This is a genomic window from Corynebacterium striatum ATCC 6940, from assembly GCF_000159135.1.
Classification (GTDB): Bacteria; Actinomycetota; Actinomycetes; order Mycobacteriales; family Mycobacteriaceae; genus Corynebacterium; species Corynebacterium striatum.
Genome location: NZ_GG667519.1, coordinates 166688 through 215331 on the forward strand (window position 1 = coordinate 166688; position 48644 = coordinate 215331).

General features: G+C 59.6%; 49 protein-coding genes and 2 pseudogenes. 43 read left to right on the plus strand and 8 right to left on the minus strand.

The features are described 5' to 3' along the window. Nucleotides 1-148 precede the first annotated feature (148 nt). Both HMPREF0308_RS00715 and HMPREF0308_RS00720 read right to left on the minus strand, forming a co-directional pair. On the minus strand, nt 149-3586 hold the full coding sequence (locus HMPREF0308_RS00715) for a choice-of-anchor M domain-containing protein (protein ID WP_005527769.1): 3438 nt from the start codon (nt 3584-3586) through the stop codon (nt 149-151). Nucleotides 3587-3797: 211 nt separating this feature from the next. Continuing rightward, nucleotides 3798-4418 carry a sortase family protein gene (locus tag HMPREF0308_RS00720; RefSeq protein WP_248630673.1) on the minus strand — a complete coding sequence of 207 codons (621 nt, stop codon included), beginning with the start codon at nt 4416-4418 and terminating at the stop codon, nt 3798-3800. Nucleotides 4419-5005: 587 nt separating this feature from the next. On the opposite strand from HMPREF0308_RS00720, the pseudogene HMPREF0308_RS00725 reads away from it, so the two are divergent. Next, a pseudogene (locus tag HMPREF0308_RS00725) lies at nt 5006-5792 on the plus strand (formate/nitrite transporter family protein). Here HMPREF0308_RS00725 and fdhD read toward each other — a convergent pair. Together fdhD and HMPREF0308_RS00735 are read right to left on the minus strand one after the other, a co-directional pair. Next, nucleotides 5789-6622, minus strand: coding sequence for a formate dehydrogenase accessory sulfurtransferase FdhD (gene fdhD / locus HMPREF0308_RS00730; protein WP_005527776.1), 834 nt, complete (start codon nt 6620-6622; stop codon nt 5789-5791). The pseudogene HMPREF0308_RS00725 and the gene fdhD sit on opposite strands and share 4 nt — an antisense overlap. After that, a complete protein-coding gene (locus HMPREF0308_RS00735; RefSeq protein ID WP_005527780.1) occupies nt 6622-6867 on the minus strand; it encodes a DUF6457 domain-containing protein in 246 nt (81 codons plus the stop codon). Before HMPREF0308_RS00735 ends, fdhD begins: the two co-directional genes overlap by 1 nt. Before the next feature lie 435 nt (nt 6868-7302). On the opposite strand from HMPREF0308_RS00735, the gene rpsH reads away from it, so the two are divergent. From rpsH to HMPREF0308_RS00835, 20 genes are all read left to right on the plus strand, one after another. Next, nucleotides 7303-7686 (plus strand): 30S ribosomal protein S8, encoded by a 384-nt coding sequence (gene rpsH / locus HMPREF0308_RS00740; RefSeq protein ID WP_005527782.1) that lies wholly within the window; start codon nt 7303-7305, stop codon nt 7684-7686. Between the two features lie 14 nt (nt 7687-7700). Next, nucleotides 7701-8237, plus strand: a complete 537-nt coding sequence (gene rplF, locus HMPREF0308_RS00745; RefSeq protein WP_005527784.1) for a 50S ribosomal protein L6 — start codon at nt 7701-7703, stop codon at nt 8235-8237. Nucleotides 8238-8240: 3 nt separating this feature from the next. Further along, on the plus strand, nt 8241-8642 hold the full coding sequence (rplR, locus tag HMPREF0308_RS00750; RefSeq protein ID WP_005527786.1) for a 50S ribosomal protein L18: 402 nt from the start codon (nt 8241-8243) through the stop codon (nt 8640-8642). Between the two features lie 40 nt (nt 8643-8682). Next, nucleotides 8683-9309 (plus strand): 30S ribosomal protein S5, encoded by a 627-nt coding sequence (gene rpsE / locus HMPREF0308_RS00755; RefSeq protein WP_005527787.1) that lies wholly within the window; start codon nt 8683-8685, stop codon nt 9307-9309. Nucleotides 9310-9312: 3 nt separating this feature from the next. Beyond that, complete coding sequence (gene rpmD, locus HMPREF0308_RS00760) at nt 9313-9498, plus strand: 50S ribosomal protein L30 (protein WP_005527789.1); 186 nt, start codon at nt 9313-9315, stop codon at nt 9496-9498. Between the two features lie 3 nt (nt 9499-9501). Continuing rightward, a complete protein-coding gene (gene rplO / locus HMPREF0308_RS00765; protein ID WP_005527791.1) occupies nt 9502-9951 on the plus strand; it encodes a 50S ribosomal protein L15 in 450 nt (149 codons plus the stop codon). A gap of 276 nt (nt 9952-10227) precedes the next feature. Then, a complete protein-coding gene (gene secY / locus HMPREF0308_RS00770; protein WP_005527793.1) occupies nt 10228-11553 on the plus strand; it encodes a preprotein translocase subunit SecY in 1326 nt (441 codons plus the stop codon). Further along, nucleotides 11553-12098 carry an adenylate kinase gene (locus HMPREF0308_RS00775; protein ID WP_005527795.1) on the plus strand — a complete coding sequence of 182 codons (546 nt, stop codon included), beginning with the start codon at nt 11553-11555 and terminating at the stop codon, nt 12096-12098. The genes secY and HMPREF0308_RS00775 overlap by 1 nt, the downstream gene beginning before the upstream one ends. Before the next feature lie 5 nt (nt 12099-12103). Further along, a complete protein-coding gene (gene map / locus HMPREF0308_RS00780; RefSeq protein WP_034656515.1) occupies nt 12104-12898 on the plus strand; it encodes a type I methionyl aminopeptidase in 795 nt (264 codons plus the stop codon). A gap of 123 nt (nt 12899-13021) precedes the next feature. Continuing rightward, nucleotides 13022-13825, plus strand: coding sequence for a L,D-transpeptidase (locus HMPREF0308_RS00785; protein ID WP_034656517.1), 804 nt, complete (start codon nt 13022-13024; stop codon nt 13823-13825). A gap of 254 nt (nt 13826-14079) precedes the next feature. Beyond that, entirely contained in the window at nt 14080-14298 is a 219-nt protein-coding gene (gene infA / locus HMPREF0308_RS00790; RefSeq protein ID WP_004566852.1) for a translation initiation factor IF-1, read from the plus strand. Nucleotides 14299-14480: 182 nt separating this feature from the next. Beyond that, nucleotides 14481-14849 (plus strand): 30S ribosomal protein S13, encoded by a 369-nt coding sequence (gene rpsM / locus HMPREF0308_RS00795; protein WP_034656519.1) that lies wholly within the window; start codon nt 14481-14483, stop codon nt 14847-14849. A gap of 3 nt (nt 14850-14852) precedes the next feature. Continuing rightward, entirely contained in the window at nt 14853-15257 is a 405-nt protein-coding gene (gene rpsK, locus HMPREF0308_RS00800; RefSeq protein WP_034656521.1) for a 30S ribosomal protein S11, read from the plus strand. Nucleotides 15258-15278: 21 nt separating this feature from the next. Further along, nucleotides 15279-15884, plus strand: a complete 606-nt coding sequence (gene rpsD / locus HMPREF0308_RS00805) for a 30S ribosomal protein S4 (protein WP_005527812.1) — start codon at nt 15279-15281, stop codon at nt 15882-15884. Between the two features lie 114 nt (nt 15885-15998). Then, nucleotides 15999-17009: a DNA-directed RNA polymerase subunit alpha gene (locus tag HMPREF0308_RS00810; RefSeq protein WP_005527816.1), complete on the plus strand. Its 1011-nt coding sequence runs from the start codon at nt 15999-16001 to the stop codon at nt 17007-17009. Nucleotides 17010-17084: 75 nt separating this feature from the next. After that, a complete protein-coding gene (rplQ, locus tag HMPREF0308_RS00815; RefSeq protein ID WP_005527818.1) occupies nt 17085-17606 on the plus strand; it encodes a 50S ribosomal protein L17 in 522 nt (173 codons plus the stop codon). A gap of 101 nt (nt 17607-17707) precedes the next feature. After that, nucleotides 17708-18541 (plus strand): trimeric intracellular cation channel family protein, encoded by an 834-nt coding sequence (locus HMPREF0308_RS00820; RefSeq protein ID WP_005527821.1) that lies wholly within the window; start codon nt 17708-17710, stop codon nt 18539-18541. Nucleotides 18542-18556: 15 nt separating this feature from the next. Continuing rightward, entirely contained in the window at nt 18557-19414 is an 858-nt protein-coding gene (gene truA / locus HMPREF0308_RS00825) for a tRNA pseudouridine(38-40) synthase TruA (RefSeq protein ID WP_005527822.1), read from the plus strand. A gap of 146 nt (nt 19415-19560) precedes the next feature. After that, nucleotides 19561-20823, plus strand: coding sequence for a type VII secretion protein EccB (gene eccB, locus HMPREF0308_RS00830; RefSeq protein WP_005527824.1), 1263 nt, complete (start codon nt 19561-19563; stop codon nt 20821-20823). A gap of 56 nt (nt 20824-20879) precedes the next feature. Next, the gene (locus HMPREF0308_RS00835; protein ID WP_005527825.1) at nt 20880-21326 is read left to right on the plus strand and encodes a TIGR02611 family protein; all 447 of its coding nucleotides are present in this window, start codon (nt 20880-20882) and stop codon (nt 21324-21326) included. Here the strand turns inward: HMPREF0308_RS00835 and HMPREF0308_RS00840 are convergent. Beyond that, nucleotides 21298-22521 (minus strand): S8 family serine peptidase, encoded by a 1224-nt coding sequence (locus HMPREF0308_RS00840; protein ID WP_005527827.1) that lies wholly within the window; start codon nt 22519-22521, stop codon nt 21298-21300. The genes HMPREF0308_RS00835 and HMPREF0308_RS00840 overlap by 29 nt on opposite strands. A gap of 8 nt (nt 22522-22529) precedes the next feature. Beyond that, a complete protein-coding gene (gene eccD, locus HMPREF0308_RS00845; protein ID WP_050765387.1) occupies nt 22530-23933 on the minus strand; it encodes a type VII secretion integral membrane protein EccD in 1404 nt (467 codons plus the stop codon). Between the two features lie 416 nt (nt 23934-24349). Between eccD and eccCa the strand changes: the two genes are divergently transcribed. From eccCa to HMPREF0308_RS13975, 10 genes are all read left to right on the plus strand, one after another. Beyond that, entirely contained in the window at nt 24350-27940 is a 3591-nt protein-coding gene (gene eccCa / locus HMPREF0308_RS00850) for a type VII secretion protein EccCa (RefSeq protein ID WP_005527832.1), read from the plus strand. After that, nucleotides 27937-29079 carry a type VII secretion-associated protein gene (locus HMPREF0308_RS00855; protein WP_005527834.1) on the plus strand — a complete coding sequence of 381 codons (1143 nt, stop codon included), beginning with the start codon at nt 27937-27939 and terminating at the stop codon, nt 29077-29079. Before eccCa ends, HMPREF0308_RS00855 begins: the two co-directional genes overlap by 4 nt. 121 nt (nt 29080-29200) lie before the next feature. Continuing rightward, complete coding sequence (locus HMPREF0308_RS00860) at nt 29201-29518, plus strand: WXG100 family type VII secretion target (protein WP_034656525.1); 318 nt, start codon at nt 29201-29203, stop codon at nt 29516-29518. Nucleotides 29519-29582: 64 nt separating this feature from the next. Then, complete coding sequence (locus HMPREF0308_RS00865; RefSeq protein ID WP_005527839.1) at nt 29583-29870, plus strand: WXG100 family type VII secretion target; 288 nt, start codon at nt 29583-29585, stop codon at nt 29868-29870. Nucleotides 29871-30204: 334 nt separating this feature from the next. Beyond that, the gene (gene rplM / locus HMPREF0308_RS00870) at nt 30205-30648 is read left to right on the plus strand and encodes a 50S ribosomal protein L13 (RefSeq protein ID WP_034656527.1); all 444 of its coding nucleotides are present in this window, start codon (nt 30205-30207) and stop codon (nt 30646-30648) included. Beyond that, a complete protein-coding gene (gene rpsI, locus HMPREF0308_RS00875; RefSeq protein ID WP_005527843.1) occupies nt 30648-31190 on the plus strand; it encodes a 30S ribosomal protein S9 in 543 nt (180 codons plus the stop codon). Before rplM ends, rpsI begins: the two co-directional genes overlap by 1 nt. Nucleotides 31191-31316: 126 nt before the next feature. Continuing rightward, the gene (gene glmM, locus HMPREF0308_RS00880; RefSeq protein ID WP_005527845.1) at nt 31317-32660 is read left to right on the plus strand and encodes a phosphoglucosamine mutase; all 1344 of its coding nucleotides are present in this window, start codon (nt 31317-31319) and stop codon (nt 32658-32660) included. Nucleotides 32661-32797: 137 nt separating this feature from the next. Beyond that, entirely contained in the window at nt 32798-33121 is a 324-nt protein-coding gene (locus HMPREF0308_RS00885; RefSeq protein WP_005527847.1) for a hypothetical protein, read from the plus strand. A 113-nt stretch (nt 33122-33234) separates the two neighbouring features. Continuing rightward, nucleotides 33235-34653: a zinc metalloprotease gene (locus HMPREF0308_RS13105; protein WP_172465255.1), complete on the plus strand. Its 1419-nt coding sequence runs from the start codon at nt 33235-33237 to the stop codon at nt 34651-34653. After that, nucleotides 34653-34967: a hypothetical protein gene (locus HMPREF0308_RS13975; RefSeq protein ID WP_005527850.1), complete on the plus strand. Its 315-nt coding sequence runs from the start codon at nt 34653-34655 to the stop codon at nt 34965-34967. Before HMPREF0308_RS13105 ends, HMPREF0308_RS13975 begins: the two co-directional genes overlap by 1 nt. A gap of 124 nt (nt 34968-35091) precedes the next feature. Here HMPREF0308_RS13975 and HMPREF0308_RS00900 read toward each other — a convergent pair whose 3' ends face one another. Then, nucleotides 35092-35922, minus strand: coding sequence for a dienelactone hydrolase family protein (locus HMPREF0308_RS00900; protein WP_005527852.1), 831 nt, complete (start codon nt 35920-35922; stop codon nt 35092-35094). A gap of 316 nt (nt 35923-36238) precedes the next feature. Between HMPREF0308_RS00900 and glmS the strand changes: the two genes are divergently transcribed. The 12 genes and pseudogenes from glmS to HMPREF0308_RS13110 form a co-directional block, all read left to right on the plus strand. Further along, the gene (gene glmS / locus HMPREF0308_RS00905; protein WP_034656529.1) at nt 36239-38110 is read left to right on the plus strand and encodes a glutamine--fructose-6-phosphate transaminase (isomerizing); all 1872 of its coding nucleotides are present in this window, start codon (nt 36239-36241) and stop codon (nt 38108-38110) included. 128 nt (nt 38111-38238) lie between these two features. After that, nucleotides 38239-39330 (plus strand): alanine racemase, encoded by a 1092-nt coding sequence (gene alr, locus HMPREF0308_RS00910; protein ID WP_005527857.1) that lies wholly within the window; start codon nt 38239-38241, stop codon nt 39328-39330. Continuing rightward, entirely contained in the window at nt 39327-39791 is a 465-nt protein-coding gene (gene tsaE, locus HMPREF0308_RS00915) for a tRNA (adenosine(37)-N6)-threonylcarbamoyltransferase complex ATPase subunit type 1 TsaE (protein WP_005527859.1), read from the plus strand. Before alr ends, tsaE begins: the two co-directional genes overlap by 4 nt. Then, the gene (locus HMPREF0308_RS00920; protein ID WP_005527861.1) at nt 39792-41384 is read left to right on the plus strand and encodes an aspartate:alanine exchanger family transporter; all 1593 of its coding nucleotides are present in this window, start codon (nt 39792-39794) and stop codon (nt 41382-41384) included. A 106-nt stretch (nt 41385-41490) separates the two neighbouring features. Beyond that, nucleotides 41491-41958, plus strand: coding sequence for a hypothetical protein (locus HMPREF0308_RS00925; RefSeq protein WP_005527863.1), 468 nt, complete (start codon nt 41491-41493; stop codon nt 41956-41958). Then, entirely contained in the window at nt 41958-42626 is a 669-nt protein-coding gene (tsaB, locus tag HMPREF0308_RS00930; protein ID WP_005527864.1) for a tRNA (adenosine(37)-N6)-threonylcarbamoyltransferase complex dimerization subunit type 1 TsaB, read from the plus strand. The genes HMPREF0308_RS00925 and tsaB overlap by 1 nt, the downstream gene beginning before the upstream one ends. Continuing rightward, nucleotides 42623-43099, plus strand: coding sequence for a ribosomal protein S18-alanine N-acetyltransferase (gene rimI, locus HMPREF0308_RS00935; protein ID WP_005527865.1), 477 nt, complete (start codon nt 42623-42625; stop codon nt 43097-43099). The genes tsaB and rimI overlap by 4 nt, the downstream gene beginning before the upstream one ends. Beyond that, nucleotides 43096-44151, plus strand: coding sequence for a tRNA (adenosine(37)-N6)-threonylcarbamoyltransferase complex transferase subunit TsaD (tsaD, locus tag HMPREF0308_RS00940; RefSeq protein ID WP_005527867.1), 1056 nt, complete (start codon nt 43096-43098; stop codon nt 44149-44151). Before rimI ends, tsaD begins: the two co-directional genes overlap by 4 nt. A gap of 105 nt (nt 44152-44256) precedes the next feature. Beyond that, on the plus strand, nt 44257-44685 hold the full coding sequence (locus HMPREF0308_RS00945) for a hypothetical protein (RefSeq protein WP_005527869.1): 429 nt from the start codon (nt 44257-44259) through the stop codon (nt 44683-44685). Nucleotides 44686-44934: 249 nt separating this feature from the next. Further along, nucleotides 44935-45237, plus strand: a complete 303-nt coding sequence (gene groES, locus HMPREF0308_RS00950) for a co-chaperone GroES (protein ID WP_180298343.1) — start codon at nt 44935-44937, stop codon at nt 45235-45237. 22 nt (nt 45238-45259) lie between these two features. Further along, nucleotides 45260-46876: a chaperonin GroEL gene (groL, locus tag HMPREF0308_RS00955; protein ID WP_005527873.1), complete on the plus strand. Its 1617-nt coding sequence runs from the start codon at nt 45260-45262 to the stop codon at nt 46874-46876. Between the two features lie 177 nt (nt 46877-47053). Next, nucleotides 47054-47883, plus strand: a pseudogene (locus HMPREF0308_RS13110) (hypothetical protein); the annotation flags it as partial. A 107-nt stretch (nt 47884-47990) separates the two neighbouring features. Here the strand turns inward: HMPREF0308_RS13110 and HMPREF0308_RS00970 are convergent. Next, entirely contained in the window at nt 47991-48290 is a 300-nt protein-coding gene (locus HMPREF0308_RS00970) for a WhiB family transcriptional regulator (protein ID WP_034656535.1), read from the minus strand. Nucleotides 48291-48644: the final 354 nt, after the last annotated feature.

Here is a 48644-nt window from a genome sequence, read left to right on the forward strand (position 1 = left end):
TAAATAGAGCGCTAAAAAATCCCAACTCCCTGCAAGGAGTTGGGATTTTCTAGTTTTAAATGTCAGTGGTGGATTCTAAGGAATCGAACAGTTCCCCGGTAAGAGGTCGTTGCAGAGGAGCGGTGCAACGACCTCTGGAGCTTAAGGCCTACTGGCTGTCCTTAGAGCGCTTTTTCACCATCATTATGCCGCCGGCAATAAAGAGTGCGGCGAGCACGAGAACCCAACCAACATTGGCACCCGTAGAGGCTAGTGCACCGTTGTGGGAGCTGGAGGAACCTCCGCCGGATCCGGAGCCTGGACCAGATCCACCGCCTGCACCCTTAGCAGTAGTGGACTTGCTGGAGCCTTCCGACTTCCCAGTGCCATTTCCCTTGGATGCCTCGGCACCCGCATTCGATCCAGACGAGTTGGAGGCCTTGGACTTATCAGAGCTCGGCTTATTTGTACCGGTGCTATTCGAACCCTTATCTGGCTTGGCAGCACCTGGGCGCTTATCCTGCGAGGAGCTAGCAGGCTTGTCCTTTTCCCTTTCGCCTTCTTCGTCGGAGTCATTTCCACCGGGCTGGGTGGTTGAATCGCCCACGAGGAAGGTCACGGTGTGCCAGTCGGTGAGTTTGTCGCCGTTGTTGTTGACGGTGCGCATGTCCATCTCATAGCGGCCCGGCTCGGTAAAAATCCAGTTCGCGTGGACGTGGAAAGGACCGTCCTCAACACCTTTAATCGTATGGATGCCTGTGCTATCGGCTAAGGTGCGTTCCGGCCCGCTAAGAGTGGGAAAGTGGCCGGCCCACCAGTGTCCGTCCGTAGGTGCCGACTTAGGGCGAACCTCGATAGCAGCGTCACGGTAGTCTTGCCCGACCTTGATTGTGTCCCATCCCGGCCACACAGCGTTATGGTCCTGTTGTAATGGCAGATGGTAAATCTTTGAGCCGGTCTTTACCATTCCTGTAAAGGACAGCGTCTTAGCCAAAGAGTCAGGGACCGTCACGCGTTGTGCATCGCGAACGCGTAGCGCGACGTCTTCAGGCACGTTGTGGCGGTCGTCTTCGTTGACATAGAAGCCGAGCTTATTGTCCACAACCTTTGGCCCGAAGTCGATGTGGCCCTTGGTGATCTCACGCTTTTTGGAAGGCGCTTCGCTGGGAGCGGGGTCCTTTGACTCTGGGGTTGGTTCCTTCGATGGGGCGTTGTTGTCGGTCGTGCCATCAGTGCTGCCGTTAGAGCCGCCTTCAGTGGCATTGTCGTTCCCCGTGGTGGGTGGGGTAGCAGATGATGAATCCTCGGTAGCTACCTTGAATCGCAGAATGGCCTTTTTCGCGGTTTTGCCGTCTTGTTCGGCGACCGTGACACCGACTTCATACATACCGGGCTTGTTGAATGCCCAGTTGAGGTGCATGTGGTCAGGGCCTTCGGTGGTATAGGAATGCGTACCATCGCTGCCGGCAAGGCGCTGGTCCAGGCCGGTTTGATCAGCCAGGTAAGCCAACCATTCGCCGTCCTTCGGGGCTTTGACGGGCGTGAAGGTAAAGGTGTAATTCTTCTTGGTGTCCTGGTACGCATCCTCGGTGCTTATCCCCGGCCACACCACGCCGGTGCGCTGTGTCTCTGGCAGGACGTAGGCAGCGCTGCCTTTCTTTCCAAAGTTCGGAATGTCCTTGTTCAAGGTGGTCTTGACCTGCTTGGGAACGGTGAAAAAGACATCGGAAGGCTTACGCCAGATTGCACCAATATGGTACAGATTCGTCTCGTCCTTGATGCCTAGGTGCAGCCCACCATCCTCGTGGATTGGGGCGATATCCACGTGACCCCGGTGCAGATTGAGCTCCTTGTGCGGGGTGTCCTTATCCTTCGGGTTTTGCGGCTTGGGTGAGGGGACTTTGGGGATAGAAGGCTTTGGACTAGTGGAAGGTGCCTCAGGCGAGGGGTTCTTGGATGGGCCAGAACCCTCTGACTCTTCTCCTTCTTCCGAATCCTGCGGCTTCTCTGGTTTCTCCGAGCCTTCTGGTTCCTGTGCGTCTGCGGAATCGGGAGCATCTGCGAACGAGACGGTGGTCTCAGCTATCGGCTTATAAGCCTCTTTGTGAGTATGGCTAAATAGAGTGGCGCCGCCGGCATCGGAGCGCGAATCAGGAACGATGCGTAGCATGAGCTGGTAGCCGGGCTGCTTACAGCTATCGATGAGTTGCCTGCTCGTCCTTTGGCCCGGTCCAGAAGTAAAGCCGATTTCGCAATCTGCAATATGCTTTTCCGGCAGGCTGGTCATCGGTTCGCCATTTACCTTGTAAAAGCCGCCGGTAACGCGCACGGTGGTGCGGTCATCTTCGGGCTCTACGGTGATGTCGATATTGCGGTCACCATCGCCGTACACCTTGCTGGTGGACACGGTGATATCTGGGCTCGTAATCTCAAGGGGCTCCGTCTCAAACGGCTCTATCTCTTCCATTTCGGGAGTGGGAAGCTCGCCGCTCTTCGTCGTAAAAGCTTCGTCATCTTTAGCGGCCCTTTCCTTGACGGTGACGGCGCTGGTCCAGAACTCCACGGGTTCAGATACCCAGCGTGGGCTTGGGGAATTATCGTCAGGAATAAAGATGGCTTGGAAATCGGATTTTTCTTCACCGATCATTTCATCCCACGAGGCCTTACCACCTTCTACCTTGCGCTCGGCAAGGTAGTGGCCGTTGATGGTGAAGACGGCGCGGCCGGTGTCTTTGGCGTTTCCCGTATCGAGGGAGAGCGTGGTGAGGATGCCTTCCTTCGCGCCCTTGGTATCGGCCGTGGAGGGGGCCATCTTAAACATAGGGGTGTTGGACTCGGAGTCTTCGGCTGCGGAGCCTTCAGACTTGGCGTCGTTAAAGGCGGCGTCAAGGTCGGTAATCGTGCGCTCGGCGGGGTTGGTCCCGCCTACCTGCCAGACCAGGGTTTGTGGCTCGGAGTGGATAAAGGTGCCATCCTTCTTTCGTGCAGAGGCGCGATAGGTTACCTCGTAGTGGCCGGGGCGGGTGAACGTCGTAGCGTTATGCGTATGCGTTCCCGCGTTAACCCATGTGGAACGGAATCCCGGATCGTGGGAGGACCAGAGGCGGTTGAGGGGGTAGTCCTCTCCGTTGTACCTAAATAGCTCCATGCGGCCGGGACCCTTAAAGTCCACGATCTCCATGTTGAAGGATTTATCGCGGAATTGATCGGTAGGCAGATCCGCGGCGGCGCCGAATCCAGCCCAGATGGGCATGGTGTCTTTCGGGAAGCCTACCGCGGGGCCGCCGTAGTACATGAGCTGGTTATCTTTGGCCTTAAGGAAATCAAAGCGCGGGTCATTGGGAACGCGCCAGGCATAGGCTCCCAGGCCGCCGTCGACGCGGCCGTGGCTGACCCAGTTGATCGTGTCCTCGATGGGGACTAGGCCCGCACTATTGGACATGAGCTTGAAGTTCCCGTCCTGCCACACCGCGTGCGGGGAATCCACGTGTGTTTGGGTGCGGACAATCGGGGCGTCGCCAGCGAGGGCGAGGGGAGCGTGGAATAACGCGAGCGCCAAGGCCATCACTATGGTGGCAAGGCGCGCAAATGAAGTGCGCAAAGGCATAAGGTTCTCCCAAGGTTAAAGGCAGTGAACTTTTATGTAGATTCAAACGAATATTACACTATTGCAAACCGTTATCGATACATGTAGTGAGGTAAGGAAAAATGTGCTGGTGCGCTGGGGAAAGGGAGGATATGAAAAGTCCCTACTTCCGGCGGTGGAAGTAGGGACTGCGGGGTTCGGGGGGGGTAAGCGGCGGAGGAGTGTTCGGCGATTAAGCCTTCTTATCTTCTGCGGTATGGGTGGTGCCCTCGTATTGCCATCCCACGACGGCATTGCGTACGGCGGCCTCGAGCGGGTTGGCGGCCTGGATGCAGCTAATCGTCAGCAGCCTGCCTGGCGTGGCATCATCGCCCCATGCGCTGGAGTCACCGGCCAGGCCCTGTTTATCGGGGTCGTGGAGATCGGTTGCGGCGTAGATGAGCCAGTTCTGGTCGGAATTCTTCGTGCGGACGTAGAGCTTATCGCCAATGCTGACCTTGTGCTCGTTGGCTGCGCCATCGTAAAGCTTATTGAATACGGCAGGCACGCCCGCGCCGGTGTGCCCGGCGATGACGACGATATCCTCGGCATTGGTTCCCGGCAGGGAATACGGGCGGTCATCGGCGGTATAGGTGCAGGCCTTATCCATGGTGTCAGGGTTGATGGCGCCATCGAGCACGCGGCAGTTGTCATCGTCGAACTTCGCATGGACGTCGATGGCGGGAATGAACATCTCTACCGCGGCGGATGGCTCGATGACGGGGGCCTGTTCCGCCGTGACCTCGTTGGTCTCTAGGCCTTCTGGCGGGTTGATGCTGCGATCGATGGAGCTGATGACCAGCAGTGTTACCACGATACCGGCCGCGATACGGAGGGCCCAGGAAGACTTCCACGCATTTTTGACGCGATCCCATCCGGAAGGCTTCTTCCGGTGCCTAGGCAGAGAGGTCTCCTCAAGGCGGCGGTTGGGGTAGCGGCGCTGAATGTGGCGCGCATGATTTTCGGCCTTCCGCCAATCGCGATCGTCGGAACGGTGCCTGCCGGAGCGCCTGGGCTGGGTGCCTATAGTATCGCTGCTCGATGGCCGGGGGGCGCGTTGTGCCTGCACCACCTTGCTGCGGTTGGACGGGATCGCTGCTCGATGGCCGGGAGCGCGTGCTGCGGGTCCTGCGGGAATAGGAGGTTTCCGCGGTGTTGTTTTCTGGTGTCGCCTCGTGGCGCGATCGCGCCGCAGAACGTTGGGGCCTCTCCCTCCGTGGCCGGTCTTGGTGGTCCCTGCGACCTCCGAGGAAAAATAGGGACAATAGGGGTGGGTGTGAACCAAGTTTATAGTAATAATTTCTGTTTAGTTTTATTGACGCGGTGAATGCATAACGCGCTACGATAATCCGTGATTCTCTTGTCCGTATAAGTACAGCTAAATAAGGGAAATAAAAAACGGTGTCTCTCAACGAAGCTGCCAAGGCCGGATTCCTGAAAAAGGCCGCCCTGCTCGATCAATCATTTTCACGATTTTCTGTCCGCGCAATCCTTGCCGGTGTGTATCTGTGCATCGGCACCGTATTTGCCGGCGTCGTTGGCCAAGCGGTGGAAGAGCTTGCCCCAGGCTTGGGCTCCGTGACCTTTGCCCTGTTCTTCGGCCTAGGCCTCTTCGCCATCGTTATCCTCGGCGCGGAGCTGGCCACGGGCAATATGATGTACATGGTCTACGGGGCGATGCAGAAGCACTTGTCCTGGGGGCAAGGCCTTCTACGTACTGCTTATTACCACGATCTTTAACCTTGTCGGCGCCATCATCTTTGCCGCCGTCATGGGGATGTCCGCCTAGCTTGCCAATATGGATTCCTCGCACCTGTTGGTCACCATCTCTGAAGGCAAGCTGACCAAATCCCCGCAGGGAATGCTCGTAGAAGGCATGGCCGCGAACTTCGTGGTCAATATAGGCATCGTTGGCGCGGTCTTTGCCAAGGAAATCGTGTCGAAATTCATCGTCATCGTCCCCATCATCGGCATCTTCGTGGGCCTGGGCTTGGAGCACGTCATTGCCAATTTCTGCCTCTTTGCGCTCACCTTCTTCGGCAGCGATCCGCTGCCAGCAGCGCTGACCGTTGGCAATGTTGCTCTCAACTGGACGCTGGTGTGGATTGGCAACTTCATCGGCGGCGGCTTGCTTATCGGTGGCGTGTACGCCTGGCTCAATAATGGGCCGGAGGACTACCGCGACTAGGCCAGCGTGCCCGAATAAAGGTTAAAGCGATCCGCACGTGCAAACCCCACCAAAGCCATGCCGGTCTCCCGGGCAGTCTCCACGGCGAGGGAGGATGCCGCGCTAACAGCAACGAGCATTCCGAACCCCGCCATCGCTGCCTTTTGTACAAGCTCGAAGCTGGCGCGGGAGCTCATAACCAAAATAAGGTCGTCTGCGGGCAGGCGATCTTCAAGGAGCAGGTGCCCGATGACCTTATCTGCTGCATTGTGCCTGCCGACGTCCTCCCGCACAACGATGGGCTTGCCGTCTAAGGTGAATGCGCCGGCGGCGTGGATGCCACCGGTCTTGCGGAAGAGCTTTTGCTCGGCGCGCAGCTTCTCGGGCAGCTGCGCAACGACGGCCGGGTCAATCGGGATGGTGGGGAGCGCGTAGCGCGATTTCTTGTTTAAATCCTCGATGGAGCTAGTGCCGCATACGCCGCACGCGGAGTTGCTAAGTGTCAGGCGCAGGTCGGACAAGCTAATGACGTTGTCGTTCGCAAGGTCCACGTCGAGCAGGTTGTAGGTGTTCATCCCGTCAACGGTGGAGCCGGCGCAGTAGCGGGCTTCGGCGACGTCGGAAAGCGCCGTGATGTGCCCCTCCGAATGAAGAAAGCCGTGCGCGAGCTCGATGTCGTGGCCCGGCGTGCGCATGGTGGTGGTTAGCGTCTGCCCGCCGACGCGGATCTCTAACGGTTCCTCTCCAGCCACGGTGTCAGCGCGGGTGTCGACCTGCGTGACCTCGATGCCGCTCTCGCCGCCGAGACGCACCTTGGTTACCGCAAAGTTGGATGTGACGCGACTTGCCATTACTGGATTGCCGCCTTGAGCTTGGCGATGTTGGCGCGAGCCTCCTCCGTGTCCTGGGAGGCCAAACCCACCAAGTATGCGGTCAGAGGTGCTGCCGGACGGGCGCGATTGTGAGCAACATCCTTAGTGAGATCGAGGAGCTCACGGACAAGGGCGGTGGCATCGTGCTTGTCGACGCCGAGAAGCTCCGCGGCCTCCTCCAGCCACTGGTGGGCGGATTGGATTGGGTCCTTTTCTTCAGTCATGACGGCAACTGTAGTCTGCCCGCCGGACACGCAACATGGCGGAGACAACAAGTGGACGCTTTCGGGAAGAAAGCCATGGAACTTGCGCCGGGAGAGAGATTTGGAAAAGGGCAGGTAAGCGAGTAAAGTTGCGGGTCGGACTTGCGCCGAGGTGGCAGTGCGCCAAAATCTTCTTCGGATTTAGGCCCTGTGAGCTGCAGAAAGCGTCAGGCCGAACAAGAATTTAACAACATCAACTTTGTTGTAGGCCCCCCGCCGTTCATGGCGGCCCGTTGTATGTATCAAAGGGTGGCGAGCGCCTTACGGTATTGACCGTGGGGAGCGTGAGTAGCCCGAAATCACACGGAAAACGCTTAGGTGGGCGTGAGCTTAAAGCTCGCGCGTTTCGGAAGAAATGTAGCGGGAACCGCAACGAGAAAGGTACCGGTCACTCACATGACCATGACTGATCCTATCGCCGACATGCTGTCGCGCGTGCGCAATGCAAGCCATGCGCACCACGACACCGTGTCGATGCCGACCTCCAAGATCAAGGCAAGCATCGCCGACATCTTGAAGCAGGAAGGCTACATCGCTGACTACACCGTTGAGGACCGTGAGCTCAAGCTCACCCTCAAGTACAACAACCGTGAGCGCTCCATCGCTGGTCTGCGTCGCGTGTCTAAGCCGGGTCTGCGTGTGTACGCAAAGTCCACCAATCTGCCGAAGGTCCTTGGCGGCCTGGGCGTGGCTATCATTTCCACGTCTCAGGGTCTGCTGACCGACCGTCAGGCTCAGGAGAAGGGCGTAGGCGGAGAAGTTCTCGCCTACGTCTGGTAAGGGAGGATTGACACATGTCTCGTATCGGTCTAGCACCAATCGCCGTACCATCCGGCGTTGAAATCAAGGTAAACGGCCAGGAGGTCGAGGTTAAGGGTTCCAAGGGCACCCAGACCGTCGTTCTGCCAGAGCCAATCACCATCGCAGTTGAGGATTCCGTAATCACGGTTTCCCGTCCAGATGATGACCGCAAGCACCGCGCTCTGCACGGCCTGTCCCGCTCCCTCGTCAACAACGCTGTTGTTGGCGTGACCGAGGGCTACACCATCAAGATGGAAATCTTCGGTGTCGGTTACCGTGTCCAGCAGAAGGGCAAGGACCTCGAGTTCGCTCTGGGTTACTCCCACCCGATCCTCATCGAGGCTCCGGAGGGCATCACCTTCGCTGTGGATGGCGCAACCAAGCTCTCCGTATCTGGTATTGACAAGCAAAAGGTCGGACAGGTCGCCGCTAACATTCGCCGCCTGCGTAAGGACGATCCTTACAAGGGCAAGGGCATTCGTTACGAAGGCGAGCAGGTCCGCCGCAAGGTCGGAAAGACGGGTAAGTAAGCAATGGCTAACACTGAAAACGCAAAGCGCACCCCAATCGGCAAGGACATCTCCTCCCGCCGTCGCGAAGCACGCGCACGCCGTCACTTCCGCATCCGTAAGACCCTGCGCGGCACCCCTGAGGCACCGCGTCTGGTCGTTCACCGCTCCTCCCGCCACATGCACGTCCAGGTCATCGACGACCTGGCTGGCCACACCCTGGTCGCAGCTTCCTCCATGGAAGCTGACGTTCGTGCACTCGAGGGCGACAAGAAGGCAAAGGCCGCCAAGGTTGGCGCCCTGGTCGCTGAGCGCGCCAAGGCTGCTGGCATCGAGACAGTTGTCTTCGACCGTGCTGGCTACAAGTACCACGGTCGCGTTGCCGCTCTCGCAGAGGCAGCTCGTGAAGGTGGTCTGAAGTTCTAATGATCATGGCAAACGGAAACATCAACGGAAGGAACGCCTAATGTCGGACCGTGAAAAGCGTGACGGCGGACGCTCCGCCGAGAACGGTCGTAACAACGACCGCAACAATGGCGGTCGTCGCAACGATCGTCGTAATCAGCAGGACAACGAGCGCGATAAGTACATCGAGCGCGTAGTCACCATCAACCGCGTCTCCAAGACCGTTAAGGGTGGCCGCAACATGTCCTTCACCGCTCTCGTCGTCGTTGGCGATGGCCAGGGCATGGTTGGCGTCGGCTACGGCAAGGCTAAGGAAGTCCCTGCCGCAATTCAGAAGGGTGCAGAAGAGGCTCGCAAGAACTTCTTCCGCGTCCCGATGATCGCCGGCACCATCACCCACCCGGTCGAGGGTCGCGACGCAGCTGGCATCGTCATGATGAAGCCTGCCGCACCTGGTACCGGTGTTATTGCCGGTGGTGCTGCACGTCCGGTGCTGGAGTGCGCTGGTGTGCAGGACATCCTGTCGAAGTCCCTCGGCTCCGACAACGCCCTCAACGTCGTCCGCGCTACCGTGGACGGCCTCAAGCAGCTGGTTCGCCCCGAAGAGGTTGCCGCACGTCGTGGCAAGTCCCTCGAAGAGGTTGCTCCGGCCCAGATGCTGCGTAAGCGCGCAGGTCAGGAGGCATAAACAATGGCTCTGAAGATTACTCAGGTAAAGGGCCTGGTGGGTACCAAGCCGAATCACCGCAAGAACATTGAGGCTCTCGGCCTCAAGAAGATCGGCCAGTCTGTTGTAAAGCAGGACACCCCGATTATCCGCGGCATGGTTCATAAGGTACGCCACCTGGTCACCGTCGAAGAAGTGGCAGGGGAGTAAACCATGGCTGATATCATCAAGCTGCACGACCTGCGCCCATCCGCAGGAGCAAACAAGCCTAAGACCCGCGTCGGCCGCGGTGAGGCATCCAAGGGTAAGACCGCTGGTCGCGGTACCAAGGGCACCAAGGCTCGTAAGCAGGTTTCCGCTGCTTTCGAGGGTGGCCAGATGCCGATCCACATGCGTTTGCCGAAGCTGAAGGGCTTCAAGAACCCGAACCACGTTGAGTACCAAGTAGTCAACGTTGCAGACCTCGCAGAGGCATTCGCAAACGGTGGCGACGTCACCGTTGCGGATCTCGTCTCCGCAGGCCTGGTTCGCAAGAACCAGCCGGTTAAGGTTCTGGGCAACGGCGACATCAACGTCAAGCTGAATGTCACCGCTGACAAGTTCTCCAAGTCCGCTGTTGAGAAGATCGAGGCTGCTGGTGGCTCCGCCACCGCTACCAAGTAATCAACGCGATTCTTGACTAGATAGGTGCCCGTTTCCCCAAGGGGAGACGGGCACCTTTATAGTTTTATTACTCAATTCCTACCTGCATTGTGGCTAAGTTAGGTCAGGCTGGTAGGCTTGCAGGGTCATAAGTGTTCAACCGTCCTTTAGGGCTTCCCATAGCTCGCAGTGTTTAGCGTGCCAGGGTGGTCTGAACTGGACAGATGAGTTCCACCTCCACGCTGCCACCTATTGCCTTAGGCGTTGGCTGCGTAGGAAGGCCAGGAGGATTTTGTAGTGTCCGCCATTTTGCAGGCTTTTAAGGACGCCGACCTGCGTAAGAAGATCATCTTCACCATCGTGATGATCATTGCTTACCGCATCGGTGCCCAGATTCCATCCCCAGGTGTTGATTACGCGTCCATCGCTGGCCGCCTGCGCACCCTGACTGAGGAGTCCGGCAACCTGTACTCCGTCATCAACCTGTTCTCAGGTGGTGCGCTGTTGCAGCTTTCCATCTTCGCTATCGGCATCATGCCGTACATTACGGCGTCGATCATCGTCCAGCTGCTCACCGTAGTCATTCCACACTTCGAGCAGCTAAAGAAGGAAGGTCAGTCCGGTCAAGCCAAGATGACGCAGTACACGCGTTACCTGACCCTCGCACTGGCGCTGCTGCAGTCCTCCGGCATCGTGGCCCTCGCAGACCGTGAGCAGCTGCTTGGCCAAGGCGTCCCTGTGCTTGCTGAAGACCGTAACTTCTTCACCTTGATTGTCCTGGTTATCACGATGACCGCAGGTGCAATCCTCGTTATGTGGATGGGCGAGCTCATCACTGAGAAGGGCATCGGTAACGGTATGTCCCTGATGATCTTCGCGGGTATTGCAACTCGCCTGCCAACCGATGGCGTCAGCATCATGAAGAACAACGGCGGACTCGTCTTCGCCATGGTTGTCGCTGGCCTGATCATCCTTGTCGTTGGCATCACCTTCATCGAGCAGGGCCAGCGCCGCATTCCAGTCCAGTACGCAAAGCGCATGGTTGGCCGCCGCCAGTACGGTGGCTCTTCCACCTACCTGCCGCTGAAGGTTAACCAGGCCGGCGTTATCCCGGTCATCTTCGCGTCCTCGCTTATTTACATGCCGGTTCTCATCACCCAGATCGTTAACTCTGGCTCTGCAGTAGTTCCGGATAACTGGTGGCAGCGCAACGTGATTGCACATCTGCAATCTCCAAGCTCGTGGCAGTACATCGTGCTTTACTTCGTACTGACCATCTTCTTCTCCTACTTCTACGTATCGGTTCAGTACGACCCTGCTGAGCAGGCTGACAACATGAAGAAGTATGGTGGATTTATCCCGGGTATCCGCCCGGGCCGTCCCACCGCGCAGTACCTCGGTTTCGTCATGAACCGTCTGCTGTTCGTTGGCTCCCTATACCTTGCATTGATCGCTATCCTGCCGAATATCCTTCTGGACCTCGGAGTTGGCCACTCCACTGCGAATGGCACCTCCGCATTCGGTGGTACCGCGATCTTGATTATGGTCTCTGTCGCCTTGACCACGGTCAAGCAGATTGAGTCCCAGCTCCTGCAATCCAACTACGAAGGACTTCTCAAGTAATGCGTTACGTACTCCTCGGCCCTCCCGGTGCTGGCAAAGGCACCCAAGCAGCTATCCTGAGCGAAAAGCTCGGCGTCCCGCACATCTCTACCGGCGACCTGTTCCGCGCCAACATCGGCCAGGGCACTCCGCTTGGTGTTGAAGCAAAGTCCTACATCGATGCCGGCAAGCTGGTGCCAACTGACGTCACCGCACGCATGGTTGAGGATCGTCTGAACCAGGACGACGCTGCCAATGGCTTCCTCTTGGATGGCTTCCCACGCACTGTGGAGCAGGCTGATATCTTGGCTGATCTGCTGGAGAAGAAGGGGCAGAAGCTCGACGGCGTTATCAACTTCGAGGTGTCTGAGGACGTCGTCGTTGAGCGCATGCTTGCTCGCGGACGTGCTGATGACAACGAGGAGACCATCCGTACCCGCCTCGGTGTCTACCGCGACGAGACCTTCCCGCTCATCCAGCACTACGGCGATGACATCATCAACGTTAAGGCTGAGGGCACCGTTGAGGAGATCAACGAGCGCACCCTGAAGGCTATGGGTAAGTAAGACTCATGGGTTTTAGACGCCGCAGCAAAGCAATCCCCGCTCGTACCCCGGGTGAACTCGACGCAATGCAGGCCGCCGGTGAAATCGTCGGCAAAGCATTGCAGGCCGTACGCGATGCTGCGGCGTCTGGCGTATCTACCCTCGAACTTGATGAGGTGGCCGAGCAGACCATCCGCGATGCCGGCGCAACCCCTACGTTCAAAGGGTACGAGGGTTTTCCTGGTTCGATTTGTGCGTCTGTCAACGACGTCATTGTTCACGGGATCCCCGGCAAGGACATCGTTCTTGCTGAAGGTGACTTGGTCTCCATCGACTGCGGTGCCACGCTCGACGGTTGGGTAGGGGACAGCGCCTGGACTTTTGGCGTCGGCAAGCTTTCTCCCGAAGCAGTTGCGCTTAACGACGCCACCGAATGGGTCCTGATGGAAGGACTCAAGGCTATGCTCCCCGGGAATCGTCTAACTGATGTCTCGCACGCCTTGGAGCAAGCCACCTACCGCGCCGAGGATAAGTTCGGTGTGGATCTGTTCATCGTAGATGGATATGGCGGCCACGGTATTGGCCGCACCATGCACGAAGAACCCTACCTCGCTAATGAAGGCAAGGCCGGTCGTGGGCCTTTGATTCAGGAAGGCTCGGTACTAGCGATCGAACCGATGCTCACCCTGGGTACGGAGGATAACGCCGTGCTTGACGACGATTGGACTGTGGTCACCCTTGACGGCAGTCTCGCCGCTCACTGGGAACACACCGTCGCCGCGACCGCCGACGGCCCACGAATCCTTACTCCTCGCTATTAGCCTTAATCCTTCCTATTAACCTGTCCCGCTGCGAGAGCCCGCAGCTGGTAGGCGGAAATCGCCGGGGGAGGAGGCGGCCGCGTCGAGTATGCGGATTCCATGTGAGGGTCTATACTCGTTGCCATGTCTAAACTTCGCCCCCGCAACGTGTCTGCTAAGGCACGTCGTGCCCTAATTGCCCCTATGACCGCCGGCGTCATGACTGTCTCCGTTCTTGCAGGCGCCCCTGCAGCTTCCGCTCAGACCGTTCCTTCCATTGAGTCCATGAGCTCCGATGTGCAGGCACAGATCGATAACTTCGTCGGTCAGTCCCGCGAGCAGGCTTGGAACACCCGTAACCAGATTCTGGATCAGGTCAAGGTCTTAAACCCTGCTGCGGCAGACGCTATTCAGCCGGCTGTTGATGCAGCTGTGAACGCAATCTTCCCTGGACTCATTGACCAGAAGAACGCAGAAGCTCGCGCTGCTCGCGAGGCTCAGGAGCGTGCCCACGCTGAGCAGGTTGCTCGCGAGCATGCTGCGGCTCAGGCTGCTGCCCGTGAGGCCGAGGCGCAGCGCCAGCGCAACGCTTTTGACCGCGGTCCGTGCCCGGCTGATGCACGTGTTTGCGTTGACCTCAAAGGCAAGCGTTCCTGGCTGCAGGATAACGGCAACGTCACCTACGTGGCATCTGCCATCTCCTCCGGCATGGCTGGTGAAGAGACCCCACGCGGCACCTTCTACATCAACCGCAAGGTAAAGGATGAGATCTCCCGCGAGTTTGGCAACGCGCCGATGCCTTACTCCATGTACTTCACCAACAATGGCCACGCTTTCCACGAGGGTTCCCCGGCATACGAGTCCAACGGTTGCATCCACCTGCCGCACCAGGACGCAGTCCGCTTCTGGAACGACGTTCCGGTTGGTTCCAAGGTTTTCATCTACTAAGCCGGAGCAACTAAAGCTTTAAGGCATTTCCTCATTCCCTTCGCGGCAAGAGCCGATGGAAGGAATGGGGATTTTTCATGTTTTGGTGTGCCGCTACGACTCTGCAGGTAGATGAGTTTGGAGATTGCGTCTGTGCAGCGTATGCTTGAGCGCTGGTGTATGTTTACGGATCTTAGGAACCGGGACGTCGCCAAGCAGTAGACAACAAACATGCAGGTGGCACGCACTTGTTGCCGCCTAGAAAAGTAGAGGTTATGGCTAAGGAAGGCGCAATCGAGGTCGAGGGTCGTATTATCGAACCTTTGCCAAACGCAATGTTCCGCGTCGAGCTCGACAACGGACACAAGGTTCTTGCTCACATTTCGGGCAAGATGCGTCAGCACTACATTCGCATTCTCCCAGAGGATCGCGTGGTTGTGGAGCTGTCCCCTTATGACCTAACCCGCGGACGCATCGTCTACCGCTACAAGTAAACACTGTAAGCCTCCTTACCCAACCGGCATAGGCTCGCTATGCCCACTCCACCTCAGGCTGCGATGGCCTGAGCCCGCGCTGGTAAGTAGCCCACAGATCCGGCATCGGCCCGGGCGAAGTGCTGCATGGAGCGGGACGGATAGGGAGAAAACCATCGTAACAACCCGAAAGGACACGCCACATGGCACGTCTAGCTGGTGTTGACCTCCCACGCAACAAGCGTATGGAGGTTGCTCTCACCTACATCTACGGCATCGGTCCAACCCGTGCCAAGGAACTGCTGGAAAAGACTGGCATTTCTCCTGACCTGCGCACCGACAACCTCGACGACGATCAGCTGTCGGCGCTGCGTGACGTAATTGAAGCTACCTGGAAGGTCGAGGGTGACCTCCGCCGTCAGGTTCAGGCTGACATCCGCCGCAAGATTGAGATTGGTTGCTACCAGGGCATCCGCCACCGTCGTGGCCTGCCTGTCCGTGGTCAGCGCACCAAGACCAACGCTCGTACCCGCAAGGGCCCGAAGAAGACGATCGCAGGAAAGAAGAAGTAATTCATGCCTCCAAAGACTCGCTCCGGCGCGCGTCGTACTGGCCGTCGCGTCGTAAAGAAGAATGTGGCCGCAGGCCACGCATACATCAAGTCCACCTTCAACAACACCATCGTGTCTATCACTGACCCGTCCGGTGCTGTTATCTCCTGGGCATCCTCCGGCCACGTCGGCTTCAAGGGATCCCGTAAGTCCACTCCGTTCGCTGCGCAGATGGCTGCTGAGAACGCTGCTCGCAAGGCAATGGAGCACGGCATGAAGAAGGTTGACGTTTTCGTCAAGGGTCCGGGCTCCGGCCGCGAGACCGCCATCCGTTCCCTGCAGGCTGCAGGCCTCGAGGTTTCCTCGATTACGGATGCAACCCCACAGCCGCACAACGGCTGCCGTCCAACCAAGCGCCGCAAGGTTTAAGGGAAAGGAAGAGGTAAGAAAATGGCTCGTTACACTGGCCCCGCTACCCGCGTATCCCGCCGTCTGCGCGTCGACTTGGTCGGCGGCGACATGGCATTCGAGCGCCGCCCGTACCCACCGGGACAGGCTGGCCGCAACCGCATCAAGGAGTCCGAGTACTTGCTGCAGCTTCAGGAGAAGCAGAAGGCAAAGTACACCTACGGTGTCCTTGAGCGTCAGTTCCGTCGTTACTACGCCGAGGCTAACCGCCGCCCGGGCAAGACCGGTGACAACCTGGTCGTTCTGCTCGAGTCCCGCCTCGACAACGTCGTCTACCGCGCTGGTCTGGCTAACACCCGTCGCCAGGCTCGTCAGCTTGTCTCCCACGGTCACTTCACCGTGAACGGCAAGAAGATCAACGTTCCTTCCTTCCAGGTTTCGCAGTACGACATCATCGATGTTCGTGAGCGTTCCCAGAAGATGGAATGGTTCGAAGACGCTCAGGACCGCCTCGTCGATGCCAACGTACCGGCATGGCTGCAGGTCGTTCCTGACACCCTGCGCATCCTCGTGCACCAGCTGCCCGAGCGCGCTCAGATCGACGTTCCGCTGCAGGAGCAGCTCATCGTCGAGCTTTACTCGAAGTAAACTCTGTAACCGAGTGCTGCCCCGGCTGCATTCGGAGAAGAGTGAATCTTCGAAACCTTCATCTTTACCCCTTCTACCGGCGTCATATAGCGGGCGTCGACAAGGAGAATTTCAATGCTCATTTCCCAGCGTCCTCAGCTCACCGAGGAATTCATCGACTCGTCTCGTTCCAAGTTCGTCATCGAACCGCTCGAGCCGGGCTTCGGTTACACCCTCGGTAACTCCCTTCGCCGTACCCTGCTGTCCTCCATCCCGGGTGCAGCAGTAACTTCCATCAAGATCGATGGTGTTCTCCACGAGTTCACCACCATCAACGGTGTGAAGGAAGACGTCTCTGAGATCATCCTCAACGTCAAGGGCTTGGTTCTTTCTTCCGACTCGGACGAGCCGGTTGTTATGTACCTGAGCAAGGAAGGCCCAGGTGTTGTTACCGCGGGCGATATCCAGCCGCCGGCTGGCGTGGAGATCCACAACCCGGATCTGCACATCGCATCCCTGAACGACACTGCCAAGTTGGACATGGAGCTCGTCGTCGAGCGTGGCCGCGGCTACGTCCCAGCAGCACCGACCTCTGGTGAAATCGGACGCATTCCGGTTGACCAGATTTACTCCCCGGTTCTGCAGGTCTCTTACAAGGTCGAGGCAACTCGTGTTGAGCAACGCACCGACTTTGACAAGCTGATCATCGACGTCGAAACCAAGAACTCGATTTCTGCCCGCGACGCCCTGGCTTCCGCCGGCGGCACCCTGGTCGAGCTCTTCGGCCTGGCTCGCGAGCTGAACAATGCTGCTGAAGGCATCGAGATTGGTCCGTCCCCACAGGAGACGGAGTACATCGCGGCTTACAGCATGCCGATCGAGGACCTGAACTTCTCCGTTCGCTCCTACAACTGCCTGAAGCGTCAGGAGATCCACACCGTTGGTGAGCTCGCAGAGTGCACCGAGTCGGACCTGTTGGATATCCGCAACTTCGGTCAGAAGTCGATCAACGAGGTAAAGATCAAGCTGGCTAACCTGGGCCTGGCTCTCAAGGACACCCCTGAGGACTTCGACCCAACCCAGCTCGAAGGTTACGACGCAGAAACCGGTGACTTCAAGGATCCGTCTGCGGACGATTCCGAGTAAAGCACCACACTGAACTGCGGCTGGACTTTCCAGTCCAACCGCGCGCTCACTTTATCCGCACACGAGGAGTACATAATGCCAACCCCTAAGAAGGGTGCCCGTCTCGGCGGCTCCGCTACCCAGCAGGCTCACCTGCTGAGCAACCTGGCTGCTAGCCTGTTCGAGCACGGCGCAATCAAGACCACCGATGCGAAGGCGAAGATGCTTCGTCCTTACGCTGAGAAGATCATCACCAAGGCTAAGTCCGGCACTCTTGCTGACCGCCGCGCAGTGCTGAAGCTCATCCCGCACAAGGATGTTGTTGCGCACCTGTTCGACGAGCTGGGCCCGAAGTTCGAAGGCCGCGAGGGCGGCTACACCCGCACCATCAAGCTGGAGAACCGTACCGGCGACAACGCCCCGATGTCCCAGATCTCCCTCGTTCTTGAGGAGACCGTGACCTCCGAGGCTAACCGCGCTACCCGCGCAGCTGCTTCCAAGCAGGCTGAAGAGGCTAAGGTCGAGGAGACCAAGGCTGAAGAGGCTGAGGAAGCAAAGGCAGAGGCAACCGAGGCAGAGGTCGAGGAGACCGCTGCTGAGGAGACCGAGGAGAAGTAAACTTCTCTCGCCTTAACCAGGCCGCAGTACCACCTTAGGTGGGGCTGCGGCCTTTTGTTATGCTTTCTGGGCCATATAACCCCGACCATAACGTATACTCTATGACCCCGCTGTTTACTGTGCTGTACGTAATCGGCATCGTCTCTGAGGCGATGACCGCTGCGCTGTCCGCTGGCCGGCAAAAAATGGATTTGTTCGGCGTCATCATGTTGGGCGCTGTCACCGCATTGGGCGGCGGCACGATCCGTGACATGGTGCTGGGCGCCTACCCGTTGACGTGGGTGGCGGAACCGCGCTTCCTCTTGGCCGTGGTGGCCGCCGCCGTCGTCACGGTTTACATGTCCTTCCTCATGCACTATTTCCGGCATGTATTCCTGCTTCTCGACGCCCTGGGCCTTGCGGTATTCAGCGTCCTTGGCGCTCAAAAGGCCCTGGAACATGGCCATGGGTTGGTTATCGCTGCCGTGGCTGCGGTGCTGACCGGTGTCTTTGGCGGTATTTTGCGTGACTTGTTGTCCGACCGTATCCCGCTGGTCTTGTCCGCGGAGCTGTACGCCTCCATTTCTGTTCTTGCTGCCTTTTCTTATGCGGGATTGATGGAGCTGGGGCTCAGCGATGAGGTCGCTGGCGTCGTGACGGTATGCCTGGCGCTGGCGCTGCGCGTGGCCGCGATCTACTTCGGATGGTCGCTGCCGGTGTTTGAATACCGGGGAGCCGAACAACCCATGGACCCGCGCCTGCGCTTGTCTGCCCGCATTGTTCGGGACGGCGCCCGCAAAGCCAAGCGCAAAGCCGGCCAGGCCAAGGATAATCTAAAGCACCCCAAGCGGGCTGGCTATGCCGCTTTGAGCAAGCTGGGCGTGAGCAAGAGCGCGAAGGGCCAGCGCGCGTCCCAGGATTGGGAACTCAATCGCGAGTGGAATGCCAACGACTAGGTAGGATCAGCATCCATGACTAACGTTCGCCTTCGCCTAGACCTGGCCTACGACGGCACCGACTTCCACGGGTGGGCCCGCCAGAAGGGGGATTTGCGTACAGTCCAAGGGGTTCTCGAGGACAATCTTTCAATGATCCTGCGCCACGACGTAGAGCTGACTGTTGCGGGGCGTACCGATGCAGGCGTGCATTCCGCGGGGCAGGTAGCGCACTTTGACGTGCCGTCGGAGGCTCTAGATCAGCGATCGATTGATGGGGACCCGGCCAAATTGGTGCGTCGTCTAGCAAAGCTCCTTCCTGAAGACGTTCGTGTGCATGCCTGCACAGCGGCGCCAGAGGGATTTGACGCCCGCTTCTCGGCACTGCAGCGCCACTACGTTTACCGCATAACCACGCACCCACGCGGCGCACTTCCGACGCGCGCGCGGGATACTGCGCAGTGGCCAAAACCGGTGGACATTGACGCAATGCAGGAAGCCGCGACCACCTTGGTGGGTCTCCACGACTTCGCCGCGTTCTGTAAGGCCAAGCCGCACGCCACCACCATCCGGGACCTGCATTCCTTCGAGTGGGTGGACGTCTCCACGCCCACCGAGCCGCAGCTCTATGAAGCACGCGTCTGCGCAGATGCCTTCTGCTGGTCTATGGTGCGTTCCTTAGTGGGCTGTTGCTTGCGCGTGGGCGAGGGTGCACGCGACGTCGACTTCGCCACAGCGATGCTCGCTGAGAGCCAGCGTTCTTCCCAAATACCGCTGGCTCCAGCCAAAGGATTGAGCTTGGTACGTGTGGACTATCCGGCCGATGAGGAGCTCGCGGCGCGCGCGGCGGTGACTCGGGATCGTCGCGCTGCGGATGACGTGCAGTTGGGCTAAAGTAGCGCGCAGACTTACACAAATAAGCGCAGTCGCGTGAGGCGGTGGGGTGCCGCCTTAAAATCCTTAGGGTAGGGGTTCGTTGACGCCATCCGCGGGGTGCGCACTGCGCGTGAATTTCGGGGGAGGTTCGCATGGCTCGTCCCATGCCTACGACAAAAGCACACGTCTCAGGGTATAAGTTTCTGCGCCGACGGGTGGAACACGGCTTGGTTCTGGGCGATATCCGGATGATTCATGATCCGCTCGCCAAGCGGCGCCGCGCGCTCGTCTTCGGCATCATCGCCGTGGCCTTTCTAGGGGTTGGCTCGGGGCTTATGGCGTGGTTGCAACCCAATCCCAATCCGGGGGATGCGCCCATCGTGCGCACGGACCAAGGCCAGCTCTTTGTTCTGGTGAATGAGGCCTACCATCCAGTCGCTAATCTGACGTCCGCACGTTTGATTGTGGGCGAGCCGGCGACGCCGCATGCCATCGGCACGGACTTTCTGGGCGGTGCCCGCCTAGGCGCGCCGCTGGGAATTGCAGATGCGCCGAACTATCTGGCGGATCCCACCTCGCCGCATTCGGCGTGGGCAGCCTGCTATTCGCCGCAGGAAGACGTAGGCGATGAAAACCTCACGACCATCGACGACGATGCGGGGCGCCCAGGAGAGACCATCGTCGTGGCGAATGCGGATGTGCAAGGATTCACAGCGCAGGCCGCAGCCTTGGTGGAGTCCGGTGGCAAGAGGTGGTTGCTCACCGAGGCAGGGCGCGTGGCATTGCCCGCGGACACGAGCACACAAGGCAGGGTGCTGCGCCGCGCATTAGGGCTGCGCGATGACACGTATACGTGGAAAGTCTCAGAGGAGCTTCTCAATGCTTTCGCAGAGTTGCCGCCGCTGTCCTTTCCAGCGGAGCTACCGAAGATCCTGGATACCGGTGACGGCCTGTGGGCGCGCAGTGAGCAGGGAGTAGCAGCGATTACTCCCACCCAGGCGGAGATGCTGGTGGGGATGGGGGCGCAGCGCCTGAACACTGAAGCAACGGAGGTCGCAGCGCTTGGCGACGCCCCATTAGGCTTCAACCTGCCTTCTACCAGGTACGAGTTCCATGGCCCCGATGCGGGCTGGCTGTGCGCCAACGACGAAGGCGGAGGTGCTCTCAGCACACCAGTCGCGGGCAGCGTCGCCGTGGCGGGCGAAAGCGCTGCAGACCGGTTCGTGGGCCTAGAAGCTGGCGGGGTGGGCGTCGACAGTGGTCATGGCTACCATGTGATTTCCGCTACTGGACTTCGGCATGCAGTCTCCCAAGGCACCCTCATGGAGGCTCTCGGGACTACCAGTGACGTGCAGGTTCCTTGGGAAATTTTGCGGCTTCTGCCTGAGGGATCGCCCCTGGAGCGAGATGAGGCGCTGCGCGGCTGAAAGCGGTGCTCGGAAGAGATGCAGGCGGGCCGGACAGGTAGCTAGAATCAGTGCGCATGGGAACAATGCGCGAGGCGGTGCATGAGCGCGTAGAGAATTTTCGTGACCGGCACTCGCGCTCAAAGGAAGCCAAGTACGGCTTCTTGGTCCGTCCACTGACGCTGACCTTGGGATGGACCATCCTGATCGTCGGACTCATCACCATCCCGCTGCCCGGCCAAGGATGGCTCACCACCTTCGTAGGAATCGGGATTCTCTCCCTTGAGGTGCACTGGGCCCGTCACCTTTTGGAGTGGGGTGTTCACCAATACGATCGCTTCTTCGACTGGTTTGGCCGTCAATCCATGCGTACCCGCGCGCTGCTCATCACCTTGCTGATCGTGATTATTTGGCTCGTCTTCGCGCTCATTCTGTGGGGGTCATGGGCAACCGGATACCTGGACTTCCTCAACGGTTTCTTCGCGTGGTTGGGAATCACGCGTCCCGAATTCGGCGCAGCGTAGCGCCTAAGACAACAAGCCCGCCCAATGAGGCCACGAGCGCCATCAACCGCGCGGGCGCAACACTGCGTTCAGCGGCGGCTGGCCGAACAACTACGGACTTTTCTGGTGCAGCTGCATCAGCGCTCGCGTTGGGGCTTTCCCGATCCTGGTGGAAGGTCAGGGCGCTGAGCGGATCGATGAAACCGTTGCCTGGTTCGGCAGCAGCATAGATGCGGGCACGCAGCTGCGCGGGGCTTTCATGCGGATAGCGCTGCGCGAGCAAGGCGACGGTTCCGCTGAGAACCGGTGCGGCAAAGGAGGTGCCGTGGAATGGGGAGGGCTGGCCGTCGCCGGTGGTCTTGGCGCGTGCCCACTCGCCGCCAGGGGCTAGCGCCAAGGGCACGTGGCCGTCGGCGCTGAGACGACGATCCTTGTCGTGAACAGGGATGGAATACTCGGCGACGTCGTGGGCGTTTGCCAGTGCGCCCACGGCCAGCACGGTGGCAGCATGCGCAGGATAGACCACGTCTTCTTTGGTGCAGCCGCCCGAGGACGCATTGCCGGAAGCTGCAACAATCACCGCGCCGCTATCCTCGGCCCGCTGCAACGCGGCGTCGAGATCGCGCGTGTCCACCCGGTGTGCGTCCTTGCGCGGAACGCAGGAAATTACAGAAATGTTGATGACTTTGGCTCGCTCATCCAGAGCGCTGTTGATCGCAGCGGCAAGCGTCTCCAAGGTCCCGGAGGAGCTGAGGTTGTCCTCTGCGCGATGGCGGTAGTGCCCGCTGGTCTGCCGGATGGACACAATCTCCGCACGGGGTGCGATGCCGATGTCATAGCCAGCAATCACGCCGGCGACGGCCGTTCCGTGGATATCGCAATCCCGTAGGGAATCGGGTTCTTCCGGAGTGACGAAGTCGCTGCCGCCGCGTAACGCCCGTAGTTGCGGATGCGGGCTGACACCAGTGTCGATGACGGCCACGGTGATGCCTTCACCGGTGGCAAAAGAATGCAGCCGTGCCCGGTACGCCGCTTGTTCCTGCGAGGAACGCGGTGAACGCTCCGCAGGAATAGACACTGCGCATGCGACGTCAGGTTCGCGGGCCTGCGCCGGCGCGGGAAGAATCAACGAGACCCCAAGAAGCATCAATGTAGCCGCCACCCGAAGTGAGCGGGCGAGAGCGCAGCCTGAGGCAAAAGACTCCTGAGCTTGCATGGCGTTTCCTATCCGAGACCACGGATGAGAAGGAAGATGCCTGCCACGTGTGCGGCTAGCGGTAAGCACGCTGCAACCGCGAGCGTCTCAGCGCGCTCGTACCACGCAATCGTGGTGGGCGCAGCCAGCGCAACCTTGGGCGCCCACAGGGGAGTGGACACCATCGCAGCGAGCACACCTACAGCGAGTGCGCTGAGTACCCAGATGCTCCACGGCGGACTGGTGGTGAGAGTGCTCCAGCTGCGGGCAGCATAGATAGCGGCCACAGCCGTGGCGGCCACCGCCAGCCCAGTCAATGCCCACGATGACACCACGCGGGCATGGCGTACCGCATGCAGCACCGTGGCGCCAGCGAGTGCCACGCACAAGAGCTGGGCGAAGAGGACCGCCACTAGGTTGGTAGAGCTCACCGGCATTACGGCCAGAAGCGCCAATGCCGGAAGGCCCGCCGCGGCAGCGCCGATGCACACGCCCTCGTAGGCCAGCCCGGCGCGATCTGCGCGCTGATCCACGTCATCCTGCACGGAGTCCGAGACGTTGAGGTCTTGACCCGCGGTGGGCAGTTGCGGGACCTTGAGCCCGACTAGGTGCGTGGTGAAGGAGGGCGCACCGGCCAGCAGTATCACCGTCGCGGCGAGCGCGCATGCAGCGCCTGCTGAGGGAACTACTTCCGGGGCCTGGGTGCCCACGAGGTCGGCGCCCTGCGCGCCGGGGAGTAGGCTGCCTGCGGCGCCGATCGCGCACAACAATGCGGTGGTCAATGTGGCAAGGCTCAAGCGCATCCCGCCTAACTTGGTGGCGTGGCAGGCTGCCAGAGCAATAAGCGCACCGACGCACCCGGCCCAGAGCGCCCAGGGGCGTTCGGCTTCTTGGGGCGAGATAAACACCCAGCCCGCGACGGCTGCCGCAGCGATACAAAGAAAGGTCAAGAGAGCCGAACGCGTCCATAACGCCAATACGAATGCCCCTAGTGCAACGAGGCTGGCGGCCGGAAGCAGGCCCAGCGTGGCCGCGATGATGCTGCTTGCGGCAAGCAAACCGGCGCCGGCCCACACGGTTGCGGATTGCGCTGGCAGTCCCGCCGCCGCATTGTGGGCTAGAGCTTCTGCCGCGTCACGCACTACCGGCGCCGGTTTCTCTTCGACCGGCTCGATGATGAGTACCGAGCCTTCACGCAACGGTGTTCTTTCGAGCATGGTGCTAAGCGGGATTGCCTTGCCGCCCGCAGTGCTTGCCTGGAGTGGGACGGTGAAAATGGGGGCGTCGACAAGCTGCATCAGCTCCCCTAAAGACTCCCCAACGCTGGCAGCCAGCGGCAGCGCAACGTCTGCCTCCTTGCGGAATTCAAAAATATGGAATCGCACCGTGACCCGCACTGATTGTGCCTGCGTGGTGCTCAAAACTTCCGTCATGCAGAAATCCTCCCCCGAGAAAAACTGGTGCCTTATGGGCCTTCCCCACACGGCTTCCCCCTTGCCTAACTCCACACATTGTGGCTTACTAGTGGCATCGTGTCCACCGCAAACGGTTAATCCGATTCACGGTGATGCATGGTGTAGGGCTGGGGTGCCGTGCACTGTGCAACGTAGTGAAAAGCAGTGGGGACGTGGGGAAATCGGAGGGATTTTATGGGGGAATTATGTCCATACCTGGACTCTCACATGCGTTATACAACGGAGTAAACAATTCGCTTGCGCGCGAAAAGATTGTCGAAGTACTAGATTCCGGCCAGCGTGAACCAGCACCACCTTTGCCGCAAGGCAGCGTGGATGCGGAGGCAGTGCCGGAGGCGGTGCGACCGCAACCGGTGCCTTTGATACGTATTCTTATGCCGCTGGTGATGGTTGGCGCGATGCTGGGCATGGTTGCATTGATGGTGTTGGGTGCGGGGCCAGAACGCCGCGTGAGCCCGATTAGCTTGATGTTTCCGCTCATGATGCTGGCGAGCGTCTTCATGATGTTCAATCCACAAGGCGGCGATCAGAATCCCGATGAGACGCGGCGGACCTACCTGCGGCACCTGAAGGCGTTGCGGGAAAAAGTCTTGGAGCTGTCAGCGGCGCAACGCGCGCATGAGGAGCACCGAAATCCGGCGCCCGAACAGGTGGCAGCGTTGGTGGGAAGTTACCGGATGTGGGAGCGCGTCGCCGACGACCCCGATGCGCTTGAAGTGCGCGTGGGCACTGGGCCGATGGCTTTGTGCGTGCCCATCAACGTGCCTGATTCAGGTGCCACGGAAGACCTTGATCCGGTGTGTGCGGTGAGCGTGCGGCACACGGTCAATGCCTTGCGGACGTTGGCGGAGATGCCGGTGGTCATTCAGCTGCAGGCATTTACCTGCCTGGGGCTTTCGGGGGAGCGAGCCGCGGATGTGGCACGCGCGATGTTGCTGCACTTGGCCGTGGCCCATGGCCCGGAGACGGTGGGCATTGAGCTGTACCCGCGGTGCAACACCGAGTGGGAGTGGGTCAAATGGTTGCCGCATACAAGGAGGCCTGAGCAGGCACGGTTTCGCATTGTGCTTGTCGACGCCACCCGCATCCCCGCGCATGCCGATCTACCGGAGGATGATGAGGTCACGAGCTATCTCTGCGTGGGCGTGCAGCGGCATACGCCGCTTGGGCAGCGTGCGGAAGAAGACGGAATCTTTCTCGTAGCAGGCGAGGGTTTGCAGGTCGTTACCGCTGCAGGGGATGAGGTACTGGGTGTGCCCGATGACGTCGATGCTGAGACAGCGCTGCTGGTCGCGCGACAGCTGGCACAGTATCGCCGTCCCGACTTGCACGGCGCGGTCCGCTCGCGCAGGCGCAGTAACGACCTCATGGATCTGGTGGGCTGTGGGGACATCGATGAGCTGGCCGCCAGTGGAATGTGGGCGGGCAGACAGGCTGAGCAACGCCTCAAGGTCCCGATTGGGCTGGACGAGGTGGGGCAACCGGTGTACCTCGACCTCAAGGAATCCGCGCAGGGCGGCATGGGGCCGCATGGTCTGTGCATTGGGGCTACCGGCAGCGGAAAGAGCGAATTGCTGCGAACGCTCGTTGCCTCACTTGCTGCGACCCATAGTCCGAAAGAACTCAACCTAGTCCTGGTCGACTTCAAGGGCGGTGCGACCTTCCTGGGCTGCGATACGCTGCCGCATACCTCGGCTGTCATCACCAACCTGGAAGAAGAGTCCACGCTGGTGGAGCGTATGCACGATGCCATTTCTGGTGAGATGAATCGCCGTCAAGAGCTGCTGCGCGCAGCAGGAAACTTTGCCAACGTCGATGCTTTCAACGCCGCTCCGCGCGCGGTGGAGGAGTTTGGCTGCATCCCGGCTCTTGTCATTGTGGTCGATGAATTCTCTGAGCTGTTGGGACAGCATCCCGACTTCGCGGAGCTCTTTGTCGCGGTGGGTAGGCTCGGCCGTTCCCTGCACGTGCACCTGTTGCTGGCTTCGCAACGCCTAGAGGAAGGGCGGTTGCGTGGACTGGATTCTCACTTGTCCTATCGCATTGGTTTGAAGACTTTTTCTGCTGCGGAATCACGGCAGGTTCTCGGCGTCACGGACGCCTATCATCTGCCCGCCCAGCCCGGCGCGGGCTATCTTAAGGCGGATGCTGACGCGCCAACGCGCTTCAAAGCCGCCTACGTTTCGGGCCCGGTAGAGCGTCGCGTCGCAGCACCAGAATCCCAAGGCACTGCGGACTCCGCGGGGCGAATGCAGCAGACGCGGCCGCGCGTGACGTTCTTCTCCGGATGGGCGCCGGCACAGGATGAGGACGTTGACGCGCACGCAGTAGCAGCGCAGCACACGGTGGTTGATGAGTCGCAGTCGCTTCTCGACGCCCTCGTTGCAGCCGCCGAGCTGGAGGCGCGGCGTCGCCAGCAGCATGCGCACCGTATTTGGCTGCCGCCGCTGCCACCTGTGGTGGAGCTTTCCGCAGTGGTGGCAACACCTGAAGACCAGGGCAGGAATGCAGGTGCACAGCCCTTCCTAGAGGCGGCGATCGGCATCATCGATAGGCCTTTTTACCAGCGTCAAGACCCGCTCGTGGTGGATCTTGCTGCGGAAGGTGGGCACCTCGCCATTTGTGGCGGCCCGCAATCCGGAAAGTCGATGGCCCTGCGCAGCGTGGTGACGGCATTAGCTGTGGTGAACAAACCGGCGCACGTGCGCTTCTACGTCATTGATCTGGGTGGTGGGCAGTTGACCGCGCTAGCACGGCTGCCGCACGTTGCGGGAGTGGCCAGCCGGGATGAGCCCGAGAAGGTCCGGCGAATTGTGGATGAGGTGGCGGGCCACATTCGCCGCCCCAGTGAACCACATACGTTCCTCGTCATCGATGGATGGCATCACATCGGCACTGCCGGCGCCGAGTACGAAGACCTGGCGGAGCCCGTCACCGCAATCGTGGCCGATGGTGCATCGGCGCGGGTTCACGTGGTGGTCACCACCAACCGGTGGACTAGTATGCGCCCGAATGTCCGCGATCTGATTTCCCAACGTCTTGAACTGCGCCTTGGCGAAGCGATGGATTCGCTCATCGACCGCAAAGCGCAGCAGAAGCTCCCCGCCGCGCCGGGCCGGGGACTCACGGTGGGCGGCGAGAACATGCTCATTGCGGCCACGGCCAATCAAGACCTAGCGCATGTCGCAAGGATTCACGTCGATTCTGAACCGGTGCCTGCACTCAAGATGCTGCCGGACGTGCTGCGTGAGGTCGAAAACGTGGAAGGAATCAGCGGAATCACCTGGGGTATCGGCGGGCCCGACCTGGAACCGCTGGCCTGGGATCCCGCGGCGACGCCACATGTGGTGTGCGTGGGCTCCCAAGGCTCTGGAAAGTCAGCGTTTCTCAGCACTGTGTTGCAAGGAATAGAAAAGCTTCCGCGGGAGGAAGCGCGCATCGTCGTCATCGACCACAGGCGCGCGCACCTGGGGACACTCGAACCTGACATGGTGGCGGCCTACGCGGCCAACACCGCGGCCACACAGCAGACGATCATCGATACAGCGCGCACCCTGGAGGCGCGTCTTCCTGGCGCGGACGTGACGCCCGCTGAGCTCGCCGCGCGTTCCTGGTGGCAGGGCCCGGACATTTACCTGGCAATTGATGACTTGGATTTGGTCAGCGAGATTGCCTTGGCGCCTTTACTTGAACTGCTTCCGCATGCGCGTGATATCGGGCTGCACCTGCTGATTGCTCGCAAATCGGGCGGAATTGGCAGGGCACTTTATAGCCAGTTCCTCTCCGCCGTCCGCGACCTTCAACCCGCAGTATTTCTTCTCGACTCCGATCGTGAGGAAGGCACCATCTTCGGCCTCAAACCCGCGGCCCAACCACCTGGACGCGGTCAGTGGTCCATTCGTGGCGCCCTCGTTGGCGTTGCCCAATCTCTTTACACCGAATCAACCCAGGAGAACTTCTCATGACTTCCACTCTTTCCGGCCAATTCTCTTCCGCAGGGCTCGGCGACACCGACACTCTCATAATCACCATTTTGGATGCAGCCACCATCTACGAGGGCCCAGAAACGGTCTATCGTTATGACCTTCCCGGTACCGGCATCGTGGATGGCTGGGCGCTGTCCCCAGTAGTAGAGCAGTGTTCCAAGATTTGTGGTCCGCAATGGCCAGAGGTAACAGCTGAGGTCATCGTCGACGTTTCCGGCACAGAAATTTCGGTGGAGGCGGCGGCAATTTTGCGTAGGCAACTCGAAGTGGCGGGGGTCTTGGTGGCTTCAGATACCGATGCCGAATACGCCGGGCCTGTATTTACACCCGACATGGAACCCGCAGAAACGCCGACCCAAGAATTCCACGTAAAGAACACTTCAGTCACCGAGCGCCCAAGTGTGGGATATGAACTTGATGATCGTGGGCACCAGGAGCACATGCTTGAAGACGCCGCGACTTCGAAACCTAAAGCAAAGCCCCGCAAGGCAACCAAGCGGCCGAAACTCAAGCCCCTCTCACTGCCCGCCTGGTTTGATCCTTTTTATGCGGGTATTGCCGCAGTCGTATTCACTGTCGCTGGCCTGTCCTGGTGGGCAATGGGGCGCCACGAGGAACAAGCATCAGTAGAGCAACTTTCGCAGACTGTAGCCCAAGCGCCACAACCAAGCGCTGCGCCAAGTAGCGGCCCTGCCGTGGAGGAAGCCAAACCGGGTTTGAACCCAGGGCAGAAGGAACTCGACGTTGAGGGGATGAACGTGGTTCTCCCACAAGGTTTCCACCCCAAGGTTGAAGATGGCGTGGTGACAGTAACTGGTGAGGACCCGGATCTGCGCATTTTGCTTTCCGCTGATCCCCTCTACGCAGTGCCAGTGGACATGCTTTTTAAGGAGCTGCACGCGGAAATCGAAACGGATCCCGCTTTGTCCGAGCCAAGGGAGGAAGCTGGGCGCTTAAACTATCTGGAAGATCCCGGCGATGGTTCCAAGGTGTCGTGGATGACATGGGCCGATGGCGAGCACCAGCTTTCGGTTGGATGCCATACGCGCTACGAGCCGAATGTGGTGCAAAAAGCCGCCTGCCGCATGGCAGCGGAGTCATTGGTGAAGAAGAACTAAAGAGTTTTTCGGTTCCGGGGAACCGATTCTGATTCAGCGCAGTCTAATAAGTATGAGAAAGCCGCACTCGGCTTTTTCGGGGGAAATACACACCACTTTGAGCCCAAGGAAGGGGCAAGAAATGACTCAGCTGTTTAAGACTGAAGCCGATGTAATGGTGGCTACTGCTGGACGCGTGGACTCCACCAATGACGAGGTGCAGGGGGAACTCACTCGTCTGCAGGGCGTCGTGGACTCGGTGCGTTCCAACTGGGATGGCCGTGCGCAGGTCTCATTCGACAATCTCATGCAGCGCTACAACACCTCGGCACAGCAGCTGCGCGAGGCGCTGACCGCAATCTCTGACAACATCCGTGACAACGCTCGCAACTTCGACGATGTAGAAGCCACCAACGCGCAGGCCTTTTCCAACGTCGGCGGAGCAGGCCTTGCCCTCTAAGCCGTTCAAGGCTTAAAACTCACAGCACAACTGGCAATCACAGGAAGACGCAAAGAAGGAAAACATGTCTGCTATCAAGTACGAATTTGGCGCCATCGCGGGTGCTGCTGCCGATATCAACTCCACTTCCGGCCGCATCAACGGTTTGCTCGGGGACCTCAAGTCCACCCTGCAACCAATGGTGGCTACCTGGGAAGGCGAATCGGCCGCGGCTTATAACGAGGCGCAGGCAAAGTGGGACAACGCTGCTGCAGAGCTCAACACTGTTCTGGCCACCATTTCCAAGACCGTCTCGCAGGGCAACGACGCAATGAGTGACGTCAACCGCCGTGCGGCAGCAAGCTGGGGCTAAGGAGGAGTTGCTCATTCGCATCGAGCCGGGCCAATCTTCTTAAACACACCACACCGAGTAGGGAGCAAGGCGAACGCAACTGGTCTCGATGCACGCACCCCGGGCTTTGATATAAGCCCGGGGTGCGTATGTTTTCGCACCCTTAGTGCGAGAGGGGCGTCGCCAAGCAAAGCGTTTTGGGTTTTGAGCAGCTGACGGCTAAAGTTGTAGCCCTATGTGTTTGCATCCTTTTGGGGTGCGCGCTTTCTGCAGGTCTCCACCGGCCGCTGTACGGAAGCGTAAGACATTCATAGCGTTGGCCGGCAGTCCTCAGACAGACTTTCAAGGAGTCATTTTGTCTACTTTCCACCCGAAGAGCGGTGACATCACCCGCAAGTGGTACGTCATCGACGCTACCGATGTGGTGCTGGGCAAGCTTGCTTCCACCGTTGCAGACATGCTGCGCGGTAAGCACAAGCCACAGTTCGCACCGAACGTTGATTGCGGCGACCACATCATCATCCTGAACGCGGACAAGATCCACGTTTCCTCCAACAAGCGCGAGCGCGAAATGCGCTACCGTCACTCCGGTTACCCGGGCGGCCTGAAGTCCATGACTCTTGGTCAGTCCCTGGACACCAACCCGGTTCGCGTTATCGAAGAAGCTGTTAAGGGCATGATGCCGCACAACAAGCTTTCCGACGCCTCCATCAAGAAGCTGCACGTCTTCGTTGGTGAGGAGCACCCTTACGCCGGTCAGAAGCCGGAGACCTTCGAGTTTAAGCAGGTGGCACAGTAATGACCGAGCAGAACATCGCAAACGCTGACAACAACGTAGCCGACGCTGCCGACATCGCTGCAGCAACCGCTGCTACCGAGGAGTTCACCAACACCATCGGTGATTCCATCGCTACCTCCACCGAGGCAGAGGTTGAGACCGCTGCTCCGATTCACGAGGGCCCGATCCAGACCGTTGGTCGCCGTAAGCGCGCCATCGCTCGTGTTCGCCTCGTTGCTGGTTCCGGCGAGATCACCGTGAACGGCCGTTCCTTCGACAACTACTTCCCGAACAAGCTGCACCAGCAGGACATCCTCCTGCCGCTGACCCTGCTTGAGCGCGAAGGCCAGTTCGACATCAAGGTCACCGTTTCTGGCGGCGGCCCAACCGGCCAGGCAGGCGCTCTGCGTCTGGCTATCGCCCGCGCACTCAACGTCTACAACCCGGCTGACCGCCCGGCCCTCAAGAAGGCTGGCCTGCTCACCCGTGACGCACGTGCCGTGGAGCGTAAGAAGGCTGGTCTGCACAAGGCACGTCGTGCCCCGCAGTACTCCAAGCGTTAATTCTTCGCTTACGTACAGCTCGAGCCGTTGCTTCCTTTTCGGAAGCGACGGCTCGTGCCGTTTTCGCACCCGGCAAGGCTTACCTCATGCTGCGTGGTGGTGGGGCCAAAGTGCATAATTGAATCCATGACTCGACTTTTCGGAACCGACGGCGTTCGTGGTCTCGCGAATGAAAAACTCACCCCTATTCTGGCTCTGCGGTTGGGACAAGCGGCGGCGCAGGTGCTCACGGCAAACCGTGAGTCTTATGAGCGCCGCCCACTAGCCATTATTGGTCGCGACCCCCGTGTCTCCGGCGAAATGCTGGATGCCGCCATTGCTTCTGGCCTGGCCTCCCGTGGCATCGACGTCGTGCGGGTGGGAGTTTTGCCCACCCCAGCTATTGCATTCCTGACCGATGATTATGGGGCAGACCTGGGCGTGATGATTTCCGCATCCCACAACCCGATGCCAGACAACGGCATCAAGTTCTTCTCCGCGGGCGGCAAGAAGCTGCCTGACGACGTCGAGGATCGGATCCAGGCCGCCATGGAAACCCTGACCGAGAATGGGCCTACGGGTACCAAGCTCGGCCGCATTATTTCCGAAGCTCCGGACGGTCGTGAGCGCTACCTGAAGCACCTAGCCGAGGTGGTCACCACTGATCTTTCCGGAATCAAGGTAGTTGTTGACACCGCAAACGGTGCCGCCTCGAAGGTTGCGCCGAAGGCATACGCGGATGCCGGTGCTGAGGTCATCGCAATCCACAACAAGCCGAACGCGTTCAACATCAATGAAGACTGCGGTTCTACCCACATCGAGAAGACCCAGGCGGCCGTGGTGGAACATGGCGCTGATCTCGGCTTGGCGCACGACGGTGACGCGGATCGCTGCCTGGCTGTCGACGCCGAGGGAAACGTCGTTGACGGTGACCAAATCATGGCCCTTCTGGCAGTGGGCATGAAGGAAGAAAATGACCTGCGTTTCAACACTCTCGTTGCAACGGTGATGTCCAACCTTGGCTTGAAGCTGGCCATGCAGGAGCAGGGCATTGAGGTTAAGGAAACCGCTGTCGGTGACCGCTACGTGCTGGAAGAGCTCAACCGCGGTGACTACTCGCTGGGCGGCGAGCAATCTGGACACTTGGTTCTGCCTGATGACTGCACCACTGGTGATGGCACCCTGACTGGTTTGTCCATCATGGCTCGCATGGCTAAGTCGGGGAAGTCCCTCAAGGAACTGGCATCAGTGATGACTGTGCTGCCGCAGGTGCTCATTAACGTGCCTGTCTCTGATAAGTCCAGCATCATGTCTTCCGCCGAAGTACTGGAAGCAATTGCTGTAGCAGAAGAAGAGCTCGGTTCCACCGGCCGCGTGTTGTTGCGTCCGTCTGGCACGGAGGAGCTGTTTCGCGTGATGGTTGAGGCCGCTGAGAAGGAGCAGGCCCGCAAGGTTGCTGGAAGGCTCGCAGCTGTAGTCTCCGCAGTCTAAACCTCAGACTGAGCGGTAGCCGGGAACCACGAATTTCTTGTGGTTCCCGGTTTCTGTAGTTTTGGGGGAACCGTCAGAGGCAAAGCGCAGTCCAATAAGGGCAGGAATTGATCTCGGCTGGCCTAGGAGTGCCTACAGTGACGGATGTATTTTTTGATGAGCAAGATATAGCTCAGCGTATTAACCGCGTCTTGGATGAGACACAAATTCAACGCATCGCCCATCTAGCAGATGCTCCCTCGTTTCCGCCCAGTGCCGCTGGGCGCGACTTTGCGGGACATGGGGCGCGGATTCAGGAGATATTGGAACGCCTGCATGAGAGAGGCACGTGGCGTTTGGACAATATAGCTTCGCACGCCGAAGCAGTACGGGCGCAAGTACAGGAATTTTCAGAGGCCGATATTGAGCATTCTGGGAATTTGACTCGCGTAACCCCGGACTTGGCGGGAGGGGAGAAATGAGCACGGCTACCAAGTCTTTGTTAGGGGACTATTCGCAGGCGGTGTCGCAGTTTCAAGCGGCAAGCCAAGGCTCATATGGTGGTCCGAGCACTCCGCTTGACCTACTTGGGAGCATGATTGGTTCTGTTGACGGAATCAAGCCTCAAGAGCTGGTGCAGGGCACTATCGCGGCGATGGGCGGTAAACGCCCAGCACGTGGCGGGGGAGGGCTGAAGGGTTTCCTTGTAGGGGTAGTGCTGAGCATTGCCGACGACGCTTTGCTGGAACACCTCGGCGGTGTGCAGGAGGACTTCGAAAAAGAACGGGACGAGGCGGATGAGCTGACTGATAAAGCACAACAATGCTCTAACGCTATTGAAGAAATCGTCGATGTCTCTGACACAGCTTTGACGGAACTCATTTCTGCAGTTGTGCCATTGCTCAACATCTTGACCATGATCGCGGCAAAGCACACGCTAGGGCGTTTCATCGTTCCCATTATCTCGACCATTGGCGCTGACCTTATCGAGCGCACGAATGACACAATCGTCAATACATGCCGTGACCGGGACTCCGCAATTGAACAGTGCTACGAGAAATTCGAGGAGAGCTGCACAAAGGTTTGTGAACGCCAGCTACCCGAAACCGCACCAGAGCCAGCTTGCAAGTGCCCGCAGCCAGCGGCAGAGACACCTTGTCAGCCCAGTTCACCAGGCGGGGTGACCCCAACGGCGCCTGCGCAAAAAACTGAACCACTGACAGCAGGGGGCGCTGATCCAGTCGTCGAGAAGCAAGCGTGTGAGACGAAGCCAAGCAACGCGCCCAAGGAGGAGTCGCACCCAGAGCCGAATCCAAAACCCAAACCAGAACCAAAACCTGAACCAAAACCTGAACCAAGACCTGAAGCAAGCCCAGAACCACGGCCTGAGCCGTGCCCTAAGCCGGAACCCAAGACTCAGCCAGCACAGGTGCCGTGTCCGGAAGAACCAGAACCAAGACCTGAATCAAAACCAGACCCAGAGCCGTGCCCGCAGCCAGAAGAACAAAAACCTGTGGAGAATGAAGAAACACCCACGGATGACTGCGAGCACGATTGCAATGACGAGGCTCCCGTTGCCGAATGCGTGCCAGAGCAAGCATGCTGTGGTTGCTTGGGTGCGCTCGGGGTTGGAGTAGCCATCATTGGGGTTGGGCTTTTAATAGCGGCGGCAGCAGAATGCCTTGAGAATATGCCGGAACCTGAGGTGCCGGCTCCCGAACCGCCCCCAGCACCAGAGCCGCCAGCACCAGCACCTGAGCCATGCCCAGAGCCAACTAATGACGGCGTGATTCCACCACCGCCGGAGCTAGCGGAAGTAAAGGAACCGCCGCCACCGCCGGAAAAGGTGGCGCATATGCAGGCCGCTACGGCGCCTGAACCAGTAGCTGTACCGCAGGAATCTGCTGCTCCAGCGCCGGCCCCGGCCCCTAGCCCGGCGCCTGCTCCGGAACCGGCGCCCACACCGCAACCAGAAGAAAAGACAGTTCACGCACGGAAGGCAGGGCAGTGGTAATGGCACCAGTAAATGATGAGTTTGCAGAGTTTGCGCGGGGGTTTAGGGAGCGCACCGCAGCCCGGCTGCTTGAGTTTGAAAAGGCGATGGCGAAGGCGCAGGATGAGCTCGAGAAGTCAGCTGAGAAAGCTACTGCAAGAGCACACATGGCTAAACAATCGCCGCAGTCGCAGACTGAGCGGCGACATCTGGGGCAAGGTCAGGTGGCCCAAAATCCGGCAGCGCAACGTTATATAGGAACATCCGGCCAGGTTAGTTCCTCTAGCAGGAGGGGCAACAGGCAAGTGAAGTCGGTGTTGCGGAGAGGAAATTAGTGCATCACATTGCCCGGTGCTGGCCACAATGCACAATGCCAGCCCGTGTTTAGCGGACTGGCATTGTGTTAGCTAGGCACCGGCGTGGTGTCTGTGGCATTTCAGTGGCCGTTTAGCTGTCCTTTTAGCCGCGGTGGATGCCTGCCTTTTGGGCTAGCTCTTCACCGAAGTAGCTCGTAACGCCCTTGGCGGTGGCGTCAGCTTCAGCGAAGTCGTCGTACTTAGACTCGCCGGCCAGAGTGGAAAGCAGGAAACCGGTTACTAATGCCCGTGCCGTTTCGGTCGCTCCAGCCTGGAACACGCCTGAGCCGATGGCTAGCTTGACCAAGCGATCCTCAGTGAAACCAGCCTGTGTTCCCTTGGCGAGCTCGCGGTAGGCGACCTTGCCGCCCCAGTTGTTTGCCAGCTCGGCCGGGTTACCCGCGCGGAACAAATCCTCGCGCTCAGAGCCCAAGATCAGTGCTGGGGCGGTAATCGAGCGGGCTGCCGCGTAGGAAGAAGGCGCAGTATCCGCTGGATAAATCGCAGCAACGGCGCGAATCTTTGGGTTATCAACTGCAGTCAAGGCAGCGACGCCGCCACCCATGCCGTGGCCTACTACGCCAAGCTTGGACGGAGAAACCGCAATCTTGCCGGTTCCCAGCTTTACACCCGCAGCAATTTGTAGCGAAGACTCCAAATCTGCCGCCAAGTTGCGGTGATTTGGCACTAGGCCGGTTTCCGTATCTGGAGCGACTACAACGATTCCCCAGCTTGCCAAGTGACGCAGCGTGGCGTGGTAGTTCTTGACCTTCTTGGTCCAATCATGGGCGAATGCCACAGTAGGCAGGCCTTTTCCCTCAGCCGGGGTATAAACCTTGCCGTTAATACCGGCGTAAGAAAGGTCGCCGACGAGAACGCGGTGCGGGCCGCGCTTGGACAGAGTTCCTAGATGCTTCTTTAGATTCGCAGACACGCATTCCAGAATAGAGGAAGAACGCCTTTGGGCGGTGGATAAGCGCCGCGAAAGGCTGCGTGGGGCTTGTGCAGCGTTGCGAAAAAGGGGGCGTCGTCAAGCGCAAAGCGTGCAAAGAATGCGTGAATTTTGTCATTGGCAAACTTCAACCAATAGAAGCAAACAAAACGGAATGTTTCTAAACGCGCAGGGTAGTCCCAGTCCGAATTGTCTTAAAGGACGGTCTAGCTGGGGCTTTTCTTCTGCTTTTAGGGGGTTTATTACATGCAGATTGAGAAGATAACGGCGCGGTTCTTATGGGGTAGGATTTAAGCCTATGTGTGGAATTGTTGGATATGTAGGTCACTGCGCTGATGACCGTGAATACTACGCCATGGACGTCGTGCTTGAGGGCCTTCGCCGCCTTGAATACCGCGGTTATGACTCCGCTGGTGTCGCGATGTACGCCGATGGTGAAATCGGTTGGCGCAAGAAGGCAGGCAAGGTTGCGGCGCTTGACGCCGAAATCGCAGCTCGTCCGTTGGCGGACTCCGTCTTGGGTATTGGTCATACTCGTTGGGCAACCCACGGTGGCCCGACGGACCTGAACGCTCACCCGCACGTCGTTGATGGTGGCAAGCTGGCAGTCGTGCACAACGGCATCATTGAGAACTTCGCTGAGCTGAAGGCTGAGCTGGCTGCTAAGGGCTACAACTTTGTTTCTGAGACGGACACCGAGGTTGCAGCAACGCTTCTGGGAGACATTTTCCACAACGAAGCTGGCCAGGACCTTACCAAGGCAATGCAGCTGACCGGCCAGCGCCTCGAGGGCGCGTTCACTCTGTTGGCTATTCACGCCGAGCAGGCCGACCGCATCGTGGCTGCCCGCCGCGACTCGCCGTTGGTTATCGGTCTGGGCGAGGGCGAGAACTTCTTGGGCTCTGACGTCTCCGGCTTCATTGACTACACCAAGTCCGCAGTGGAGATGGAAAACGACCAGGTTGTCACCATCACCGCTGACGAGGTTGTCATCACCGATTACGCAGGCAACCCAGCACAGGGCAAGCCATTTGAGATCCTGTGGGACGCTGCTGCTGCAGAAAAGGGCGGCTTCAACTCCTTCATGGAGAAGGAAATCCACGACCAGCCAGCTGCCGTGCGTGACACTCTTTTGGGTCGTTTCGACGAGCAGGGCAAGCTGACTTTGGACGAAGTCCGCATCGATGAATCAATTTTGAAGTCCATCGACAAGATCATCGTCATCGCCTGCGGTACTGCGGCTTACGCTGGCCACGTTGCACGCTACGCCATCGAGCACTGGTGCCGTATCCCAACCGAGGTCGAGCTCGCACACGAGTTCCGCTACCGCGATCCGATTGTCAACGAGAAGACGCTCGTCGTCGCTCTGTCCCAGTCCGGTGAGACCATGGATACCTTGATGGCTGTGCGTCACGCACGCCAGCAAGGTGCCAAGGTGATCGCTATTTGTAACACCCAGGGTTCCTCCATCCCGCGTGAGGCAGATGCTGCGCTCTACACCCACGCTGGTCCGGAAATCGCCGTGGCTTCCACCAAGGCCTTCCTGGCGCAGATCACCGCCACCTACCTACTCGGTCTCTACCTTGCACAGCTGCGCGGCAACATGTTCGCCGACGAGGTCAACGCTGTTCTGCAGGAACTGCGTGACATGCCGGACAAAGTGCAGAAGGTCATCGACAATGAGAAGCAGGTCTACGACCTTGCCGACTCGATGCAGGCTTCTGACTCCGTCCTCTTCCTGGGCCGCCACGTTGGCTTCCCAGTAGCGCTCGAGGGCGCGCTCAAGCTCAAGGAGATTGCTTACCTGCACGCTGAGGGCTTTGCCGCAGGCGAGCTCAAGCACGGCCCGATTGCGCTGATCGAGGAGGGCCAGCCGGTCTTCGTCATCGTGCCGTCTCCGCGCGGGCGTGACTCCCTGCACGCCAAGGTCGTCTCCAACATTCAGGAGATCCGCGCCCGCGGTGCCATCACCATCGTTATCGCTGAGGAGGGCGACGAGGCAGTGGAGGCATACGCTAACCACGTCATCCGCATTCCGCAGTCTCCGACGCTGATGCAGCCGTTGCTGGCTACGGTTCCGCTGCAGATCTTTGCTTGTGGCGTGGCCACGGCCAAGGGCTACGACGTCGATCAGCCGCGTAACCTGGCTAAGTCCGTCACTGTCGAGTAGGCGAGTAGCGCTACTTTTAAGGCTGGGATTCCACCGTTGTGCGTGGAATCCCGGCCTTAATTATTGACGGGTCCGCATTTTCAGGAGTCGGAGGCGATTGCGCTTGGGCCCAGTGGCACAATAGACCCATGCTTCGAACCAGAATCGACCTTGATGCCATCGCTCACAATGTCTCTTTGTTGAAGGAGAAGGTGGCGCCCGCGCAGCTCATGTGCGTGGTGAAGGCTGACGCTTATGGGCATGGCGTCAAGGAAGTAGCGCCCGTCATGGCGGCGGCAGGCGCGGATGCTTTTGGCGTCGCCACCCTTGATGAAGCCGTCGAGCTGCGCCGCAGCGGCATCGATCAGCCCATCGCGGCTTGGATTTGGGATTCTACGGACGAGGTAGCGGAAGCACTGGCTTGCCGCATCCACATCGGCGTGCCCTCGCTCACCCACGCGCGCTGCCTAGTGGAGACGGAAGTCGCCGCGAAGGTGTACATCAAGGTGGAGACGGGCCTGCATCGCTCCGGCGTCGACGAGTCTGATTGGGACGAGGTCTTCGCGCTGTTTCGCGATGCCCCGCAAATCGAGGTCTTGGGCCTCATGTCCCACTTTGCTTGTGCCGACGAGCCCGATAATCCTTTCAATGATGAGCAGGAAGCGACTTTCCGCCGTGCAATTGAGCGCGCACGCGCTGCTGGCCTTGAGTGTCCTATCAACCACTTGGCCAATTCCCCGGCTGTGCTGGACCGTCCCTCTGCTTACTTCGAGCTCGTGCGCCCAGGCCTTGCGTGTTACGGGCTTGAGCCTATTCCCGGGCGCGACCATGGGTTGAAGCCTGCGATGACATGGGCGGCGTCGATTGTGAATGTAAAACCCATCGAGGCTGGGGAGGCGACCAGCTATGGCCAAACCTGGCATGCAGAAAAGCGTGGGTTCTTGGCCACGGTTCCGTGTGGTTACGCGGATGGATTGCCGCGCGATTTCCAGGGCAAGTTGCACGTGGGTATCGGCGGCAAGCTCTACCCGCAGGTGGGCCGCGTGTGCATGGATCAGATTGTGGTGGACCTTGGCGATAACGAGTATGGCGTGCAACAGGGCGATGAAGCCATTATTTTCGGGGTGGGCGGCATGAGCGCAACTGCGCTTGCCGACGCCGCCGGAACCATCAACTACGAAGTGATCTGCCGTCCGACCGGACGTTCCGTTCGGAAATATGAAGGGGGAATTCGGAAATGATCGGTGATTTTTCCCACTCGGGAACCCGCGAAATTGCGACCGCTGACGCAGCCCGCGAGTTCGGAAAAGAGCTCGGTGCAGTGTTGGAAGCTGGAGATTTGGTGATTCTTGACGGTCCTCTGGGCGCGGGGAAAACCACCCTTACGCAGGGAATTGCCGAGGGGATGCAGGTCAAAGGCAGGGTAACCTCACCCACCTTTGTGATCGCCCGTGAACATCGCTCCTTGGTGGGCGGACCGTCCTTGGTGCATGTTGATGCTTACCGGCTATTGGATCATTCGGAAGATCCTCTTGGTGAGCTCGACGCCCTAGACTTAGATACCGAGCTCGAAGACGCTGTAGTCGTTGCCGAATGGGGCGGCGGATTCATGGACCAGCTGTCGGAGGCTTATCTCTTCATCAACATCAACCGCGAACGTGATGATGACACTCGAGTCATCACTTGGAATTGGGTGAACTAAATGCTGACCTTCCTTGCTGAACAACCTCTCCTGACACTTTTTCTCATCATGGCGGTAGGTTTGGCTGTCGGCAAGGTAAGCGCCTGGGGCGTCTCCTTGGGCGCCGCTGCCGCGATGTTCGTGGCTCTGGGTCTTTCCACGGCGAATCCGGACATCGCAATTCCGCCCTTTGTGTATCAGTTCGGCCTGGCGCTCTTCGTGTACGTCATCGGCCTGAACTTTGGCCAGTCTTTCTTCCGCGACTTCCTGTCCCGCGGTTGGAAGTTATCTCTGCTCATCGTCATAATGTTGCTGATCTTGGCAGGCGTCACGATTGGCTTCTTGCATGCATTCGACCTAAATCCGGCTATCGCGGTCGGTACCCTCGCAGGTTCTATCTCCTCGACGCCGGGTATGGCCGCGGCCGTCGAAGCTTTGGGCGGCGATTCCACGCCTGTGGTCGGCTACTCGCTGACTTACCCGGGCTGCGTCATCGGCACCATCATCGTTGCTGCCATCGGGGCGAAACTGCTGAAGGTTAACCACATCGATGACGCCAAAGCCGAAGGCATGATCGCCGCGCCCCTCGAATGGAAGGGCGTGCGTTTGGGCCGCGACTTTGCGGGAACAATCGACGATCTTTCCGCCATCACTGGTGAACGCATCATCGCAACCCGCCACATCAACAACCCGCACGACCACAACTTGGCCTACCCGGAGCTGCCGCTGCGCAAAGGCATGGAGATTATCGTCAACGGCACTGAGGAGGCAATCGACAAGGCCATCGCCGTACTCGGCGAAGAGATCTACGTGAACCTGCACGAGGAAGATGGTCTGGTCTACCGCCGCGTCACCGTCTCCAATCCCGAGGTCGCCGGCCGCACTATTGATGAGCTCAACACCGAGGACAAGGGTTTCATCATCGCCCGCGTGCGCAAAGGCGACTCCGACGTGGTCCCTGCGCCCGAGATGGTGCTTAACTATTCCGACCGCGTCCGCGTCATCACCGCGCCAGGCCGCCTTGACGACGTCCGCCGCTACCTCGGCGACTCTGAGTCCAAGCTCGGCAACGTAGACCTCCTGCCGTTTGCCCTCGGGCTCTTCCTCGGCCTCGCCCTCGGCGCTATTCCAATCCCGCTGCCGGGCGGCACCACTTTGAGCCTTGGCTTCGGCGGTGGCCCCATTGTCATGGGCCTCATCCTCGGCGCCGTCGGACGTTCCGGCCCTATCAACTGGCAACTGCCTTTCCACGCGAAGCAGACTCTGTCCACATTGGGACTCACGCTCTTCCTGGCCGGTGTCGGTACCTCGGCTGGCGGTAGCTTCCGCGCCGCGCTTTCCGATCCTTCCTCCTTCATCTACATCGGCGTCGGCCTAGCGCTGACTCTAATTTCGGCACTCGGCCTGGCCGCGGGCAGCATGCTCCTGTTCAAGCTGAAGTTTGACGAGGCCATGGGCGTCGTCGCCGGCATGACCACAAACCCGGCCATCATGGCCTACCTTAACCCGCAAACCGGCACCCAACTCGCGGAAAGGGGATACGCCACGGTCTATCCCACGTCGATGATCGGCAAGATTCTGGTCTGTCAGGTGCTCGCGCTGCTGCTGGTCTAGGAGCAAAGACGCACGGTGCGGCGGCTACCGGATGGCTAACCTTCCAGGCGCTTCTTGTAGGATTAGCGGGGTCAACTACCCGTGACGTGCAAGGAGCGCTTTCATTATGACCAAATTCGGTCAATTCATCACCACTTTCCTCATCGGCCTGTTCATCATCGCCTTGGGCGCCATGATTGCACTGTCCAACATGCGTGAGCAGCCGCCAGTGGAGCGCACCCTGGAAAGTGCAATTTCGTCTCTCGACAAAACCAACCTCAGCGTCAGCGCCGTTGTTCCAAGCGAGGTCCTGGGCCACAAGTGGCAGGGCATGACCACTATCTGCGCTGACACCACGAAGTCCGAAATCAAGGAAATCTACGGCATCAATGCAGAAGATTTGGGCATCACCGAAGACGTGGACAAGAACACCAATTACTTCGTAGCTATTGGCGGCCCAAACAAGTTCTATGCAGAAAAGCTCAACCGCGAGAAGATTAACCTGTGCCCAACGGGCCAGCCGCTGCAGCCTGCTTCGACTCAGAGCATTCTCCCGTTCGTCAAGGAAGGCGAGACCTGGAAGCTGGCCGCCTAATGCGCGTCCTCGCCATTGATACCGCCACCACTGACCTCGTGACCGGCGTGGTGGATACCGAAACCGGTGCAGTCACTGAGCGCATCCTGACTGACACCCGCGCGCACAACGAGCAGCTCATCCCCACGGTTGAGGAGCTGCTGCAGACCACGTCGCTGACTTACCCGGACCTTGACGCCATCGTGGTCGGTTGCGGTCCGGGGCCGTTCACCGGCTTGCGCGTGGGCATGGCCACCGCATCTGCGCTTGGCGACGCCCTTTCCATTCCGGTCCACGGAGTCTGCACACATGATGCCATCGCGGCGTCGGCAGCAGCACAGGGCCGCACCCTCGTGGCCACCGATGCCCGCCGCAAGGAAATCTACTGGGCAACCTATGAGGATGGGCAGCGCGTGGAGGGGCCGGACGTCGTCAAGCCTGCGGAGATTCAGGTCGCCGTGGACGCCGTAATCATCCCGGATAACCTCGTGGCAAAGCTTCCCCAAGAGCTGCAGAACCTGCCGCACACCGCGGCGAACCCACGCCCGGCGGGCCTGGTGGCTGTAGCCAACCTGGATGCCGCTCCGGAGCCGCTGACCCCGCTCTACCTGCGCCGGCCTGACGCGGTTCCGCCGAAGCCGAAGCCACGCTCCGCCGCGCTTCCTGACGTCGCCGGGTTCAACCTGTGAAACTCCGCGAACTCACCGCGGCAGACGCGCCCCGCTGCGCAGAGCTAGAAATCGTGCTCTTTCCGGGCGAAAGCCCGTGGCCAGCGGCGGCGTTCGTGCAGGAAATTGCCCAGCCGCACACGTTTTATCTCGGCGTAGAGGACGAGGAGACCCACACGCTCGTGGGCTATGCCGGAATCGGAATGATGGGGCCCGCGGCAGACCCGGAATTCGAGATTCACACCATCGGCGTCGACCCTGCCGCGCAACGCCGCGGGGTAGGGCGAATGATGATGGACAACATCGTCTACATCGCAGATCTGAAGAACGCGCCGGTCTTCCTTGAAGTTCGCGTGGGCAACGACCCAGCAATTGGTCTGTACGAAGCCTACGGTTTCATCAAAACCGGCATCCGCCGCAATTACTATCAACCTTCTGGCGCAGACGCGCACACCATGTTTCGGCCGCGCTCAAGTGAAAGGACCGCGAAGTGAAAATCCTAGGAATCGAGTCTTCTTGCGACGAGACCGGGGTGGGCATCATCGAGCTTTCCGCAGATGGGCATATGGAAATCCTCGCCGATGCCGTGGCTTCCTCGATGGAACAGCACGCACGTTTCGGTGGCGTGGTGCCCGAGATTGCTTCGCGTGCGCACCTCGAGGCGATGCCGCAGGTGATGCGCGCAGCCTTGGACGAGGCGGGCATTTCTAAGCCGGACGCCGTCGCCGCGACGGTAGGGCCGGGGCTTGCGGGCGCGCTGCTCGTGGGCGCTTCCGCGGCGAAGGCCTATGCTGCGGCGTGGGGCGTGCCTTTCTACGGCGTGAACCACTTGGGCGGTCACGTGGCGGTGGCGAACCTGGAAGGGGAGGAGTTGCCGCATGCGGTGGCCTTGCTGGTCTCCGGCGGGCACACCCAGCTGCTCGAGGTGCAGGCAGTGGGCAAGCCGATGAAGGAGCTGGGCTCCACGCTTGACGACGCCGCCGGCGAGGCCTACGACAAAGTCTCCCGCCTGCTGGGACTGGGCTACCCGGGTGGCCCGGTGATTGACAAGCTGGCGGCGCAGGGCGAGGCCACTATCGACTTCCCGCGCGGTTTGTCGCGTGCGGAGGATCTGCGCGGCGAGCACCGCCATGACTTCTCCTTCTCAGGGCTGAAGACGGCCGTGGCGCGTTACGTGGAAAAGGCGGAGAAGGAAGGCCGCGTGGTCTCCATCGAGGACGTGTGCGCCTCCTTCCAAGAGGCCGTGGCGGACGTGCTGACGGCCAAGGCCATCCGGGCGTGCCAGGACACCGGCGCGAAGGTGTTGCTGCTGGGCGGCGGTGTGGCTGCGAACTCGCGGTTGCGTGCGCTTGCAGCCAAGCGCTGCGAGTCGGCGGGCATTGAGTTGCGGGTGCCGCGTTTCAAGCTGTGCACGGACAACGGCGTGATGATTGCGGCTGTGGCGGCGCAGCTGATTCATGAGGGCGCCGAGCCTTCCGGCTTGGCGTGTGGTACGGATACTCAGCTTGAGGTGGAAGTTCCGCTGGTCGCAGCGGCTGCGCGCTAACGTTCACCTAAAGTTTGCCTTCCTCCGGATGCGGGGTGGTGAAACCGGCGGTAATCTGCAGATCCGATACTGCCCACTTGGCTTTAAAAGGAGCTCTCATCCGCCATGACCACCGGTTTTCTTGTCAACCCTGATCTGACCCGCCGCAAGATCGAGTTCGAGCTTGAGCACGCCAACCAGTTCCTCGGTGGTGCTACCGAGGATCGCGTTTCCGTAGTCTTCCAGGACGACGGTTCCACCTACGCAGCACTCTTTAACCCGCAGGCCAAGGCGGAGGGCGCGGAACCCAACCCGGTTGCCTCCCTGGCTCGCAATGCAGCCGACACCGGCAACTCTGCATTCCTGCAGGACCCAATCCGTGCGATTTCCGGCCCGGTCATCTTCGTCGAGGCGGATGGCGAGTCCGACAACTTTGATGCCGTCATCGACGCCGTCGAGAACGGCATCCGCGCGGTGCGCAACTACCGTGAGGATTTCCCGGAGGAGTACAACCTGTGGCGCGCAGCGGTAATTAATTCCGACAAGTCGGTCTAAGGTTCTCACCACGCATTCCGAATCTGCCCCGCTTAGGCGGGGCTTTTCGCATTTTCGCTAAGGGCGAACGGCGCGCGTCCGGTGTTTGTTGAGGGCTAGCAGTCGCGAGGGTAGAGTGCTAGGAAGGTTGTTTGACCCACAGTTGTTCACCCGCGACGACGGCTGTGCTGGACATCCACAACCGGCACATACAACTAACTTCCCGCTCCGCCACGAACCGTGGGGCAGGCAAAGATTTCATACGGAGGAATCATCATGGCAAACATCAAGCCGCTGGAGGATAAGGTCCTCGTTCAGATCGTCGAGGCTGAGACCACCACCGCTTCTGGTCTTGTTATCCCAGACTCTGCAAAGGAAAAGCCGCAGGAGGCTACCGTCGTAGCCGTAGGCCCGGGCCGTTGGAATGAGGACGGAGACGAGCGCATCGCCCTTGACGTTAAGGAAGGCGACACCGTTATCTTCTCTAAGTACGGCGGCACTGAGCTGAAGTACGACGGCCAGGAGTACCTCCTGCTGTCCGCACGCGACCTGCTCGCCGTCATCGAAAAGTAACCGAGAAGTAGGCGAAAACCCTATGGCAAAACTTATTGCATTCGACCAGGAAGCGCGCGAGGGCATCCAGCGCGGCGTCGACACGCTTGCCGACGCCGTCAAGGTCACCCTCGGCCCACGCGGCCGCAACGTCGTGCTCTCCAAGGCCTTTGGTGGCCCGACCGTCACCAATGACGGCGTCACCATCGCCCGCGATATCGACGTAGAGGATCCTTTCGAGAACCTCGGCGCGCAGCTGGTGAAGTCCGTGGCCGTCAAGACCAACGACATCGCCGGTGACGGCACCACCACCGCAACCTTGCTCGCTCAGGCACTCATCTTCGAGGGCCTGCGCAACGTTGCCGCTGGTGCCAACCCAATTGAGCTGAACCGCGGTATCGCCGCGGCGGCGGAAAAAACCGTCGAAGAGCTGATGAAGCGTGCAACGCCGGTGAACTCGGCGTCGGAAATCGCGCAGGTGGCAACCGTTTCCTCCCGTGACCCAGAGGTCGGCGAGATGGTCGCCGGCGCTATGGACAAGGTGGGCAAGGACGGCGTTGTAACCGTCGAGGAGTCCCAGTCCATCGAGTCCTCCGTGGACGTTACTGAGGGCATTTCCTTCGACAAGGGCTACCTTTCTCCGTACTTCGCTACGGAGGAGGAGACCTACAACGCAGTGCTTGACGACGCCGCCATCCTCCTCGTGCGCAACAAGATTTCCTCTCTACCGGACTTCCTGCCGCTGCTGGAGAAGATTGCTGAGTCGTCGCGTCCTACCTTGATCATCGCGGAAGATGTGGAAGGCGAGCCGCTGCAGGCTCTCGTTGTTAACTCCATCCGCAAGGTGCTCAAGGTTGCCGCAGTGAAGGCCCCGTACTTCGGCGAGCGCCGCAAGGGCTTCATGGATGACCTGGCTGTTGTCACCGGCGCCACCGTTGTGGACCCGGAGGTAGGCATCAACTTGAACGAGGTTGGCCTCGAGGTGCTGGGCTCTGCACGCCGCGTGACGGTTTCTAAGGAAGACACCGTCATCGTCGACGGTGCTGGCTCCGCTGAGGCAGTGCAGGAGCGTCGCGAGCAGCTGCGCCGCGAAATCGAGCGCACCGATTCCACCTGGGACCGTGAGAAGCTCGAGGAGCGCCTGGCTAAGCTGTCCGGCGGCGTGGCCGTCATCCGCGTCGGCGCTGCTACCGAGACCGAGGTCAACGAGCGCAAGCTGCGCGTCGAGGATGCCATCAACGCTGCCCGCGCGGCCGTCGATGAGGGCGTCATCGCAGGCGGCGGTTCCGCACTCGTGCAGATCTCCAAGGAACTGGAAAAGTTTGCCGAGGAATTCGAGGGCGAGGCCAAGACCGGTGTGCTCTCCGTATCCCGCGCGCTGACCCGCCCGGCTTACTGGATTGCGCAGAACGCTGGCCTGGACGGTTCCGTCATCGTTGACCACGTTTCGGCACTCGAGAACGGCCACGGCTTCAACGCCGCCACCTTGGAGTACGGCAACCTGCTGGAGCAGGGCATCATCGACCCAGTTAAGGTCACCCACTCCGCAGTGGTTAACGCCACCTCTGTTGCCCGCATGGTTCTGACCACCGAGGCATCCGTAGTGGAAAAGCCAGCTGAGGAAGAAGCTCCCGCTGCTTCCCACGGCCATCACCACTAATTTTTAGCCGCGAATCACCCCGGGTCTCCCACGTGGAGGCCCGGGGTTTCGGCTTAGGATGGCTAGGTGCACAACCAAGAATTCATCCGCGTTGTCGGCGCGCGATAATAATCTCAAAGAGATAAGCGTCGACATCCCTAAGCGGAAACTCACCGTCTTCACCAGCGTTTCTGGTTCCGGCAAGTCCTCTCTCGTATTCGGAACCATCGCGGCGGAATCCCAGCGGCTTACTCATTCAACGTTCCCTCCGCAGCTGGCCAGGGTGCCATCGAGGTCAACGGCGTGAAAGAGATACGCCGCTTCGAGCGCACTGGCGGCATGTGCCCCACCTGCGAAGGAATCGGCCGCGCGTCGCAGATTGACCTCACTCAGGTCGTGGACGAGTCGCTGAGCATCAACGACGGCGCCATCCTTTACCCAGGCATGAAGATCGATTCCTGGCTATGGAAAGCATATGCAGAATCTGGCCTTTATCCTGCGGATAAGCCGGTGCGTGATTTCACCGACGAACAGAAGCATGCCCTGTACTACTTGAGCGATGTCAAGACCAAAATCATCGGCATCAATATGAGCTACCAAGGCCTCATTGTGCGCTTGCAGTCCTCCGTCCTCTCCAAGGACAAAGACAGCCTGCAGAAACACATGAAGGGGTCGACGTCGACATCCCGCTTGGCGTGCTCAGTGCCATCACCGGCGTTGCGGGCTTGGGCAAGTCTTCGCTGCTGGCGTGTCTGCCGGAGGACGTCGTAAAGCGCATGCTCTTCACGGGCCAAACCCCCATCAAGGGCTCGCGCCGCTCTAACCCGGCGACGTATACGGGAGAGCTGGACTCCATCCGTAAGGCCTTCGCCAATGCCAATTCCACCCCGGATAATACGGTGAAGCCCGCGCTGTTTTCCGCCAACTCGGAGGGTGCGTGCCCGAACTGCAATGGCACCGGCGTGATCTACGTGGAGTTCGGCTTCATGGGCTGCGTCGACGTGCCCTGCGAGGTGTGCGAGGGCCGCAGCTTAATACGCTTTCCGGCGGAGAGCGTCAGCGCCTCTAGCTCGCCGCGCGAACTCGTTGCGCAAAAAGAGCCCCTGACCAGCAGATACTTGGCTGAATGCGTGGCTTAGGCGGTGACGGTGGCGCGCGATTGGCGAGTGCGCAGCGCGACAACGCGCTCAGACTCGCTCATGCCGCCCCACACGCCATAAGGCTCAGCGGAACGAAGGGCGTGCTCGCGGCACAGCTCGAGAACTGGGCACGAGTTGCAGATGGCTTTCGCGCGGTTTTCACGCTGGGCGCGAGCCCTTCCGCGCTCCCCGTCTGGGTGATAAAACACGTCCGAATTCTCTCCGCGGCAGGCGCCCTGTAGCTGCCAATCCCAAAAATCCGCATTGGGGCCGGGAAGCGAATGAGGCTGAGACACGTTCAAAACTCCTTTGTGGGGTGGTATCCAAAGCGCTTGAATATGGTGCGCACTTGCATGGATAAGACGATTAAGAAGTCTTGACCGTAGTGGTAAACGGTTGGTTACCGGTTCCTTTCCAGCATATGGACTTGCGAAAACGATCCGAGATTTTATCCCTTTGACCTGTGTGAACCAGCAAGATTAACGGTTTATGAACTTTCGGCGCGCCGGGGAATGAAGCGAAAATATCCACCCAAAAGGGCTAATTTGGTTTAGGTTAGTGGGGAGCTTTACCCTCGCGGTTCGGGCAAATTGGCGTGCATATGCCAAAATTGCAGCCATTGGCCGCGTGTCAGAACGCGGAAACTACCA

Bases quoted from the DNA above. Each gene is read 5' to 3' on its own strand.
- eccB (WP_005527824.1), top strand. From the start codon at position 19,561: ATGCCTACGACAAAAGCACACGTCTCAGGGTATAAGTTTCTGCGCCGA.
- rplR (WP_005527786.1), top strand. From the start codon at position 8,241: ATGGCTAACACTGAAAACGCAAAGCGCACCCCAATCGGCAAGGACATC.
- tsaE (WP_005527859.1), top strand. From the start codon at position 39,327: ATGATCGGTGATTTTTCCCACTCGGGAACCCGCGAAATTGCGACCGCT.
- HMPREF0308_RS00735 (WP_005527780.1), bottom strand. From the start codon at position 6,867: ATGACTGAAGAAAAGGACCCAATCCAATCCGCCCACCAGTGGCTGGAG.
- map (WP_034656515.1), top strand. From the start codon at position 12,104: ATGGGTTTTAGACGCCGCAGCAAAGCAATCCCCGCTCGTACCCCGGGT.
- eccD (WP_050765387.1), bottom strand. From the start codon at position 23,933: ATGACGGAAGTTTTGAGCACCACGCAGGCACAATCAGTGCGGGTCACG.
- HMPREF0308_RS00715 (WP_005527769.1), bottom strand. From the start codon at position 3,586: ATGCCTTTGCGCACTTCATTTGCGCGCCTTGCCACCATAGTGATGGCC.
- HMPREF0308_RS00920 (WP_005527861.1), top strand. From the start codon at position 39,792: ATGCTGACCTTCCTTGCTGAACAACCTCTCCTGACACTTTTTCTCATC.
- HMPREF0308_RS00775 (WP_005527795.1), top strand. From the start codon at position 11,553: ATGCGTTACGTACTCCTCGGCCCTCCCGGTGCTGGCAAAGGCACCCAA.
- HMPREF0308_RS00945 (WP_005527869.1), top strand. From the start codon at position 44,257: ATGACCACCGGTTTTCTTGTCAACCCTGATCTGACCCGCCGCAAGATC.
- eccCa (WP_005527832.1), top strand. From the start codon at position 24,350: ATGCCGCTGGTGATGGTTGGCGCGATGCTGGGCATGGTTGCATTGATG.
- HMPREF0308_RS13975 (WP_005527850.1), top strand. From the start codon at position 34,653: ATGGCACCAGTAAATGATGAGTTTGCAGAGTTTGCGCGGGGGTTTAGG.
- rpsH (WP_005527782.1), top strand. From the start codon at position 7,303: ATGACCATGACTGATCCTATCGCCGACATGCTGTCGCGCGTGCGCAAT.
- HMPREF0308_RS00785 (WP_034656517.1), top strand. From the start codon at position 13,022: ATGTCTAAACTTCGCCCCCGCAACGTGTCTGCTAAGGCACGTCGTGCC.
- HMPREF0308_RS00860 (WP_034656525.1), top strand. From the start codon at position 29,201: ATGACTCAGCTGTTTAAGACTGAAGCCGATGTAATGGTGGCTACTGCT.
- HMPREF0308_RS00810 (WP_005527816.1), top strand. From the start codon at position 15,999: ATGCTCATTTCCCAGCGTCCTCAGCTCACCGAGGAATTCATCGACTCG.
- glmS (WP_034656529.1), top strand. From the start codon at position 36,239: ATGTGTGGAATTGTTGGATATGTAGGTCACTGCGCTGATGACCGTGAA.
- HMPREF0308_RS00925 (WP_005527863.1), top strand. From the start codon at position 41,491: ATGACCAAATTCGGTCAATTCATCACCACTTTCCTCATCGGCCTGTTC.
- HMPREF0308_RS00820 (WP_005527821.1), top strand. From the start codon at position 17,708: ATGACCCCGCTGTTTACTGTGCTGTACGTAATCGGCATCGTCTCTGAG.
- rpsE (WP_005527787.1), top strand. From the start codon at position 8,683: ATGTCGGACCGTGAAAAGCGTGACGGCGGACGCTCCGCCGAGAACGGT.
- rpmD (WP_005527789.1), top strand. From the start codon at position 9,313: ATGGCTCTGAAGATTACTCAGGTAAAGGGCCTGGTGGGTACCAAGCCG.
- groL (WP_005527873.1), top strand. From the start codon at position 45,260: ATGGCAAAACTTATTGCATTCGACCAGGAAGCGCGCGAGGGCATCCAG.
- rpsM (WP_034656519.1), top strand. From the start codon at position 14,481: ATGGCACGTCTAGCTGGTGTTGACCTCCCACGCAACAAGCGTATGGAG.
- rplO (WP_005527791.1), top strand. From the start codon at position 9,502: ATGGCTGATATCATCAAGCTGCACGACCTGCGCCCATCCGCAGGAGCA.
- infA (WP_004566852.1), top strand. From the start codon at position 14,080: ATGGCTAAGGAAGGCGCAATCGAGGTCGAGGGTCGTATTATCGAACCT.
- rplF (WP_005527784.1), top strand. From the start codon at position 7,701: ATGTCTCGTATCGGTCTAGCACCAATCGCCGTACCATCCGGCGTTGAA.
- HMPREF0308_RS00835 (WP_005527825.1), top strand. From the start codon at position 20,880: ATGGGAACAATGCGCGAGGCGGTGCATGAGCGCGTAGAGAATTTTCGT.
- rplQ (WP_005527818.1), top strand. From the start codon at position 17,085: ATGCCAACCCCTAAGAAGGGTGCCCGTCTCGGCGGCTCCGCTACCCAG.
- rpsI (WP_005527843.1), top strand. From the start codon at position 30,648: ATGACCGAGCAGAACATCGCAAACGCTGACAACAACGTAGCCGACGCT.
- rpsD (WP_005527812.1), top strand. From the start codon at position 15,279: ATGGCTCGTTACACTGGCCCCGCTACCCGCGTATCCCGCCGTCTGCGC.
- alr (WP_005527857.1), top strand. From the start codon at position 38,239: ATGCTTCGAACCAGAATCGACCTTGATGCCATCGCTCACAATGTCTCT.
- HMPREF0308_RS13105 (WP_172465255.1), top strand. From the start codon at position 33,235: ATGATTGGTTCTGTTGACGGAATCAAGCCTCAAGAGCTGGTGCAGGGC.
- HMPREF0308_RS00855 (WP_005527834.1), top strand. From the start codon at position 27,937: ATGACTTCCACTCTTTCCGGCCAATTCTCTTCCGCAGGGCTCGGCGAC.
- HMPREF0308_RS00865 (WP_005527839.1), top strand. From the start codon at position 29,583: ATGTCTGCTATCAAGTACGAATTTGGCGCCATCGCGGGTGCTGCTGCC.
- rpsK (WP_034656521.1), top strand. From the start codon at position 14,853: ATGCCTCCAAAGACTCGCTCCGGCGCGCGTCGTACTGGCCGTCGCGTC.
- HMPREF0308_RS00840 (WP_005527827.1), bottom strand. From the start codon at position 22,521: ATGCAAGCTCAGGAGTCTTTTGCCTCAGGCTGCGCTCTCGCCCGCTCA.
- tsaB (WP_005527864.1), top strand. From the start codon at position 41,958: ATGCGCGTCCTCGCCATTGATACCGCCACCACTGACCTCGTGACCGGC.
- fdhD (WP_005527776.1), bottom strand. From the start codon at position 6,622: ATGGCAAGTCGCGTCACATCCAACTTTGCGGTAACCAAGGTGCGTCTC.
- glmM (WP_005527845.1), top strand. From the start codon at position 31,317: ATGACTCGACTTTTCGGAACCGACGGCGTTCGTGGTCTCGCGAATGAA.
- truA (WP_005527822.1), top strand. From the start codon at position 18,557: ATGACTAACGTTCGCCTTCGCCTAGACCTGGCCTACGACGGCACCGAC.